Annotated in this window: 52 protein-coding genes and 2 tRNA genes (1 of these 54 running past the window's edge); 41 read left to right on the top strand and 13 right to left on the bottom strand. The window is 67.3% G+C overall.

What is annotated here, in order from left to right; all coding sequences use genetic code 11:
* The 8 genes from VF329_09930 to VF329_09895 all read left to right on the top strand — a co-directional run.
* Positions 1-2,425: the 3' portion of a TonB-dependent receptor gene (locus VF329_09930; GenBank protein HEX7081321.1), read on the top strand. The gene continues 29 nt to the left of window position 1, outside the view; 2,425 of the gene's 2,454 nt are visible here — the last part of the coding sequence; its start codon lies beyond the left edge, outside the window; it ends in the stop codon at positions 2,423-2,425.
* A gap of 410 nt (positions 2,426-2,835) precedes the next feature.
* On the top strand, positions 2,836-4,278 hold the full coding sequence (locus VF329_09925; protein HEX7081320.1) for a hypothetical protein: 1,443 nt from the start codon (positions 2,836-2,838) through the stop codon (positions 4,276-4,278).
* A 34-nt stretch (positions 4,279-4,312) separates the two neighbouring features.
* Positions 4,313-5,212, top strand: coding sequence for a methylenetetrahydrofolate reductase (locus VF329_09920; protein HEX7081319.1), 900 nt, complete (start codon positions 4,313-4,315; stop codon positions 5,210-5,212).
* 64 nt (positions 5,213-5,276) lie between these two features.
* Positions 5,277-6,425 (top strand): methionine adenosyltransferase, encoded by a 1,149-nt coding sequence (gene metK, locus VF329_09915; protein ID HEX7081318.1) that lies wholly within the window; start codon positions 5,277-5,279, stop codon positions 6,423-6,425.
* A gap of 139 nt (positions 6,426-6,564) precedes the next feature.
* Complete coding sequence (locus VF329_09910) at positions 6,565-7,497, top strand: carbohydrate kinase family protein (protein HEX7081317.1); 933 nt, start codon at positions 6,565-6,567, stop codon at positions 7,495-7,497.
* A 19-nt stretch (positions 7,498-7,516) separates the two neighbouring features.
* Positions 7,517-8,944: an adenosylhomocysteinase gene (gene ahcY, locus VF329_09905; GenBank protein HEX7081316.1), complete on the top strand. Its 1,428-nt coding sequence runs from the start codon at positions 7,517-7,519 to the stop codon at positions 8,942-8,944.
* Positions 8,945-9,075: 131 nt separating this feature from the next.
* Entirely contained in the window at positions 9,076-10,752 is a 1,677-nt protein-coding gene (locus VF329_09900) for a formate--tetrahydrofolate ligase (GenBank protein HEX7081315.1), read from the top strand.
* Between the two features lies 1 nt (position 10,753).
* Complete coding sequence (locus VF329_09895; GenBank protein HEX7081314.1) at positions 10,754-11,383, top strand: phosphatase PAP2 family protein; 630 nt, start codon at positions 10,754-10,756, stop codon at positions 11,381-11,383.
* Between the two features lie 165 nt (positions 11,384-11,548).
* On the opposite strand, the gene VF329_09890 is transcribed toward VF329_09895, so the two are convergent.
* From VF329_09890 to VF329_09880, 3 genes are all read right to left on the bottom strand, one after another.
* Positions 11,549-12,670: a hypothetical protein gene (locus VF329_09890; protein ID HEX7081313.1), complete on the bottom strand. Its 1,122-nt coding sequence runs from the start codon at positions 12,668-12,670 to the stop codon at positions 11,549-11,551.
* 60 nt (positions 12,671-12,730) lie between these two features.
* Positions 12,731-13,735, bottom strand: a complete 1,005-nt coding sequence (locus VF329_09885) for a c-type cytochrome (GenBank protein HEX7081312.1) — start codon at positions 13,733-13,735, stop codon at positions 12,731-12,733.
* Between the two features lie 118 nt (positions 13,736-13,853).
* A complete protein-coding gene (locus VF329_09880) occupies positions 13,854-15,335 on the bottom strand; it encodes an aldehyde dehydrogenase family protein (GenBank protein ID HEX7081311.1) in 1,482 nt (493 codons plus the stop codon).
* Between the two features lie 185 nt (positions 15,336-15,520).
* Between VF329_09880 and VF329_09875 the strand changes: the two genes are divergently transcribed.
* Positions 15,521-17,059: a phospholipase D family protein gene (locus VF329_09875; GenBank protein ID HEX7081310.1), complete on the top strand. Its 1,539-nt coding sequence runs from the start codon at positions 15,521-15,523 to the stop codon at positions 17,057-17,059.
* A gap of 25 nt (positions 17,060-17,084) precedes the next feature.
* Here the strand turns inward: VF329_09875 and fdxA are convergent, their stop codons facing one another.
* Together fdxA and VF329_09865 are read right to left on the bottom strand one after the other, a co-directional pair.
* The gene (gene fdxA / locus VF329_09870; GenBank protein HEX7081309.1) at positions 17,085-17,408 is read right to left on the bottom strand and encodes a ferredoxin FdxA; all 324 of its coding nucleotides are present in this window, start codon (positions 17,406-17,408) and stop codon (positions 17,085-17,087) included.
* Positions 17,409-17,535: 127 nt separating this feature from the next.
* The gene (locus tag VF329_09865; protein ID HEX7081308.1) at positions 17,536-17,856 is read right to left on the bottom strand and encodes a 2Fe-2S iron-sulfur cluster-binding protein; all 321 of its coding nucleotides are present in this window, start codon (positions 17,854-17,856) and stop codon (positions 17,536-17,538) included.
* 334 nt (positions 17,857-18,190) lie between these two features.
* On the opposite strand from VF329_09865, the gene VF329_09860 reads away from it, so the two are divergent.
* A complete protein-coding gene (locus VF329_09860; protein ID HEX7081307.1) occupies positions 18,191-20,089 on the top strand; it encodes a 2-oxoacid:acceptor oxidoreductase subunit alpha in 1,899 nt (632 codons plus the stop codon).
* A gap of 70 nt (positions 20,090-20,159) precedes the next feature.
* Positions 20,160-21,167, top strand: a complete 1,008-nt coding sequence (locus tag VF329_09855; GenBank protein HEX7081306.1) for a 2-oxoacid:ferredoxin oxidoreductase subunit beta — start codon at positions 20,160-20,162, stop codon at positions 21,165-21,167.
* A gap of 1 nt (position 21,168) precedes the next feature.
* Here the strand turns inward: VF329_09855 and VF329_09850 are convergent, their stop codons facing one another.
* From VF329_09850 to VF329_09840, 3 genes are read right to left on the bottom strand one after another with little or no spacing between them, the layout of a single operon-like run.
* Positions 21,169-22,494 (bottom strand): dipeptidase, encoded by a 1,326-nt coding sequence (locus tag VF329_09850; GenBank protein ID HEX7081305.1) that lies wholly within the window; start codon positions 22,492-22,494, stop codon positions 21,169-21,171.
* Entirely contained in the window at positions 22,491-24,278 is a 1,788-nt protein-coding gene (locus VF329_09845) for an OFA family MFS transporter (protein ID HEX7081304.1), read from the bottom strand. The genes VF329_09850 and VF329_09845 overlap by 4 nt, the downstream gene beginning before the upstream one ends.
* 33 nt (positions 24,279-24,311) lie before the next feature.
* Positions 24,312-24,452 (bottom strand): hypothetical protein, encoded by a 141-nt coding sequence (locus VF329_09840; protein ID HEX7081303.1) that lies wholly within the window; start codon positions 24,450-24,452, stop codon positions 24,312-24,314.
* A 354-nt stretch (positions 24,453-24,806) separates the two neighbouring features.
* Here VF329_09840 and VF329_09835 point away from each other — a divergent pair, with 354 nt between their 5' ends.
* Positions 24,807-25,175, top strand: coding sequence for a hypothetical protein (locus VF329_09835; protein HEX7081302.1), 369 nt, complete (start codon positions 24,807-24,809; stop codon positions 25,173-25,175).
* A gap of 219 nt (positions 25,176-25,394) precedes the next feature.
* Positions 25,395-25,470, top strand: a tRNA-Arg gene (locus tag VF329_09830).
* Between the two features lie 43 nt (positions 25,471-25,513).
* Here the strand turns inward: VF329_09830 and VF329_09825 are convergent.
* Positions 25,514-26,842, bottom strand: coding sequence for a DUF4397 domain-containing protein (locus VF329_09825; protein HEX7081301.1), 1,329 nt, complete (start codon positions 26,840-26,842; stop codon positions 25,514-25,516).
* Between the two features lie 161 nt (positions 26,843-27,003).
* Between VF329_09825 and VF329_09820 the strand changes: the two genes are divergently transcribed.
* The 22 genes from VF329_09820 to VF329_09715 all read left to right on the top strand — a co-directional run bounded on the left by VF329_09820 (position 27,004) and on the right by VF329_09715 (position 47,403).
* Positions 27,004-27,153 carry a hypothetical protein gene (locus VF329_09820; protein HEX7081300.1) on the top strand — a complete coding sequence of 50 codons (150 nt, stop codon included), beginning with the start codon at positions 27,004-27,006 and terminating at the stop codon, positions 27,151-27,153.
* Positions 27,150-28,136: a DUF3187 family protein gene (locus VF329_09815; GenBank protein HEX7081299.1), complete on the top strand. Its 987-nt coding sequence runs from the start codon at positions 27,150-27,152 to the stop codon at positions 28,134-28,136. The genes VF329_09820 and VF329_09815 overlap by 4 nt, the downstream gene beginning before the upstream one ends.
* Positions 28,137-28,249: 113 nt before the next feature.
* Positions 28,250-28,759, top strand: a complete 510-nt coding sequence (locus VF329_09810; GenBank protein ID HEX7081298.1) for a cytochrome c family protein — start codon at positions 28,250-28,252, stop codon at positions 28,757-28,759.
* Between the two features lie 143 nt (positions 28,760-28,902).
* A complete protein-coding gene (locus tag VF329_09805) occupies positions 28,903-29,391 on the top strand; it encodes a DUF5658 family protein (GenBank protein HEX7081297.1) in 489 nt (162 codons plus the stop codon).
* A gap of 105 nt (positions 29,392-29,496) precedes the next feature.
* Entirely contained in the window at positions 29,497-32,367 is a 2,871-nt protein-coding gene (locus VF329_09800; protein ID HEX7081296.1) for a 2-oxoglutarate dehydrogenase E1 component, read from the top strand.
* Between the two features lie 9 nt (positions 32,368-32,376).
* Positions 32,377-33,720, top strand: coding sequence for a 2-oxoglutarate dehydrogenase complex dihydrolipoyllysine-residue succinyltransferase (odhB, locus tag VF329_09795; protein ID HEX7081295.1), 1,344 nt, complete (start codon positions 32,377-32,379; stop codon positions 33,718-33,720).
* 8 nt (positions 33,721-33,728) lie between these two features.
* Positions 33,729-35,156 carry a dihydrolipoyl dehydrogenase gene (gene lpdA / locus VF329_09790; GenBank protein HEX7081294.1) on the top strand — a complete coding sequence of 476 codons (1,428 nt, stop codon included), beginning with the start codon at positions 33,729-33,731 and terminating at the stop codon, positions 35,154-35,156.
* A gap of 347 nt (positions 35,157-35,503) precedes the next feature.
* Positions 35,504-36,250: a YebC/PmpR family DNA-binding transcriptional regulator gene (locus tag VF329_09785; protein HEX7081293.1), complete on the top strand. Its 747-nt coding sequence runs from the start codon at positions 35,504-35,506 to the stop codon at positions 36,248-36,250.
* 57 nt (positions 36,251-36,307) lie between these two features.
* Positions 36,308-36,805 carry a crossover junction endodeoxyribonuclease RuvC gene (gene ruvC / locus VF329_09780; GenBank protein HEX7081292.1) on the top strand — a complete coding sequence of 166 codons (498 nt, stop codon included), beginning with the start codon at positions 36,308-36,310 and terminating at the stop codon, positions 36,803-36,805.
* A complete protein-coding gene (gene ruvA / locus VF329_09775; GenBank protein ID HEX7081291.1) occupies positions 36,802-37,395 on the top strand; it encodes a Holliday junction branch migration protein RuvA in 594 nt (197 codons plus the stop codon). The genes ruvC and ruvA overlap by 4 nt, the downstream gene beginning before the upstream one ends.
* Complete coding sequence (ruvB, locus tag VF329_09770) at positions 37,392-38,432, top strand: Holliday junction branch migration DNA helicase RuvB (GenBank protein HEX7081290.1); 1,041 nt, start codon at positions 37,392-37,394, stop codon at positions 38,430-38,432. Before ruvA ends, ruvB begins: the two co-directional genes overlap by 4 nt.
* 33 nt (positions 38,433-38,465) lie before the next feature.
* Positions 38,466-38,873: a YbgC/FadM family acyl-CoA thioesterase gene (locus VF329_09765; GenBank protein HEX7081289.1), complete on the top strand. Its 408-nt coding sequence runs from the start codon at positions 38,466-38,468 to the stop codon at positions 38,871-38,873.
* On the top strand, positions 38,870-39,571 hold the full coding sequence (tolQ, locus tag VF329_09760; protein HEX7081288.1) for a protein TolQ: 702 nt from the start codon (positions 38,870-38,872) through the stop codon (positions 39,569-39,571). Before VF329_09765 ends, tolQ begins: the two co-directional genes overlap by 4 nt.
* Entirely contained in the window at positions 39,568-40,011 is a 444-nt protein-coding gene (gene tolR / locus VF329_09755; protein HEX7081287.1) for a protein TolR, read from the top strand. The genes tolQ and tolR overlap by 4 nt, the downstream gene beginning before the upstream one ends.
* 15 nt (positions 40,012-40,026) lie before the next feature.
* Positions 40,027-40,980: a cell envelope integrity protein TolA gene (gene tolA / locus VF329_09750; protein HEX7081286.1), complete on the top strand. Its 954-nt coding sequence runs from the start codon at positions 40,027-40,029 to the stop codon at positions 40,978-40,980.
* A 54-nt stretch (positions 40,981-41,034) separates the two neighbouring features.
* A complete protein-coding gene (gene tolB, locus VF329_09745; GenBank protein ID HEX7081285.1) occupies positions 41,035-42,402 on the top strand; it encodes a Tol-Pal system beta propeller repeat protein TolB in 1,368 nt (455 codons plus the stop codon).
* Between the two features lie 69 nt (positions 42,403-42,471).
* Positions 42,472-42,999, top strand: coding sequence for a peptidoglycan-associated lipoprotein Pal (gene pal, locus VF329_09740; GenBank protein ID HEX7081284.1), 528 nt, complete (start codon positions 42,472-42,474; stop codon positions 42,997-42,999).
* Between the two features lie 37 nt (positions 43,000-43,036).
* Complete coding sequence (gene ybgF, locus VF329_09735) at positions 43,037-43,915, top strand: tol-pal system protein YbgF (protein ID HEX7081283.1); 879 nt, start codon at positions 43,037-43,039, stop codon at positions 43,913-43,915.
* 4 nt (positions 43,916-43,919) lie between these two features.
* The gene (gene queE, locus VF329_09730; protein HEX7081282.1) at positions 43,920-44,600 is read left to right on the top strand and encodes a 7-carboxy-7-deazaguanine synthase QueE; all 681 of its coding nucleotides are present in this window, start codon (positions 43,920-43,922) and stop codon (positions 44,598-44,600) included.
* Between the two features lie 7 nt (positions 44,601-44,607).
* Positions 44,608-45,282, top strand: coding sequence for a 7-cyano-7-deazaguanine synthase QueC (gene queC / locus VF329_09725; GenBank protein HEX7081281.1), 675 nt, complete (start codon positions 44,608-44,610; stop codon positions 45,280-45,282).
* A gap of 120 nt (positions 45,283-45,402) precedes the next feature.
* A tRNA-Lys gene (locus tag VF329_09720) sits at positions 45,403-45,478 on the top strand.
* Between the two features lie 521 nt (positions 45,479-45,999).
* Positions 46,000-47,403, top strand: a complete 1,404-nt coding sequence (locus VF329_09715) for an aminomethyl transferase family protein (protein HEX7081280.1) — start codon at positions 46,000-46,002, stop codon at positions 47,401-47,403.
* Positions 47,404-47,521: 118 nt separating this feature from the next.
* Here the strand turns inward: VF329_09715 and VF329_09710 are convergent, their stop codons facing one another.
* From VF329_09710 to VF329_09700, 3 genes are all read right to left on the bottom strand, one after another.
* Positions 47,522-48,295 (bottom strand): alpha/beta fold hydrolase, encoded by a 774-nt coding sequence (locus VF329_09710; GenBank protein ID HEX7081279.1) that lies wholly within the window; start codon positions 48,293-48,295, stop codon positions 47,522-47,524.
* Positions 48,296-48,326: 31 nt separating this feature from the next.
* Positions 48,327-49,325: a Virginiamycin B lyase gene (locus VF329_09705; GenBank protein ID HEX7081278.1), complete on the bottom strand. Its 999-nt coding sequence runs from the start codon at positions 49,323-49,325 to the stop codon at positions 48,327-48,329.
* A gap of 170 nt (positions 49,326-49,495) precedes the next feature.
* Positions 49,496-51,124 carry a PQQ-binding-like beta-propeller repeat protein gene (locus VF329_09700; protein ID HEX7081277.1) on the bottom strand — a complete coding sequence of 543 codons (1,629 nt, stop codon included), beginning with the start codon at positions 51,122-51,124 and terminating at the stop codon, positions 49,496-49,498.
* Positions 51,125-51,243: 119 nt separating this feature from the next.
* On the opposite strand from VF329_09700, the gene VF329_09695 reads away from it, so the two are divergent.
* The 4 genes from VF329_09695 to uppS all read left to right on the top strand — a co-directional run bounded on the left by VF329_09695 (position 51,244) and on the right by uppS (position 53,670).
* Complete coding sequence (locus VF329_09695) at positions 51,244-51,765, top strand: hypothetical protein (protein HEX7081276.1); 522 nt, start codon at positions 51,244-51,246, stop codon at positions 51,763-51,765.
* Between the two features lie 157 nt (positions 51,766-51,922).
* A complete protein-coding gene (locus VF329_09690; GenBank protein HEX7081275.1) occupies positions 51,923-52,543 on the top strand; it encodes a hypothetical protein in 621 nt (206 codons plus the stop codon).
* Positions 52,536-52,922 carry a transcriptional regulator gene (locus VF329_09685; GenBank protein ID HEX7081274.1) on the top strand — a complete coding sequence of 129 codons (387 nt, stop codon included), beginning with the start codon at positions 52,536-52,538 and terminating at the stop codon, positions 52,920-52,922. Before VF329_09690 ends, VF329_09685 begins: the two co-directional genes overlap by 8 nt.
* Before the next feature lie 61 nt (positions 52,923-52,983).
* A complete protein-coding gene (gene uppS / locus VF329_09680; protein HEX7081273.1) occupies positions 52,984-53,670 on the top strand; it encodes a polyprenyl diphosphate synthase in 687 nt (228 codons plus the stop codon).
* Positions 53,671-53,731: 61 nt separating this feature from the next.
* On the opposite strand, the gene VF329_09675 is transcribed toward uppS, so the two are convergent.
* Positions 53,732-54,400, bottom strand: a complete 669-nt coding sequence (locus VF329_09675; GenBank protein ID HEX7081272.1) for a carboxymuconolactone decarboxylase family protein — start codon at positions 54,398-54,400, stop codon at positions 53,732-53,734.
* A 197-nt stretch (positions 54,401-54,597) separates the two neighbouring features.
* Between VF329_09675 and VF329_09670 the strand changes: the two genes are divergently transcribed.
* Positions 54,598-54,870, top strand: coding sequence for a hypothetical protein (locus VF329_09670; GenBank protein HEX7081271.1), 273 nt, complete (start codon positions 54,598-54,600; stop codon positions 54,868-54,870).
* 21 nt (positions 54,871-54,891) lie between these two features.
* On the top strand, positions 54,892-56,715 hold the full coding sequence (gene glmS / locus VF329_09665; protein ID HEX7081270.1) for a glutamine--fructose-6-phosphate transaminase (isomerizing): 1,824 nt from the start codon (positions 54,892-54,894) through the stop codon (positions 56,713-56,715).
* Positions 56,716-57,188: the final 473 nt, after the last annotated feature.

Here is a 57,188-nt window from a genome sequence, read left to right as displayed (position 1 = left end):
GGCGGCCGCAGTGGCGAGCTTGCTCGCGCCGTCCATCGCCTTCTCGCAGCTCGAGGAGATCGTCGTCACGGCTCAGCGCCGCGAGACGAACCTTCAGGAAACGCCGATCTCGATTCAGGCGTTCACGGCCGAGGATCTCGAGCTCGGCGGCATCGAGCAAGGTTCCGACATCGGCATCATGACGCCGAATCTCGTCGCCAACCCGGGCGGCGGCGGCGGCAGCGGCGCCACGCAGTTCTACGTGCGCGGGCTCCCGGGCGTCGGCGTCTACATCGACGGCGTCTGGCAGGGCCCATTCGGCTTCCAACAGACCGACTTCGTCGAGCTCGAGCGCATCGAGGTGCTGCGGGGCCCGCAGGGCACGCTGTTCGGCCGTAACACCAACGGCGGGGCAATCAATATCACGACACGGCTCCCGGCCGACGAGTTCGGCGCGCGGATGGACCTCTCGATCGGCGAGTTCGATCGCCGCGACTTGACGTTAGCCGTCGACGTTCCAATCTCGGATACGTTGAGGACGAAATGGATGGCCGCGAGCCTCAACAACGATGGCTTCTTGCAGAGCACGACGACGTCGCGGGCCCTCGGCGGACGCGACGACACGCTGTTTCGCGGCGATGTGCTTTGGCAGCCGACGGACACGCTCTCGTTGCGGCTCACGCTCAACGACGAGGAGAAACGCAGCACGCTTGCGCGCATCGTGCGGTTCACCGACACGACCCATCCCCGCTACGTCGCGTACAACGTGCTTGCGAACAATCCGGACTACATCGCGATGGCGGGTCCCGACTTCGAGGTGCGGGACATGGGCTTCGGGCTGTCGTCGCCGGGCTTCACTCCCGAAACGCACCAGACCAACCTGCCTGGAGGTCAGCTCGGCAAATGGGAAACTCGATCCGACACGATGCAGGACGGCAGCATCGCCGATGTCCGCTACGCGACGGTGACGGTCGACTGGGACATCACCGACAACCTGCATCTCGAGTCGATCACGTCCGGGTGGGAGATGGACCGACGATCCGTCACCGATTTCGACGGCTCGGAGTTCACGATCACGACTGACGACTACCGGAACCACGATAAGAATTTCACGCAGGAATTTCACCTGACCGGCTCGAACGTCAACGATCGAGTCAACTGGCTGGCGGGCCTCTACTATCTGGATCAGGAGGAGACGCAGCGCTTTTATCGATGGATGATGTGGGAGTTCGGCATTCCAAACGAGGGCCCCACGGGCCCCGTTCCGAACCCCGAGACGGTCGGCTACATCGAGGAGTGGGCCGCGGCCGCGAATTACGCGCCGCTGTTTCGCTTTGCGGCGCCGCCGCAGCTGCCTCCGCTGAATCTGGTCGGGGCCTCTTCCGACGCGCTGACGCGAAACGAGGACGAGGACCGGGCATTCTTCGGCGAGGTGACCGTGAGCGTCACCGATCGGCTCGATCTGACTTACGGCATCCGCTATACCGCGGACGACGGGAGAGCGATCGAGCTGACGCCGACGAGCGGGTTCCGCAGCACCGGTCCTCATATTCCCATTCAAGGCGATCCGTTCGCGGGCGTCGTCGCGAGCGTCGAGGAGGACGCCGATCTCGGTACGATCAGAACGAATCGCTATGCCGTGACCTATCAGGTCACGGACGATTTGATGTTGTACGGCAGCTGGGGCGAGGGGTTCACGTCGGGCGAGGTGATCATCGACGAAAATTTCCCCGAGCCTATCGTGCTCGATCCGGAGATCGTGGCGACCACCGAGATCGGCATGCGTTCGGACTGGCTGGACGGAGGGCTGCGTTTCAACGCGACCTACTTCACGTCTGATTGGGACGGCCTGAGAGTGCCGGTGCTTCCGCCGCCGGATCCCGAGACGGGCGTCCAGCCGCCGTTCCCCGTGAATACGAGCGAGGGCAAGGCCGAGGCGAGCGGATTCGAGTTCGAGTTCATCTGGGCGCCGAGCGATCGGTGGCTCGTGGATGCCGGACTCGGGCTGATCGACACGGAGTATCTCGAGCTGGGGGACATCCCCGAGGATGGCACGGGGCTGCAGCCGGGGTTGCCGTTTGCATATGCGCCGGATGTCAGCGCATCCATCGGGCTGCAGTACGACATGCCGCTGCAGAGCGGCGGCCACGTCCTGTTCGTGGCGAACTACGGGTGGATGGACGAGTACGTCCGCGACCCGGCCAACCAGCGGATTCCGCAGACGGAAGACGGTGAGATCTTGTTCGAGCCGGCCTACGGCATCCTGAACGCGCGGGTCTTGATCGAGCCGGAGGACCAGCGGTGGAACCTCTCGTTCTGGGGGCGGAACTTGACGGACGAGTGGTACGTCAACGGCGGCTTCGATGCACGAGAGGTTTGGGGCTACGACTTCGCGGTGATCGGGCGGTCCCGCGAGGTGGGCATGACCCTCGGTTTCACGTTCTGATCATTTGGTAGGACGGGGGGCCCCGCGATCGCTTCGACGGTCGCGGCGCCTCCCGCGTCTCACAGCCATTCTCCAGCCGCTTCGATCGCTCATTCTCGGGGCGTTTCGATCGTCCGGGATGGAGGCGGTCGACGTCCCCCTCCGCAGCGTGATCCGCGGCCTCCGCCTTGGTGAGGCCGCTCCCCTCGGGCCGCCGAGCCCGCGGTCGTGAGGCCTCTTCCCTCGGCCGCTGAGCCTTGCGGTCGTTAACGGCTCGTGACAATGCCGGGAGGCCGCCGCCGCTATTGGGATATAGCCCACTTTCGAGAGCCGCCGTAACGTTGGGCAGTAAAACTTGCTTTTCCTCCTGCGCGGGCGTATGGTCTCGGCCCAACCCCCGAAGAACGTCTTCTCCGTCGGGAGCGGCACGAATGCAAGGCGCGGACTCTTTGCTTCTCGAGATCGAATCCTTCTGCCGCCGTTCGGGCATGGCCGAGTCCACGTTCGGCAAGCTGGCGGTGAACGACGGCAAGCTGTGCACGCGGCTGCGCAGCGGCAAGGACGTGACGCTGGAGACCGCGAACAAGATCAGAAGCTTCATCAACGGTAACCGGCCGCACGCTGCCAACGGCGATGTCGGCTCGGTGACGGTCGCGGAGAAGGACACGATGATGAGCGCGAAGACCTCCACGCGTAAGAAGACCTCGACGCGCACGGCGGGCCGGCGCGCTGAGGCGCCCCAGGAGCTGGTCGCCACGGACAGGCCGTTTCGGTTCTACGACAATCGGCAGAAGTACCTCGCGTTCGTCAACACCTGCAACGAGAAGTGGAAGGTGGCCGAGCGCGCGGCCCGGGAGCTTGCGCACCTGAAGCCCCGGCCGCCCGCCGTGCGGGTGTTCGACGCCGGAATGGGCGACGGCACGGTGCTCACGCACTTGATGCGCGCCATGCATCGGCGGTTCCCGATCATGCCGTTCTTCATCGTCGGCAAGGAAATCAGCCTCGAGGACGTGCGGCTGTCGCTCGAGAAGCTCCCTGACCGCTTCATCGAGCATCCGGCCACGGTCATTGTCATCACGAATCTCTACTACGCGGAGGCGCCTTGGCTGCGGCCGCGCGACGTGAAGAACGCCGCGGCCTTGAACTGGCGTGAGGTCGCACTCGAAGGGGATTCGGCCTACGAGTACGGCGAGCAGCTCCGGAGCCTCGATCCGGTGCTCGTCGAGGGTTGGCAGGTCAAATCGAGCGAGCGGACCGGCAATCCAATGTACGTGCGGCCGTCGGTGCTCGTCATCTATCGCAAGGATCACTCCTTCCTGCTCGACGGCGTTATTCCAAAGCCGGGGCAGGTGGCCGGCGACTACGATCTCGCCCTTGCGTCGCAGCCGTGGCGGGCGCGGATGAGCGCCGAGTTCAAGGTCAAGAAGGTTCTCGCGCCGCTCGTGCGCAGCCTCGGGCCGAGCGGCCGGCTGCTTGCCGTGCAGTCTTGCGGCGATGATCCGGCCCTCGAGCTCGTGCGAAAGGTCTGGCCCGAGGAGGATCCGTTCCAGGTCGACCGCCACGAGCTGATCAAGGTGCTGAGGGAAGAGCTCGGCCGAGACGCTCGCAACTATAATTTCGTCGCCGGCTCGGACGCGAAGGCGGTATTCCGCTACGAAATGCACACCCTGCCGAGCGAGGTGCAGCAAAGCATCGGAACGTCTACGCTATTCGCGGCCTGGAATGCGTCCATCTACGTGAACCAGATCGAAGACGAGCGCCTCGAGCCGGTCGTGTCCTCCGGCGACTACTTGAAGCATACGGCGGAAGTTTTGAAGAAGCACAAGGGACTGTGGTTCAACGACGAGAGCTTCGTCGTTTCGAGAAAGCAATAAGCGCCGCGGAGCGGTGATGGGAGTGGAAGCGGGTATGTTGTCGAGCGACGACTTGAAGCAGCAGATCGTGGCGTTCGTCACGAATTACTCGATCGAAGCGACGCCGCACGACGAGGAAAACCTCGCGGAGCTCGCGAAGACGCTTCAGCCCGGCACTGCGGTCTACATGGCGCATCTGCCCGGGTATGCGATCGGCGACATTGCCCGCATCTGCGTCAAGCTCCAGCAGCACGGCCTGACTGCCGTGCCGCACGTCGTCTCGCGCAAGCTCGAAAGCCGCGATCAGCTCGCCCGGGCGCTCGAGGAGATGGCGCGCGGGGGTGTCCGCGAGGCGCTCGTGATCGCGGGGGACGAGGCGATCCCGAACGCTGCGTTCGGCAGCAGCCTGGAGGTGCTCGAAACCGGGCTCTTCGACGAGTACGAGTTCCGCGCGGTGGGGGTCGCGGGACACCCGGAAGGCAGCAAGGCCATCGGTCCGGCGACCACCGAAATTCTCCTGCAGAAGGCCGAGCTCGCAAAGCGAGCCCGCTTCGACGCCCGTGTCGTCACGCAGTTCGGCTTCGATCCCGAGGCAGTCACCGACTGGGAAGCGGCCACGTCAGAAGCCGGGATCGAGCTGCCGATTCACGTCGGGATGGCGGGGCCGGCGTCGCTCCGTCAGCTCGTACGCTTCGCGATGCGGTGCGGAATCGGCTCGTCCGCCCGGATGATGGTCACGCGCACCGGGGCTACGGCCAATCTGCTGCGCACGCATGCGCCCGACGAGCTGATCACTCACTTCGCCCGCCACCGGGCGACGACGTCTCCATGTCGTCTCGAGAAGGCGCATTTCTTCTGCTTCGGGGGCGTGTTGAAGACGGCGAAATGGGCGAACGACGTCATCGCCGGGCGTTTCGAGCTGAACGGCCGGGGCACCGGCTTCGAGGTCGCATGAGCCGGACGGATCGAACCTGACGACAGTCGTGCGGAAACATTAGAAAACACAGTAGGTGCAAAAGATGAGCAAGTCATACCTGTTCACGTCCGAATCCGTCTCGGAGGGACACCCGGATAAGATGGCCGATCAGATTTCGGACGCGATCCTCGACGCCATCATCTCTCAGGACGCGAAGAGCCGGGTTGCTTGCGAGACGCTGACGAAGACGGGGCTGGTCATGGTGGCCGGCGAGATCACGACGAATGCCGTCATCGAAGCCGAGGAGATCATCCGCAAGGTCGTGCTCGATATCGGCTACGATCACTCCGACAAGGGGTTCGACGGCAACACGTGCGCCGTGCTGAACGCGCTCGGCAAGCAGTCGCGGGACATCGCACAGGGCGTCGACCGGTCCGATCCGGAGGAGCAGGGCGCCGGGGACCAGGGCCTGATGTTCGGTTATGCCACGAACGAGACCGATACGTTCATGCCGGCGCCGATCATCTACGCACACAAGCTGCTCGAGCGGCATGCGGAGCTGCGCAAGTCCGGAGGCGCCAACTGGGCGCGACCCGACGCGAAGAGCCAGCTCACGTTCCGCTACGAGGACAACAAGCCTGTCGGCATCGAGGCGGTGGTGCTCTCCACGCAGCATAGCCCGGACATCTCCCAGAAGGACCTGCACGAAGCGGTCATGGAGGAGATCATCAAGCCCGTCCTGCCGACGAAATGGATCACGAAGGACACGGTGTACCACATCAACCCGACCGGCCGGTTCGTGATCGGCGGGCCGATGGGGGACTGCGGGCTTACGGGGCGGAAGATCATCGTCGATACCTACGGCGGCATGGCGCGGCACGGCGGCGGCGCGTTCTCCGGCAAGGATCCGTCGAAGGTCGACCGCTCGGCCGCGTACGCGTGCCGCTACGTCGCGAAGAACATCGTCGCGGCCGGCCTCGCCGAGCGCTGCGAGGTGCAGGTGTCGTACGCCATCGGCGTCGCGCGGCCGACGTCGGTCACGGTCGAGACGTTCGGCACGAACAAAGTGCCGGAAGAGAAGATCGTCGCGGCCGTGCGGGAGAACTTCGATCTTCGGCCCTATGGCATCATCAAGATGCTCGATCTGCTGAGGCCGATCTACCGGAAGACCGCCGCATACGGCCACTTCGGTCGGCCGGATTTCAGCTGGGAGAAGACCGACAAGGTCGAGGCCTTGAAGGAATTCGCCTGAGCGGCGCGCGCGTCCAGGCGCGGGCGCTAGCGCCGGCGACGATGGTGTCCGGTGCGCTCGGGCTCGACTCGAGCGCGCGGCCGGCGACTGCCGGCAGCGGATTGCTCGAGCGACTTGACTCAAACGACGAGACGAAAGCATGACGGCATTGATCTGCGGCTCGGCGGCCTACGACAACATCATGGTCTTCGAGGATTCGTTCAAGAATCATATCCTGCCGGACAAGATCCACATCTTGAACGTCGCCTTCCTGGTGCCGAAGCTGCGCCGCGAGTTCGGCGGGTGCGCGGCGAACATCGCGTACAACCTGAAGCTGCTCGGCGAGGATCCGCTGCCGATGGCCACAGTGGGGAGCGATTTCGGCGCGTACCGCGAGTGGCTGGACAAGTGCGGAATTCGACAGGACCACATCCGCGTGCTCGACGACGTGCTGACGGCGCAGGCCTTCATCACCACCGATCTCGACGCCAACCAGATCACCGCGTTCCACCCCGGCGCGATGAATTTTTCCGAGCGCAACAAGGTGAGCGACGCGAAGGGTGTCACGATCGGCATGGTGTCTCCCGACGGTCGCACCGGCATGATCGAGCATGCCGCCCAATTCGCCGAAGCCGGCATCCCGTTCGTCTTCGATCCGGGTCAGGGCATGCCGATGTTCAACGGCGAGGAGCTGAAGCGCTTCGTCGAGCAGGCCACTTGGGTCACGGTCAACGACTATGAGTGGCAGCTGCTGAAGGACCGCACCGGCTGGGACGTGACGGACATGACGGCGAGAACCGACGCGCTGATCGTCACACGCGGCGGCGAAGGATCGACGATCTACACGAAGGATCGGCAGTACGACATTCCCGCGGCGAAGCCGAACGCCCTAGAGGACCCGACCGGATGCGGCGATGCCTATCGGGCGGGGTTGTTGTATGGGCTGATGAACGGGCTCGACTGGGAGACGACCGGTCGCATCGCGAGCCTGATGGGCGCGATCAAGATCGAGAAGCCCGGCACGCAGAACCACAGCTTCACTCGAGACGCGTTCGAGCAGCGCTTCAAGGCCGCATTCGGCCGATCCATTTGAACCTGAGGAGTCACTCGCAATGAGCAAAGAGGCATTGGCCGCAGAGAACGCCGAGAAGGATTACTTCGTCAAGGACATTTCGCTCGCGTCCTACGGCCGGATGGAGATCGAGCTGGCCGAGCACGAGATGCCGGGCCTGATGAAGATCCGTGAGGAATTCGGCCCGCAGCAGCCTCTGAAGGGCGCGCGCATCACGGGCTCGCTGCACATGACGATTCAGACCGCGGTCCTGATCGAGACGCTCCAGGCGCTCGGGGCTCGCGTGCGCTGGGCGAGCTGTAACGTTTTCTCCACGCAGGACCACGCCGCGGCAGCGATTGCCGCGCGCGGCACGTCGGTGTTCGCCTACAAGGGCGAGTCGCTCGAGGAGTACTGGGCGTTCATCGATCGCACGCTCGACTGGGGCGACGGCGAGGTTCCCAACATGATCCTCGACGACGGCGGCGACGCAACGCTGTTCGTGCACCTCGGCTACAAGGCCGCCAAAGATCCGTCGATTCTCGACAAGGAGCCGGAGAGCACCGAGGAGAAGGTGCTTTTCGCACAGTTGAAGAAGGCGATCAAGGCGAACCCCGGGCGGTTCGAGAAGATGGCGAAGGAGATCCGCGGCGTTTCCGAGGAAACGACGACGGGCGTGCACCGGCTCTACCAGATGCACAAGCGCGGGGAGCTGCTCTTCCCGGCGATCAACGTCAACGATTCCGTCACGAAGTCGAAGTTCGACAACCTTTACGGCTGCCGGCATTCGCTCGTCGACGGCATCATGCGCGCTACCGACGTGATGCTGTCCGGCAAGATCGCGGTCGTGGCCGGATACGGCGACGTCGGCAAGGGGTCGGCGCAGTCGCTCCGCGCGCAGTCCGCCCGCGTCATCGTCACCGAGGTGGACCCGATCTGCGCGCTGCAGGCGGCGATGGAGGGATATACGGTTCGAACGATGGACGAAGCCTGCAAGTACGGCGACGTCTTCGTCACCGCCACCGGCTGCGTCGACGTGATCACCGAGGAGCACATGAAGCAGATGAAGCACAACGCAATCGTCTGCAACATCGGGCACTTCGACAACGAGATTCAGGTCGACAAGCTGCGCAAGTACAAGTGGGAGAACATCAAGCCGCAGGTGGACCGCATCACGTTCCCCGACGGTAAGAGCATCATCCTGCTCGCCGAGGGCCGACTCGTGAACCTCGGCTGCGCCACGGGGCATCCGAGCTTCGTGATGTCGAGCAGCTTCACGAATCAGACTCTCGCGCAGATCGAGCTCTTCAAGAACACGGAGAAGTACCCGCTCGGCGTCTACGTGCTGCCGAAGCACCTCGACGAGAAGGTCGCGGCGCTCCACCTGGAGAAGCTCGGCGTGGAGCTCACGAAGCTCACGCCGCGCCAGGCCGATTACCTCGGCGTGCCGCAGGAGGGCCCGTTCAAGTCCGACCACTACCGGTACTGACGTGCGCGCGGGAAAAGAGGTGACAGACACCTTTTTTCCCGCTGTTTTCGCAGAGTAAATGTATCCGTAGGCGGAAAAAAGGTGTCTGACACCTTTTTTTCCGCCCGCCCTTTTCCGATTGCAGGCGAGCTATGAACGACGACATCACGATAGCCCGTAGCGCGAAGCTCGAGCGGATCACCGATCTCGCGGAGCGCCGGCTGGGCATCGACCCCACTGACCTCGAGCCGTACGGGCACTACAAGGCGAAGCTTTCAGCCGGCCTCATCGACAGGCTGAAGGATCGTCCGGACGGCAAGTTGATCCTCGTAACCGCGATCACGCCGACGCCGGCCGGAGAAGGCAAGACGACGACGACGGTAGGCCTCGGCGACGCGTTGAACCGGATCGGCAAGAAGGCGATGGTGTGCGTGCGCGAGCCCTCCCTCGGGCCGTGCTTCGGCAGCAAGGGCGGCGGCGCAGGCGGAGGCTATGCGCAAGTGGCCCCGATGGAGGACATCAATCTCCACTTCACCGGCGACTTCCACGCCGTGAGCCTCGCGCACAATTTGCTCGCTGCGCTCGTCGACAACCACATCCATTTCGGCAACCCGCTCGGCTTCGATCTCCGCCGTGTGACCTGGCGCCGAGTCGTGGATGTCAACGACCGCTCTCTGCGCAACATCGTCATCGGCCTCGGCGGCACCGCGCACGGCGTGCCCCGGGAGACGGGCTACGACATCGTCGCGGCGTCGGAGATCATGGCCATCCTGTGCCTTTCGACCTCGTTGCAGGACATGCGCGAGCGCTTCAGCCGGATCATCGTCGGCTACACGCGCGACGGCAAGGCCATCACGGCCGGCGACCTCAAAGCTCAGGGCGCCATGACGGTGCTGATGAAGGAGGCGATCAAGCCGAATCTCGTGCAGACGCTCGAGAACACGCCGACGCTCGTCCACGGCGGACCCTTCGCGAACATCGCGCACGGCTGCAACTCCGCGCTGGCGACCCGCACGGCGTTGAAGCTCGCCGATTACGTCGTCACGGAGGCCGGCTTCGGCGCCGATCTCGGCGCCGAGAAGTTCATCGACATCAAGTGCCGCAAGACCGGCTTGAGGCCACGCGCGCTGGTGCTGGTCGCCACCGTCCGCGCCCTGAAGTACCAGGGCGGCACGGAGCTGGTGGACCTGAACACGGAGAACCTCGAGTCGCTCGAGCGCGGAATGGTCAACCTCGACCGCCATGTCTCGAACATCCGCAATCACTACGGCATGCCCGTCGTCGTCGCGATCAACCGCTTTGGCAGCGACACGGACAAGGAGCTTCGTTTCGTCATCGACCACATGGCGGAGCAGGGCGTGAAGGCGGTCGTTGCCGAGCACTTCTCGAAGGGCGGTGCGGGGGCGACGGATCTCGCGGAGGTCGTCGTGGAGACGCTCGAGGGGCCGGCGCCGGAGCTGCGCTTCGTGTACGAGGACAAGGACACGCTGTGGCGCAAGATCGGCAAGGTCGCGGAAAAGATCTACGGCGCAGCCGAGGTCATCGCCGACACCGCGGTCCGCAAGAAGATCGAGAAGTATCAGGAGGACGGCTACGGCCACTTCCCGATCTGCATCGCGAAGACGCAGTATTCGTTCTCGACCGATCCGAAGTACCGGGGCGCGGCGAGCGGCCACGTCTTCAAGGTCAGGGACGTGTACCTTTCGGCAGGCGCCGAGTTCCTCGTCGTGCTCGGCGGTGACATGATGACGATGCCCGGACTGCCGAAGAAGCCCGCGGCCGACCATATCGACGTCGACGAGAACGGCGAGATCGTCGGGCTGTCGTGACATGACCGGAGGCGTGCGCGGCGCCGCGGGGCAGGCGGGCGGTTCGAGCCGCAGCCGCGTCCCGCCGGGCGGCCGCTGCTCGGCTCGGCGCGGAAAGCGGCGGTGCGCCGCCTGCGCGGCGCTCGTGCTCGCCTCGTGGTGCTCGGCCGCCGGCGCCGGCGACACCGCGGAGGAGGCGGGTGACGTGCTGCGCGTCGCGATCCCCGCCGCCGCGCTGGCCGTCACGATTCGACGGGACGATCGCGACGGGCGCCGACAGCTCTACCGCGCGTTTGCGGCGAACGTCGCCGCGACATGGCTGCTGAAGGAGACCGTCGAGGACGAGCGGCCCGACGGCTCCGACGACGACGCGTTTCCGTCCGGCCACACGTCGGTGGCGTTCCAGGGTGCCGCGTTCCTCCATCGCCGATACGGCATCCGCACGGCGTGGCCCGCCTATGCGCTCGCCGCATTCACGGGCTGGAGCCGCATCGATGCCGACGAGCACGACGAAGCCGACGTGCTCGCGGGCGCCGCGCTCGGCATCGGCGCGTCGTTCCTGCTGGTCGACAAGCTGGAACGGAAGCGCATCGCAGTGATTCCGGCGGCCGGAGACGGCGCCTGGGGAGTGCGTATCACCGGGTCGTTCTGACGAAGCGGCCCCGGCGGACAACGGCGGCCGAAACCGTGAGCGGCGCGGGAAGCCCAGAACGCCGCGACCGACAGGCCGTGTCCGGCAGCGCAATCGCGCAAAAGAAAAGGCCGGCGAGTGCCGGCCTTTTCGCGTCTGCGCGTTCAAGCGCGCGTCCGTATCGGGCTACGCGCCGATCTCCTTGCGCACGATCGCGGCCGCTTCGGCCAGGTTCTTCAGCTTCATCTTCGCCACCATGCGCGCCAGCGGCTTCATGCCGCAATCGGTGCTCAACGTGAGCTGCTCGGGCGACACATACTTCAGCACCTCGCGCACCCGATCGGCGATCATCTGCGGCGGCTCGATCATGCTCGTGCGGATGTCGAGCACGCCGATCTGCACACCCTTGTCTTTCGGGCAATTCTTGAGGAATTCGACTCCGGCCATGTGCCGGTTCGCGTAATCCAGCACGAACTCGTCGATACCCGCCGTATTCCAGTAGTGCGGCAACACGGTCTGATAGCCCTCGGGGAAGGTGCCGCTCAGAATGTCGTTGCCCCATGCGTTGCCGAAGCAGAAGTGCCAGCCGATCTTCGCGTCGACGCCGTCGCACATCATCTCGATGCTCTCGCGGACCCACTTGTAGTCGTCTGGATTGTTCGTGAACAGCGGCATCCACGCGCCCAGGTCTTCGATCTGCAAGTACTTCGCCCCGAGCTTCACGAGCTCCTTCATCTCCTTGTTGAAGATGGGAACGAGAGCGAAGGTAAGGTCCTTCGCGCTCTTGTAGTAGGTCTTGTCGCTGAAATAGACGTGCCACGCGAGATTCGCGGGGCCGGCGCCGATCGAGACTTTGATCGGAGCGTGCGCGTGCTGGCGGGCGATCTGATACAGATCGCCCCAGCGCAACGTGTCGGGCTTCTGGTCGACGGGGCCGCTGACCATGACGCCGCCCCAATCGTCCATGATCGCCTTGCCCTGGCTGGGATCGGCGCCGACGTAGCTCGGGTGCGGGTTGCGGGCCGGCTCGAAGCCCGGAATTCGCTCGTAGAGGTACCAGCAGAACGAGCCGATGACGCCGACGTAATCGTCGTACCACATGTTGCCGTCGGTGACGATGTCGAGGCCGGCTTCCTCCTGGTCCCTGATCACCGCTGCCACGGCGTCCGTGTAAGCCTCCTCGTGCGCGACTTCCTTGAAGGCGACTCGAACGTCCCGGCCGAGCAGCTGGTGCTTGAACCAATGCGGCCGCGGGTACGATCCGACCATTGTCGTCGGGAGCACGGTATCGACTATTTTCGTTGGCATTACGGGATTCTCCTCGATGCTGCTTGCCGGTGCGTTTGTGTCAGGATTTATCGTCTCGGCCTATTCCGCGGCCGGCTCTTCGGCGGCTGCCGCCGGGACGACGTCGGGCAGCGGGGGCAGCGAGCGCAGGTACGCGACGATTGCGTCCAAGTCGCGCTCCTCCATTTTCGCGTACAGATCGAACGGCATGAACGGCAAGAGCTCTCGGCCGTCGCGGCTCACGCCTTGGGTGATTGCGCGCTTGATCTCCTCGTCCGTCCAGCCTCCGAGGCCGTCCTCGTGCGGCGTGATGTTCGCCGAGATCGCGGTCCAGTCGTAATGGAAGGGCATCCGGTAGACGTTGCCGCCGCGTCCGAGCTGCGAGTAGTCGATGACGCCGTTGACATAAGTGGTGTGGCAGTCCATGCAGTGGCCGACGGGGCCGGCGAGATACTCGCCGTACTTCACCGGATCGTCGCGCGGCACGTCGGGCACGTTGCCGGCCGGCGGCTGCGGCATCAACGGAATGTCGAACGTGCTCTGCGGCACCTCGTTGCGAATCGGCTCCACGGTCTTGATGTACGCGGCGATCGCGTACGCATCCGTGTCCGACATCTTGTTGTAGAAATGGAATGGCATCGGCGGGCCGAGCACGCGACCGTCCGGGCGAACGCCCTCGCGGAGCGCCTTGACGATATCCTCCTCGGACCACGAGCCGATGCCGGTCTCCATGTCCGGCGTGATGTTCGCCGCGTACGCCGTGAACACCGGCTCTTCGATCACGAATTCGCCCGCGTAAGCCATCGTCTCGTCGAGTTTCCCGTCCTCGAGATGCGGCGTGTGGCAATTGCCGCAGCCGGCGATGGTTTCGACGAGGTACTTGCCGCGCGCGAGCTGGGCGGCACGGTCCGGGTTCTCGGCCGCGGCTTGGTCCGGGCTTTGAGCCGCTTGGCCCTGCGGCTCGGCAGCAGCCGGCGGTGCGCTGCCTTGCTCTTGCGGTGCGGCTTGGTCTTGATCTTCTTGCGCGCACGCGCTCGCCGCGAGGATCGCGGCGGCAATCAGCAAGCGAAATCCCCGTGAGCTCATAGTCTTGTTCTCCTCCCGCCGGGACGGCCCGTAAACTCTAGCACAGCTCGGCGCCCGGACGGGAAAGCCCGGGGCGGCGGCGGACGTCCGGAAGCGCGTGCGGGCCCGTGCCGAGCGGTCAGTGCCCGGGGTTCAACATGAACGGCGGCGGATAATGACGGCCGCCGCGCTCGAGCGTGATCCACCGCGTCTCCGTGAACTGCTCGATGCCGGCTCTGCCGCCGTGGCGTCCGAGGCCGCTCGCGCCGACGCCGCCGAACGGAACGTGCGGCTCGTCGTGCACCGAGCTGTCGTTCACGTGCGCCATGCCGGTGCGCAGCCGGCGCGCGATCGCAAGGCCGCGTTCCTCGTCCCGGGTGATGATGCCGGCCGAGAGGCCGTACTCCGTGTCGTTCGCGATCCGCACGGCGTCGTCCGAGTCGTTCGCGACGATGATCGGCGCGACGGGGCCGAAAGTCTCCTCGCGGTACACGCGCATGTCGGCCGTCACGTTGCCGAGCACCGTCGGCTCGAAGAACAGCCCGTTGTTCCCGCCGCCGCAGAGAAGCGCCGCACCCTTCGCGACCGCATCATCCACCTGCGTCCGTATCTTCTCGACCTGCCTTTGATTGATTACCGGGCCGATGCAGTTGCCGAGCTCGCGCGGATCGCCGACCTTCAGCCGCTTCGCCACCGTCACGAGCTTCTCGGTGAACTCGTCGGCCACGCGCCGGTCGACGATGACCTTCTCGACTGACATGCAGATCTGCCCCTGGTGCATGAAAGCGCCGAAGCTCGCCGCATTCACGGCGCGCTCGATGTCCGCGTCGTCGAGGACGATCAGCGCGTCCTTCCCGCCGAGCTCCACGCAGCACTTCTTCAGCAGGCGGCCGGCTTTCGCCGCGACCTCGCTGCCGACGGCCGTCGACCCGGTGAAGCTCACGCCCCGGACGGCCGGGTTCGAGATCAGCTCGTCGCCGACCTCGGCGACGTGCTCCCGGGAGCAGGTGACGACGTTGAACACGCCTTTCGGCACGCCGGCTTCCTCCATGATCTCCGCGATCATCACGCCGCCGGCCACCGGCGTCTCCTCCGACGGCTTCAGCACGACCGCGTTGCCGACCGCGAGAGCGACAGCGAAGCCGCGCGAGGACAGGATCAGCGGGAAGTTCCACGGCGAGATCACCGTGACCACGCCGAGAGGCTCGCGTACGACGAGGCTCAGCTTGTTGAGATCGGACGGGAGAATCTCGCCAGTGACCTGGTAGGCCGCGGCAGCCGCCGCGCGGTACACCCCGGCGCTGTATCCGGTCTCGAACATCGCCTTGCCGATCCAGGAGCCGCCTTCGTCGACCAGCACCTCCTGGAGCTCCTTCTGCCGCGCCTCTAGAATGTCGCCGGCTCGCGCCAGGATGCGCGCGCGCTCCGAATGGGTGAGCGCGGCCCACGCGGGCTGGGCCGCTTCGGCCGCCGCGATCGCTGCGGCCGCGTCGGCTCGGGAGGCATCGGCAACGTGCGCCCAAACGTCGCCCGTGGCCGGGTTGTAGACCGGAAACCGGGCATCGCCTCGAGCCGCGGTCCACTCGCCGTTGATGAAGAGATCCCGTTTGCTGCTGGCCATGACTGCTCTCCTGGATGGTGACGGCGAGGGCGCGCGCCGGAAACCCTTCGTCGGCCGGCGTTCCGCCTCCCGTGCGCGACTGGGGCGTGCGCGTTCCGGGTGCCGACGGCAACGTAGTATATTCAAGCGTTCCACGGCTTGTCAGGCCAGCTGCCTGCCCGCCGTCGCAAGCAGCAAGAGATAACGTGTCAGCTCCGCAGCCCGAACGAGGCGGACCACGGCGGTGGCTCGCGCTGGCCGCCTGCATGCTTTGCGCGTGCGCTCCGCTTTCCCCGCGCACGTCCGCCCCTGCGCATCACGCGCGGCCGGCCGACGCCGGCGCGCTTGCCGAGCACGGGGAGCGCGTCGAGGCGCGGCTCGCGGAGCAGGAGTCCGCGTACTGGCTGCTCGACGACAATGCCGAAGCCCTGCGCGTGCGGATCGCGCTCGTCGATCTCGCCGAGCGCACGCTCGACATTCAGTATTTCATCTGGCAGGACGACATGACCGGCCGGCTGCTGATGCAGCACGTGCTCGCCGCGGCCGACCGCGGTGTCCGCGTGCGCTTCTTCGTCGACGATCTCGGGATGGTCGGCCGCAACGACGAGCTCGCGGGCCTCGCGGCTCATCCGTCGGTCGACGTGCGGCTCTTCAATCCGTGGAAGGTCCGCTTTCCGCCGATCCGCCCGTTCGAGTTCGTGTTTCGCATCGGCGTCTTGAATCACCGCATGCACAACAAGCTGCTGATCGCGGACGGACGCTTCGGCATCGTCGGCGGACGCAACATCGGGGACCGATACTTCGGGGTCTACGAGGAGTTCGTGCAAAACGACATCGACCTGATGGTGGCGGGCCCGCTGCTCGAGGACATGGCGAGGAGCTTCGACACGTTCTGGAACAGCGAGCACGCGCACCCGGTGCGCGCCGACGGCCCCGAGGCGGACGCGCGCCTCGCGGCTTTGCGCCGCCGCTGCGCCGCGAGCGTCGCGGCCAACGAGACGATGTTGAGCGCCTTCGGCGCCCCGGTGGAGGGCTGGCAGGACTATTTCGGCGCAGTCATGCAGAGCGCGATGCACGGCCCCGGGGAGCTTTATGTCGACTCGCCGGACGTTCGAGCCGACGCGTCGAGCGGGCTCTACGAGCAGTTCAAGTCGCTCCTGTCGCGCGCGCGGAGAGAGCTGATCCTGAGCTCGCCGTATCTCGTCCCGGACGAGGAGTTCGTCGCGCTGCTCGAGCGTCTCGTCCAGCGCGGCGTCCGCGTGCGGGTTCTCACGAACTCGCTCGCATCGAACAGCCACGTGGTCGCGCATTCCGCGTACAAGGATCGGCGGCGCGAGCTGCTCGAGACGGGCGTCGAGCTCTACGAGATGCGGGCCGACGCCGAGGTGCTCGGCCGCTACCGCACGCCGCCGGCGGACCCGAATTGGCTCGCCTTGCACACGAAGGCCGCCGTCGTCGACGGCCGCTGGAGCTTCGTAGGCTCGCCGAACATCGATCCGCGCTCGATGGTCCTGAACACCGAGATCGGGGTGGTTGCCGACGATCCGGAGCTCGCAGGCGAGCTGACCAGGCTCTTGAACCGCGACATGCGGCCGGAGAACTCGTGGCGCGTGACTCTCGAGCCCGGCGGGTGGCTGAAATGGTGGAACGGCGACGATGCGCTCGGCCGCCAGCCCGCGAAAGGCTTTCAGCAGCGCGCGGTGGAGTTCTTCCTGAACCTGATCCCGATCAAGAATCAGGCGTGACGCGGCCGGCCGCCGCGAGCGCCGCTCAGCGCTCGAGGTGCTCGAGCTTGTCCTTCACGTCCTTCCAGGCGTCGGCGTCCTCGGGAGGATCCTTCGCCTTCGTGATGACCGGCCATTGCTTCGAAAGCTCGGCGTTCAGCTCGAGGAACTGCTCCTGGCCGGGCGGCACGTCGTCCTCCGAGCAGATCGCGTCGACCGGACACTCGGGCTCGCACAGCGTGCAGTCGATGCATTCCTCGGGGTCGATCACGAGCATGTTTGGCCCTTCGTGGAAGCAGTCGACCGGGCACACCTCGACGCAGTCGGTGTACTTACACTTGATGCAGGCCTCGGTGACTACGAAGGTCATCCTTGATTCCCTTGTCCGGAGCGGCGTCGAAGTGCGCGCATTGTGCTACAAAACCCGGCCTCGTCCAAGGTCGTAGATGCCGTAGAAGCGGGCTTCGCGACGCAGCCTGCGGCGGCTGCGCCGGCGCTCAGATCTGCGCTTCCGGCACGCGCACGAGGAGCCCGTCGAGCTCGTCCGTGAGCTGAATCTGGCAGCTCAGGCGGCTGTTCGGCCGGCGGTCGATCACGCAGTCGAGCATGCCGTCCTCCTGGGCGTCCGGCGGAGAGAGCTTCTCGAGCCACTCCGGGTCCACGTAGACGTGGCACGTGGCGCACGAGCACGCGCCGCCGCACTCGGCCACGATCCCCTCGACGTTGTTGTCGATCGCGGCTTCCATGACGGTCGTGCCCGGCGCCGCGTCGACCTCCCGGGGCGTGCCGTCGGGCTCGATGTAGGTGACTTTCGTCATCGTGGGCACCGGTCGTCCGTCGCCGACCACACTCCTCGAAATATGCATATGCGCTGCGTTTCGGCCGGTCTTTCGGCCGTCCACGGTATAATGGACAACGTTCTCGAGCTCCGGGTCCCTTTTTCGAGCCAAACCCCTGCCGCGCCCTGTCGGCAGGCCACGCGCCGGGGTAGACTCCGTCCGCGCGGCTGGCCCGCGAGCGTTCCCGCCGAGCGGCCGCGGCGGATCATCCATGAATGCGAACGGCCCGTCCGCACGATGATCGCCGCGCAGTTTATTGCAAAATGGCGGGCTTGTTGACCGCGCCGGCGACGGAGCGCCGGCGCCGGCACGAATGATGATCGAAGGCGACACCAGCATCGAATCCGGCTCCATCGTCGTCCGCTTCGCCGGAGATTCCGGCGACGGCGTGCAGCTGATGGGAACGCAGTTCGTCGGCGCGACGGCGCTGGCAGGCAAGGATTTCGGCACGTTCCCGGACTACCCGGCCGAAATTCGCGCTCCCGCCGGCACGACGTACGGGGTGTCGGCGTATCAGATTCATCTCGGCGCGGGCCCGATCACGACGGCCGGCGACGCGCCGCAAGTGCTGGTCGCGTTCAACCCTGCGGCGCTGAAGGTCAATTTGCCCGCCGTAGAGCCCGGTGCGCTGATCGTCTTGAACACGGCGGGCTTCACGAGCCGCGGCCTCGCGAAGGCGGGCTACGACGAGGACCCCCGCAAGAGCGGCGCGCTCGACGGCTACCAGGTCGTGGAGCTCGACATCGCGAAGCTGACGGCCGAGGCGGTCGGCTCGTTCGGGCTCTCGAAGAGCGACGCGGGCCGCTGCAAGAATTTCTGGGCGCTCGGCCTCGTGCAGTGGATGTTCGGCCACGAGGTCGACTCGATCGAGGCGTGGATCCGCGCGCGATTCGCCGACAGCCCTCCGATCCGCGACGCGAACGTCGCGGCGCTTCGGGCCGGCCATGCGTACGGCGAGACCGCCGAGCTCGCGGCCGCGATCCCGCGGCTTCGCACCGGCAAGGCCGTGTTTCCGCCCGGCGAGTACCGGGGAATCCGCGGGAGCGACGCGCTCGCGCTCGGCATCGCGGCCGCCGGCGAGCTCGCCGATCGGCCGGTGATCTTCTGCTCTTACCCGATCACGCCGGCGTCGCCGCTGCTGCACCGGCTCGCCCAGATGGGCGAGCACGGCGTCGCGGTGTTTCAGGCGGAGGACGAGATTGCCGCCGTGTGCGCGGCGATCGGCGCCGCCTACGGCGGCGCGATCGGCATCACGTCGAGCTCGGGGCCCGGCATCGCGCTGAAGACCGAGGCGATCGGCCTCGCGGTCGCCGCCGAGCTGCCGCTCGTGATCGTCGACTCCCAGCGCGGCGGGCCGTCGACCGGGCTGCCGACGAAGACCGAGCAGTCGGACCTTTATCAGGCGGTCTACGGCCGCAACGCCGACACTCCGGTGCCGGTCGTCGCGCCGCGCTCGCCGAGCGACTGCTTCGACGTCGCGATCGAGGCCGTGCGCATCGCGCTTCGCCACATGACGCCCGTCTTCCTGCTCACGGACGGCTATCTCGCGAATGCGGCCGAGCCGTGGCGGATTCCGGATCTCGACGCTTATCCGCCGATCGAGACGCGCACGGTCGACCCCGGGCGTCTCGCCGCCGGCGGAGCGCCGCCGATCTTCGATCGCGACCCGGCCACGCTGGGGCGTCCGTGGATCGCGCCGGGCACTCCCGGGCTGATGCATCGCATCGGCGGGCTCGAGAAGGACATTCGCACCGGAGCGATCTCCTACGACGCCGAGAACCACCAGGCGATGGCACGGCTGCGCGCCGAGAAGGTGGCGTCCGTTGCGCGCTTCATTCCCGAGCAGCAGGTGGACGTCGGCGCGAGCGAAGGCGCGCTCGCGGTCGTCGGCTGGGGCTCCACCTTCGGGGTGCTGTATCAGGCCGTCGAGCAGGTCCGGCGCACGGGGGCGAAGGTCAGCCTGATCCATCTGCGCCATCTGAATCCGTTCCCCGCCAACCTCGGGGCGCTGCTCGCGCGGTTCGACCGAATTCTCGTGCCGGAGATGAACATGGGGCAGCTCGCGACGCTGCTGCGCGACCGGCTCGGCGTGCACCCGGCGCAGCTGAACAAGGTCAGCGGGCAGCCGTTCCTCGTCTCCGAGGTCGTCGCGGCCGTGCGCCGGGAACTCTCGACGATTCCGGGGGCCCAACGGACTCCGAAAGCCGTGTGAGCGCGGGGGAAGGGACGCCGGAGCGGCTCCGCACGCGGAGTCGGCTCGCCGGCCGGAAAGGTAGCCGCGAATGAGCGCCATGCAGACCAGCAAATCGAGCCCGAAGGACTTCGCCAGCGAGCAGGAGGTTCGCTGGTGTCCCGGCTGCGGCGACTACGCGATCCTGAAGGCGATGACGAAGGCGCTGGCCGACGTCGGAGCCCGTGCGGAGAAAACCGTGTTCGTCTCCGGCATCGGCTGCTCGTCGCGCTTCCCGTACTACATGGAGACCTACGGGTTCCACACGATCCACGGCCGCGCGCCGGCGATCGCCACCGGCCTGAAGCTCGCGCAGCCGGACCTCGACGTGTGGGTCGTCACCGGCGACGGCGATGGGCTCTCGATCGGCGGCAATCATCTGCTGCACGCGCTTCGCCGCAACGTCGGCTTGAAGATTCTGCTCTTCAACAACGAGGTGTACGGTCTCACGAAAGGGCAGTACTCACCCACGTCGCGCCCGGGTACCCGCACCCCCTCCACGCCGAGCGGCTCGATCGATCCGCCGGTCGTGCCCGGTCTCTTCGCTCTCGGTGCCGGCGCGCGGTTCATCGCGCGCGCGATCGACGTCGACAAACCCGGCCTGGGGGCCGTGCTCGAGGCCGCGCATGCGTTCTCCGGCGCCGCGTTCGTCGAGATCTTTCAGAATTGCATCGTCTACAACGACGACGTGTTCGCGGACTTCACGTCCAAGGAGCGCGCGCCCGAGGCGCAGCTCCGCGTGCGCCACGGCGAGCCGCTCCTGTTCGGCGAGGGCAACGGCAAGGGCCTGCGTTTGAACCCGCAGACGCTGGCTCTCGAGGTCGTCGACGCGCGGGAGCGGCCGGGCGACGTGCTCGTGCACGACGAGACGAACCGGACGCTCGCGCAGCTCTTGCTGTCGATGAGCCCGCCGGAGCTGCCGATGGCGCTCGGTGTCGTCTACCGCAATCCCGCCCGGAGCTTCGAGCAGGCCTTCTACGCGCACCATCCCACGCGGCTCGCCCGCACGGCGAAGGTCGCGGACGCGCTGCGCCGCACGAGCACGTGGCGGGTGGCGTGAGTCAGCCGCCGGCGGCCACGCGCTCCACTTCCCGCCAGACGCGCAGGAAATTACCGCTCCAGATCTTTTGGATCTCCTCGTCGGTGTAGCCCCGCCGCTGGAGCTCCGCGGTGACGTTCGGCGTCTCCGACGCGTCCGTCCATCCGATGATGCCGCCGCCGCCGCCGAAGTCGGAGGCGATGCCGACGTGATCGATGCCGATCAGATCGACGGCGTAGTCGATGTGATCCACGAAATCCTCGACGTCGGCAGGCGGCCACTGCTGCTGAATGTCGCGGATGCCGCGCAGAAATTCGTTGCGCTCGGCTTCCGGCAGCGCGTCGAGATCCGCCGGCGTGCTCACCCCGTAGCGTTCTCGAAGCTCGGACTCCGCGGCGGCGGCCTCGGGCTGCACCTTGACGTACGCGTCGAATGCGACGATCTGCACGACGCCGCCGTTGTCGCGAAGCGCGAGCAACGTCTCGTCGTCCAGGTTGCGAGGGTGATCGCCCATCGCTCGAATGCCGGAATGCGATGCGATCACCGGCGCCCGCGACAGCCTGATCGCATCGAGAGCGGTCGCTTTCGACGCGTGCGAGATGTCGACCATCATGCCGAGCTCGTTCATGCGCGCGATCACCTGCTCGCCGAACTCGCTCACGCCGTCGTGCTCGGACTCGGCGTCGCCGAGCTCCGCGCGCGGCATCGCGGAATCCGCGATGTCGTTGTGGCCGTTGTGAACGAGCGTCATGTAACGGGCGCCGAGCTCGTAGTAGCGGTCGAGGAGGGCGAGATCACGCCCGATCACGTAGCCGTTCTCGATCCCGATGGCGGCGGCGAGCCGGCCTTCCGCGATCAGCGCTTCGACGTCGTCGGGCGTGTAGGCGAGGCCGATCCGGTCCGGATAGAGCTCGATCGCCATTCTGCGAATCGCGTCGAACTTCGTGAGAGCGTCGCGCTGCGCGGCGGCGTAGTTCTCGGGCGTACGCGCGGTCTGGCCGACGTACACGATGAAGAACGCCGCGTCGAGCCCGCCGCGCAACATCTTCTCGAGGTTCACCTGGAGGTCGCCGTAGAGCGGATCGACCGCGGGCGTCGCGAAGTCGAGCGGGATGTCGACGTGAGTGTCGAGCGTCAGCAGGCGCTCGTGAAAGGGGGAAGCGGCCGGGGTCGCTGAAGGCGCCGGGGCTGCTGGAGGCGCCGGAGCCGCCGTCGCGGCGGCAGCGGGTTCCTCGTCCCGCGCAGTGCACCCGCAGAGGGCGGCGGCGAGCAGCAGCGCGGCGGCGACGGCGGCCGCGCCGCGGGTCTGCAGGCCGGCGCGTGCCGGCGCTCGGCTCGGCGCGCTCATGCGCGGCTCCGCGGCACCGCGGAGCCCGCCGCGGACGCGCGAAACGCCGTCGAAACGGCCGGTGCCGAGGCGGCCGGGGCCATATTCTCGGATTCGTTGGCCTGCATGTAGTGCTTGCGGTCTACCGGCGACATCAACGCGTTCGCGACGAGCGCGATCGCGAGCAGCGCCGCCATCAGATACATCGTGGTGTTGTAGAGGCCGCTCGTCGGATCCACGGTGCCGGGAGGCGCGATCTCCATCAGATTCGCAATCGTGACCGTGCGCTGCGCAACAAGCTGGTCGAGCTGCTCGATTCCGGCCCCGAAGGCTTGCGCGAAGGCCTGCGGATCCACGCGGGCCGCGAGGTCGCGGATCGCCGAGCTCATCGCCTGCTCGCGCAGCGACGTGATCGCGACCGGACCGAAAATGCCGGCCGCGCTCCATGCCGTCAGGATGCGACCGTGAATCCCGCCGACGTAGCGCGTGCCGAACACATCGGCGATGTAAGCGGGGATCGTGGAGAAGCCGCCTCCGTACATCGAAAAGATGACCATCGTGGCGGCGTAGAAGTAGACGAGCCACACCACCGACGGGCTCACGCTGACCTGCCCTGCGGTGTACGGTATCGAGAGATACAGCACGATGCCGAGCACGAGGAAGATCCAGTAGGTGTTCTTCCTGCCGATGTAGTCCGATGCGCTCGCCCACGAGAACCGGCCGAGCATGTTGAACACGCTGATCATCACCACGTAGGTCGCCGCGAACGCGCCGTCGACGATGCCGGGAAGCGCGGTGCCGAAGATTTCCGTCATCATCGTTCTCGCGACGCTGAGCACACCGATGCCCGCCGTGACGTTCAGGCAGAGAACGATCCACATCTGATAGAACTGCCTCGTCTTCAGCGCCTGGTTGATGTGCACGTCGCCGCGGGTGATCATCTTGCGCTCGCGATACGCCTCGTCGGGCGGTGCCCACCCGGCCGGCTTCCAACCGGGCGGCGGGACGCGATACGAGAATGCCGCCGCGGTCATCACGATGAAGTAGATCAGCCCGAGCGTGAGGAACGTCTGCGCGACGCCGACGCTGCCGGTGCCCACGAGGTAGACGCCTTCCGGCCCCGGCACGATCATCCCGGCCACGTCGTTCGGACCGACGACGACGGCCTCCCGCATCGCGCCGTCGATCTCGGCGAAACGCCGGCCTTCGCGCGTGACGAGGTCGACCTCGGCAACGGTGCCGACGTACTGCGGCGGCTCGTAGTAGAACTCGATCAGGTTCTGCTTCAGCGGCGCGCCGATCATCGCTCCTCCGCCGAACCCCATGATCGCCATCCCGGCCGCCATGCCGCGCCGGTCGGGGAACCAGCGGATCAGCGTGCTGACCGGAGACACATAGCCGAGCCCGAGCCCGCACCCGCCGATCACGCCGTAGCCGAGATAGACGAGCCAGAGCTGGTGGATGAGGATGCCCGCTCCGCCGATCAGGAAGCCGCCGCCCCAGCAGCAGGCGGCGACGACTCCTACGGTGCGCGGACCGACGTCCTCGAGCCATTTGCCGGCGAACGCGGCGGACAGGCCGAGAAAGACGATCGCGACGGTGAAGATTTGCACGACGCTGCCGAGCGACCAATCGTCGGCGGCCGGCCTGACGACGCCGAACACCCGGATCAGCGCCGGGTTGAAGATGCTCCACGCGTAGACGGAGCCGATGCAGAGGTGAATCGAGACGGACGCGACGGGTACCCACCACCGGTTGAACCCGGCGCCCGCGACGATGCGCTCCTTTGATAATAGATTCGTCATGCTACCTCCCCGTGCCGCCCGCGCCGCCGCCCGTCACCACTTGCGGCTGAACCAGAAGAAGCCCGAGCCGAGCGCCACACCGATGAGTCCGGCAATCGGATTGTCGTTCGTGATCTGATAAAGGCTGTAGAGCAGAATGACAATCGTCATGCCGTAGCGCATGAAAGGGGACATTGCTTCACCTGTCTCCGATTCTGGGGCACGGGTTCCCGTGCGGCCGCCACCTCAGCCGTTCCCTCGACACGCGCCATCGCCCTCCGGACCGACCCTCGCCCGGGAGGGCGAGGGATGTTTATAGCACGGAATTATTTCTCGTCGGAGCGCGGGATCAGCGGCCCGGGGGCCGAAGCCGGGCGTTGCGGGCCGGATCGGCGGCGACGTGCGGCCCGGCGATGAGCGGCGACGTGCGGCCGGCGATGAGCGGCGACGCCGGTGCGGCGAGAGGGGCGGCTGCGCCGCCGCGCGGCGGTTTTACGGGTCGCGAAACCTGCTACGCTCGTCGGCCCGACTGGACGAGACGCGCGCACGATGCACACCGCGAGAACCGCAGCCACCGCAGTCCTGCTTTTCGCCGCAATATCCCGTGGGCTTGCTCAGCAGCCGGAGCCGGAGGATCGGACACCGACGATCGAAGAAAGAGTCGCCGCGCTCGAGCGCGCGGTCGCGCGCCTCGACACGCGTCTCGAGGCGCGCACCACGGGCCGCGCAGTCCCGCCTGCCGCGGCAGCGGCGCCGCTCGAGCAGCGAGTCGACGAGCTCGAGCGGGCGCTCGCTGTGCTGCGAAGCGATCTCGTGCAAGTCGAGCGGACCGCCGATACGGCGCTGCGAACGGCCCTGGAAGCGCAGCGCTCGGCGTCCACGGCCGAGAGGATCGCCCGCGATGCGGCGCGCCGCTGAATGCGTGCTTCGTCATTGTGCTCCGCTCGGTGCCGCTCACGTCCCCGCGCGCGGCGCCGTTCGCGGACTCGATCGATCGGCGTGCCGACGGGCTTCCTCCCGGTTCCGAGAGCAATACGTGACGGGCGCGGAAGGGCCGCGCCGGAGAAGTCGGCGAAGATACACTGTAGAATCGAAGAACGTCGTCGTGCGACGGTTGCTCGATCGTCGATTGCGCGCGCCCCGGTAGCTCAGGGGATAGAGCGTCCGCCTCCTAAGCGGAAGGTCGCAGGTTCGAATCCTGCCCGGGGCACCATTCTCACGCGTTATGCCGGAGACTGAGGTAACAGCCGGCTTCCTCAGTCGAAACCTTCGAGCAGCCGGACGTCCACCGTGCCGGACGTCTCGCCGTTCACCGCGAGGATCGTGTAGAGCCCTTCCGTGAGCGACACCTCCGTCGGGCCCGCGACAATGGTCTCCGTATCCGAATCGCGGATCAGCAGCTCGTAATCCTCCGGCACGGGAAACGGGCCGCGCGCGCTGATGCCCGGGGCGTCGATCTCGAACAGCGAGCCGAGATCCGTGATGTCGGTCCCCGGCGGGACGAGAAAGAACTCGAGAGGCGTGAACTGGCTCGCGCCGTTCATGAAGCGCACGAGCCCCTCGCCGGCAATGAAGCGGTCCTCGTCGGACCTGACGTCGATCGACAGATCGCCGGGCTCGCCCGCGAGCAGGACCGTGCTCACACGGCCCGGCACTGCGTTGAACGTCTCCTCGAGCTCGAGCGCGCCGGTATCGCCGACCGGCGTGATCGTCAGTTTTGTTTCACCGGGCGGAACGATCGTGACCGCGGATACTGCCCCGAACGGCAACGCCGGCACCGCCGGCGCCGTGAAGTCGTCGTCCAAGTATGCGTCGCGCGCGGCCTGGTCGGCGGCCGCATTGATCAGCACGAAGCCCGACTGCACATTGGCGTCGAGGAGCACGCGCTCGTCGGTGCCGACGGAGACGACGCTGAGCGGTGCGATCTCCGACGTGCCGTCCGCGACGACGAACGCGACGGACTGGCCGGCCTCGAGCGTCACCGGATCCGAGGTCAGCAGCACGTTCGCCGGATTTCCCGCCTCCGTGAGAATCACCTGGTAGTCGTCGGCGGCCCGTGTGACGGGCTCGAGGGTCTCACCGAACGCGAGCGTGCCGATGGGTGTGGCAACGGAGAAATCGCTGCCTTCGGGTTCGACGTAGACGTCGAGGTTTCCGAAGGAAGGAGCGCCGTGCACGGCGACGATCTCCGCGTCCGTGCTGCTCGAGAAGGGCGCTTTCTCGACGATGATCGGCTCCACCTGACCGTCGGCTTCCGTCAGCACGAAGAGGTAAGCCGTGTCTTCCACGAGCACATGCGAGAAGCTGCGAATCCGTTTCGGCGTCGAGGACGCCGGGTCTTGGACCTCGATGTTGAAGTCGTACTGGTCCGCGTCGAAGGTGAGCGTGCCGGAAACCTCCCGGTAGTCCACCGTCGCCTCGCTGCGCTCCTCGCGCAGAAAGTCGATCTCGGAGGTCGTGGGCGCGACATGAACCACGTGCACGTTCACTCGCGGCGGACGCACGCGGCCGCCGTCGTCGCAGCCGGCGAGCGCGCCGGCGAGCGGCAGCAGGAGGACGGCAATGGGTCGGAATGCTTTGCTCATGACGTCGGGCATGCGGAGGAGGCGGGTAATGTTACAGGCTCACCCGCGCCGAAGGCGAGGAGGCGCGGTGCGGCCCGGTCTGGTGCGAGCCGGCGAGCCGCCGGTACAATCGGGGCTCGATTTGCGGCGGCAACGTCGAGGGAATGCGCTCGAGCGGAACCATGGCGGGCTTCACCGCCAAACCCCAGAACCATGACTCGGGATTGTTCGCGGCGCCGTTCGGCCGGCTCATCGCGCTCGCCGTGAGCCCGGCCGCGGCCCCCGCAGGGCGGCGGCCCGACGAGCCGATCGCGATCGAGCGCCGGGCGTGACGATCGTGCTGCGCACGGCCCGCGGCTGCGCTGCGGCGTTGGCCCTTCTCGTGTCCGCGTCCCGATTCGCGGCGGCCGAGTATGCCGAGCCGTTTCGCACGCGCAACCTGAGCCCGCTCGTCTCGATGTTCGGGGTTCCGTCGTGGGAGATGCCGCTGCTCGGCACGCGGGTCGAGGTCACGTCGGAGCTCGCGAATCACTACCGGCTCTCGCGCGCGGGCGGCGAGACGCTGATCCTCGACGGCGAGACGTGGCGCACGAGCGTTGCGGTGCGCCACGGGTTCTCCGGCGGATGGTCCGTCGGCGCTGAGATCCCGTACTACCGCCAATCCGGCGGCATGCTCGACAACGTCATCGATGCGTGGCACTCGGTTTTCAATCTGCCGGACGGCGGCCGCAACCGCCGTGAGGAAGACCAGCTCGCGTTCGTTCTGGCGGACCGCGCCGGCACGTTCTTCACGCTCGACGGGCGCGGCCGCGGGCTCGGCGACCTGCAGCTCGAGCTCGGCCGCCGCCTCGGAGCGGGCGAAGGCTACCTGCTCCAGGGGACGTTGAAGGTGCCGACCGGGGACGAGGACGTGCTCGCCGGAAGCGGCGAGTTCGATCTCGCTGTCACGTTGACGCGAACGCGACGAGTCGTCGTCCGGAATCGACCGGCTGCTTTCTTCTGGGGCGTAGGCGGCATGCTGATCGGCGAGCCGGAACGCATCCGCTTCGACGCGCGCCGCGCCGGCCTTCTCGCGATGCTCGGCGGAAGCTTCAAGCCGTGGATGCGCACGGGATTCAAGGCGCAGCTCGACGTCCACTCCGCGCTCTACGACTCGCCGCTCGATGAGATCGGCAAACCCGGCGTCCAGGCGACGATCGGCGGGTGGCGGGAAATCAATCCGCGCGCCGTTGTCGAAGTGGCCGTGAACGAGGATGTCGCGGTCAGCACGTCGCCGGACGTCGTCCTGCACGTCTCATTCGAATGGCTGTTCTGAGCCGGCTTCGGCGCGGAGGGCGGTGTGCCGCGGCCGCAGGGCTCGCGGCTGCGCTTCTTGCCGCATGCGGCGGCGGGGAGCGCGGGCCGCGCACGGCGACCTCGGCGGCTGACTTGACGGCCGCCGAGGGAGCGGAGCGCACGGGCGCTGACTATCCGGCTGGCGCGAGCGCTGACGACGCGGCCGCCGCGGGAGCTGGCTACGCGGCCGCCGTCGGCGCCGAGCACGCCGGCCCGGCCGGCGCCCGCGGGCCCACTCCCGCCGCGCCGAAGGCTTTCGCCGACCCGCGCTTCGCGAACGCCGATCTCGGCCGCGGCGAGGTCCTGAGCTACGCGTGCCGGGCGTGCCACTCGCTCGCGGCCGGGGAGGAGAGCCCGATCGGCCCCCCTCTGCACGGCGTCTTCGGGCGCCCGGCGGGCGCTGTCCCGGGGTTCGAGTACTCCCGAGCGCTGCGCGAGTCGGGCATAGTGTGGACGCCGGAGGCGCTCGACGCGTGGCTCTCCGCGCCCGCGGACTTTCTCCCCGGCAACGCGATGGCCTTCGCGGGGTTCCACTCGGCCGAGGACCGGCGCGACTTGATTGCGTATCTCCTCGAGGAGACGAGCAGACCCGCGCAGCGCTGACCGCGGGCGGCCGCGGCGGCCCGCGGTGCGTCGGAATGCTTTACGACCGCGCGTCGAATCCGAGCACGGGCCCGCGCCGGGCAAGGCGGACGGCCGCCGGTCCGCTTCTTGCATGTGACGTGCGTCTCAAAGTGGGAAGCGCCATGTCGAACGGACGACCGCGGCCGATCGTCGCGGACGCATCGCCTCGGTTCGCGGAGCGTCGCAGCGGGCACGACCGCCGGCGGGCGAGCGTGCGCACCTTCATTCAGGGCGGATTGAACCCGCGCCGGCGCAGCAGCGGGCGCCGGTGGGACGACGGCGGGCTCGTGGACTGGCACGAGCCGCATCTGCTCTTTCTCGCGGTCGCGATTCTCCTCTTGAGCGTCACGGACGCCTTCCTGACGATCACGCTGATCGGGCACGGGGCACAAGAGGTGAATCCCGTGATGAGCCTCGTGCTCGAGAAGCAGCCGCAGCTTTTCGCTGCGGCGAAGATCGGTCTGACGTGCGCCGGCATACTCGTCCTCGTCGCCTGTGCGCGGGCCCGGGTCTTCCGGGTCCTCCGCGTCTCCACCGTCATTCATTGGTGTTTGCTGAGCTACGCCGCGTTGATCGGCTACGAGTGCTGGCTGCTCCGCGCGATCGCCTGAGCGCTCGCGTTTGAAGTTGATCTTCGTTTGGCTACACTACGCCGGCCTTTCGGCTCGAGCGGCATGATGCCCGCCGGTGCGCCTCTCCGGTTTCGAGTCCCGGTAATGAGCAGTACGTTATTCAAGCAGCAGCTCCGATCGACCCCCCTCCAAGGCGCGAACGCCAGCTTCATCGAAGCGCTCTACGAGTCCTACCTCGAGTCGCCGGCGAGCGTGCCGGAGGTATGGCGGCGTCTGTTCGACGACATCGGCTCGGCTCCGGACGACGTCGCGCACGGGCCGATCGTCGCCGCGATCGGCAAGAGGCTGAAGACGCATCCGGCCGCGGGCGCGGTGGCGGCGAGGGTGTCGGCGCCCGCCGACGCGCCGGCGAGCGAGAAGCAGGCCGCCGTGTCGCGCCTGATCCAGGTCTACAGCCTGCGCGGCCACCAAATCGCCGATCTCGACCCTCTGGGGCTGTGGAAGCGGCATACGCCGCAGGTCCTGAAGCTCGACTTTCTCGGGATAGAGCCGGCCGATTTCGATCGCGAGTTCTATACCGGCGGCCTGGCGGGCACCGGGCATGCGCGCATGAAGCTGCGCGACATCCTCGCGCTGCTGCAGAAGATCTACTGCGGCAAGCTCGCGGCGGAGTTTGCGCACATCTCCCGGGCTCGCGAGCGCTTGTGGCTGCGCGAGCGGTTCGAGGACTGCATGGCGCACTGGCAGATCACGAAGGACGAGCAGCTTGCGATCCTCCGTAGCCTGACCCGCGCCGAAGGCATCGAGCGCTATCTCAATACCAAGTACGTCGGTCAAAAGCGCTTCTCGCTCGAGGGCGGCGAGACGCTCATTGCGATTCTCGACGATCTGATCCAGCGCGCCGGCGAGCGGGGCGTCCAAGAGATCGTGATCGGCATGGCGCACCGCGGGCGGCTCAACGTTCTGGTGAACGTGCTCGGCAAGTCGCCGCAGGAGCTTTTCTCGGAGTTCGAGGACTCTTACGATCTCGCGGCGCTCAAGGGCTCGGGCGACGTGAAATACCATCTCGGCTTCTCGTCGGATCTGCGCACGCCGGGAGGGAACGTGCACGTCGTGCTCGCGTTCAACCCGTCGCACCTCGAGATCGTGGACCCGGTCGTCGAAGGCTCCGTCCGTGCCCGCCAGGATCGGCGCGGGGACCGTGACGGCGACGAGGTGGTTCCGGTGCTGATCCACGGGGACGCGGCCGTGGCGGGGCAGGGCGTCGTCGCCGAGACGTTGCAGCTGTCGCAGACCCGGGCCTTCTACACCGGCGGCACGATCCACATCATCATCAACAACCAGATCGGCTTCACGACGAGCGATCCGTCGGACACGCGCTCCACGCCGTACTGCTCCGACATCGCGAAGATGATCGAGGCGCCGGTCTTCCACGTGAACGGCGACGACCCCGAGGCCGCGGTCGCGGCGATCCGGCTCGCGCTCGCCTATCGTCAGAGGTTTCACAAGGACGTCTTCATCGATCTCGTCTGCTACCGCCGTTTGGGGCACAACGAGGCGGACGAGCCCGCAGCGACGCAGCCGATCATGTACCAAACGATCCGGCGGCACCCGAGCGTCCTGTCGATATACGGCCGCAAGCTCAACGAGCTCGGCGTCGTCTCGAAGGAAGACCTCGACGAAATCGCGGACGCATACCGCACGTGCCTCGACGAGGGGCGCAACCCGAACGACGACGCCCTCGGCATGCTCGGCAACCAGCACACGGTCGATTGGAGCCGCTACCAGCAGGCCGGGCTCGGCGAGTCCGTCGACACCGGCTTGCCGATGCCCGAGATCGAGCGCCTGTCGGCGCTGATGAACCGCGTTCCGCCGGACTTCCAGCTTCATCCGCGCGTGCAGCGCATCATCGAAGACCGGCGGCGAATGGCCGCGGGCGAGATCGACGCGGACTGGGGCTTCGCGGAGAACCTCGCGTACGCGTCGCTCCTCGCCGAGCGCTTCCACGTGCGCCTCATCGGTCAGGACACGCGGCGAGGGACGTTTTTCCACCGGCACGCCGCGCTGTTCAACCAGGCGAACGGCGAGGTGTACATTCCGCTCGCTCACGTCGTCGAAGACGAGAGCGCGTTTCTCGTCGCCGACTCCATCCTGTCCGAGGAGGCGGTGCTCGGCTTCGAGTACGGCTACAGCACCACGTCGCCCGATTGCCTCGTCATCTGGGAGGCGCAGTTCGGCGACTTCGCGAACGGCGCGCAAGTGCTGATCGATCAGTTCATCTCGTCGGGCGAAGCCAAGTGGGGCCGGCTTTCGGGGCTCACGCTGTTCCTGCCGCACGGCTACGAGGGACAGGGGCCGGAGCATTCCTCCGCGCGTCTCGAGCGCTTCCTCCAGCTTTGCGCCGAGCACAACATGCAGGTGTGCGTCCCTTCAACGCCGGCGCAGATGTTTCACCTGCTCAGGCGCCAAATGCTGCGCCCGCTGCGCAAGCCGCTGGTCGTCATGACGCCGAAAAGCCTGCTGAGACACCGATTGTCGGTGTCCTCGCTCGAGGACTTTGCCGGCGGGCGGTTCCACCCGCTCATCGGCGAGGTCGAGGCGCTCGACGAGAAAAAGGTGCGTCGCATCGTGTTCTGCAGCGGCAAGGTCTATTACGAGCTTGCGGAGACCCGCCGCGCGGAGAAGCTCGATCGCGTCGCCATCGTGCGCATCGAGGAGCTTTACCCGTTCCCGATCGAGGACTACGCGCGCACGATCGCGCGCTACCCGAACGCGAAAGAGATCATCTGGTGCCAGGAGGAGCCCCAGAATCAGGGCGCGTGGTACCAGATCCGCCACCGGCTTCAGGAACCGCTGACGGACGCGCATCAGCTGTTCTATGCGGGTCGGCCCGGTGCCGCGGCGCCGGCGTCCGGCATCCACTCGCTGCACGTGCGGCAGCAACGGGCGTTGGTATCCGCCGCCCTTGCGGCCGACACGCGCGAGCGACAATCATCCCTGGCCAAGCGCGCTTAGAAGGCAAAGGTGAGCATCGAGGTCAAAGTTCCGCAGCTTCCGGAGTCCGTCGCCGACGCGACGCTCGTCGCCTGGCACAAGAAAGCGGGAGAGAGCGTTCGCCGGGATGAGAATCTCGTCGACCTCGAGACCGATAAAGTAGTGCTGGAAGTTCCTGCGCCAAGTGACGGAATAATCAAAGAAATTAAAGTTCAAGACGGCTCGACCGTGACGGCCGGCCAGGTGCTCGCCGTGCTCGAAACCGGCGACGCGGCGAAGGCGGCGGCGCGTGCCGAGCCCGAGGCGCAGGAGGGCGCGGTCGCCGCCGAGGCGGCGGCCCGCGAAGCCGTCCGCGAGAGGACGCCGGCGGAGAAGCGGCCGGAGCCTGCACCCGTCGAGCCCGCGCGGCTCGACGTCCGGCGGGGCGCGGCCGACGAGCGGCGCGCTGCGCCCGAGCCTCCTCTCGAAGCCCGTGAGGCCGCGCCGCGGATGGGGCCGGCCGTGCGTAAGCTCGTCGAGGAGCACGACATCGACCCGGCGGCCATCCGGGGCTCCGGGCGCGAAGGGCGCGTGACGAAGGCCGACGTGCTCGACTACCTCGCGAGCACGCAGTCCACGGCGGCCACGGCGTTCGACGAGGAGGCGCGGCCGTCGGTGCCGCCGCCGGCCACGGCCCGCGCGGAGCAGCGCGTCGCGATGACGCGGCTGCGGAGGCGAATCGCGGAGCGGCTCGTGGAAGCGCAGCGGACGGCGGCGATGCTCACGACCTTCAACGAGGTCGACATGACGGCCGTGATGGAGTTGCGCCGGCGCTATCAGGAGGAGTTCCAGAAGAAGAACGAAATCAAGCTCGGCTTCATGTCGTTCTTCGTGCGCGCGTCGATCGAGGCGTTGCGCCAGTTTCCGCTGCTGAACGCGTCGATCGACGGCACCGACATCATCTACCACGAGTACTTCGACATCGGCGTCGCGGTGTCCAGCGAGCGGGGCCTGCTCGTTCCGGTGCTGCGCAACGCCGAGAACATGAGCTTCGCCGAGATCGAGAAGACGATCGCGGATTTTGCCCGCCGCGCAGGCACCGGCGACATCGGGCTCGACGAGCTGACGGGCGGCACGTTCACGATCACTAATGGCGGCGTGTTCGGCTCGCTGATGTCGACGCCGATCATCAATCCCCCGCAGAGCGGCATCCTCGGGATGCACAAGATCCAGGAGCGGCCGATGGCCGTCGACGGCAAGGTCGAGATCCGGCCGATGATGTACCTCGCTTTGACTTACGATCATCGCATTGTCGACGGGCGCGAGGCCGTTCAGTTCCTCGTGCACGTCAAACGATCGCTGGAAGACCCGGCGAGGCTGATCCTGCAAATCTGAGCGTCCAAATGAACGACAACAATTTCGACGTCGTCGTGATCGGCGGCGGTCCGGCGGGTTATCCGGCCGCGATTCGGGCCGCTCAGCTCGGCCTGTCGACCGCCTGCGTGGACGAATGGACCGCGCCCGACGGCAGCCGCCCGTTCGGCGGCACGTGCCTGAACGTCGGATGCATTCCGTCGAAGGCGCTGCTCGAGTCCTCGGAGCTCTATCACCGCGCGCACACGGAGCTCAACACGCACGGCATCCGGATCGGATCGCTCGAGCTCGATCTCGCGGCGATGCTGGATCGCAAGCGGTCGATCGTGAAGCAGCTCACGTCCGGGATCGAGGCGCTGTTCAAAGCGGCGGGCGTCACGGCGGTCAAAGGTCACGGCCGGCTCACGAGCGGCAACCGGGTGGAGGTCGACGGCGGCGACGGCAAGCGGGTGCTCGAGGCGAAGCACGTGGTGATCGCGACGGGCTCGGCGCCCATGGAGCTGCCGGTCGCGAAGTTCGACGGCGAGCTCATCGTGGACTCCGCCGGCGCGCTCGAGTTCTCGCAAGTGCCGAAGCGGCTCGGCGTGATCGGCGCCGGGGTGATCGGCCTCGAGCTCGGCAGCGTCTGGCGTCGGCTCGGCTCGGAGGTCGTGCTGCTCGAGGCGCTCGACACCTTCTTATATGCGGTCGATCAGCAGGTCGCGACCGAGGCGCTGCGTCAGTTCAAGCGGCAGGGCCTCGACGTTCGGCTCGGTGCGAAGGTCACGGGCGCGGACGCGCGCGGCGGCCGCGTCAAGGTGCGATACGAGCAGGAGGGCGCGGCGCGGGAGCTCGAGGTCGATCGCCTGATCGTTTGTGTCGGCCGGCGGCCCTACACGGACGGGCTGCTCGGGCCGGGAACCGGCGTCGAGCTCGACGAGCGCGGCTTCATCAAGGTCGACGGGAGCTGCCGAACGACGGCGCGGGACGTTTGGGCGGTCGGCGACGTCGTGCGCGGTCCGATGCTCGCGCACAAGGGGACCGAGGAAGGCGTGATGGTGGCCGAGCTGATCGCGGGTCATACCGCCGAGGTCAACTACCGCACGATCCCGTCGGTGATTTACACCGCCCCCGAGATCGCGTGGGTGGGTTCGACCGAGGAGCAGGTCAAGGCGGAGGGCCGCAAGTACAAGGTCGGGACGTTCCCGTTCTCCATCAACGGCCGCGCGAAGGCGCTGCAGCAGACGGCCGGCTTCGTCAAGCTCATCGCCGACGGCGAGTACGACGACATCCTCGGTGTGCACATCATCGGGCCGATGGCCGGGGAGCTCGTCGCCGAAGCCGTCGTCGCGATGGAATTTTCCGCTTCGGCCGAAGACTTGCAGCGGACAATTCACGCTCATCCGACCTTGAGCGAAGCCCTCCACGAAGCGGCGCTCGGCGCCGACAAGCGCGCGATTCACGCGATCAACCGCTGAACAAAGGTGTCAGACACCTTTTCCGCGCGGGAAAAGGTGTCTGACACCTTTTTCTGAGCGAGGCCATTTTTCGCCTCTTTTCGCGCCGATTTCGCCTCTTTTCGACGCACCCGATTCCTGTCGCGATCGCCGGCCGAATGCCGTTATGATAGGCGCCGGCGGGCGGATGGGTCCGCCGTGTGGGTTACGGAGTTTTCGAGTACGGGGCAGGGGGTGTCCGAAGAATCCGAGCGCGAGCCGGGCTCGCATCGACTCGGACGGATGCTCGTGGGGGGGACGTCGCGGCGCCGCGCCGCATGCGCCCGCCCCGATGCCGTCGTTCAGCAAGATGCCGGGAGTGCAGTGACATGGCGGGTCACAGCAAATGGGCCAACATCCGCTTCAGGAAAGGCGCCCAGGATGCCAAGCGCGGCAAGATCTTCACGAAGCTGATCCGCGAGATCACGATCGCTGCGCGCGCGGGCGGGGGCGACCCCGCTTCGAATCCCCGCTTGCGCCTCGCCATCGACAAAGCGAAGGCGCAGAGCATGCCGAAGGAGAACATGGAACGCGCGATCAAGCGCGGCACCGGCGAGCTCGAGGGCACGCAGTACGAGGAGGCGCGCTACGAGGGCTACGGTCCCGGAGGCGTGGCGGTGATGGTCGACTGCCTCACGGACAATCGCAACCGCACCGTCGCCGATGTGCGGCACGCGTTCTCGAAGCACGGCGGCAACCTCGGCGCCGACGGCTCGGTGGCCTACCTCTTCACGCAGCTCGGGCAGCTGACCTATCCCCGGGGCAGCGACGAGAATCGCCTCATGGACGCGGCGATCGAGGCGGGCGCGTCCGACGTCGTCACGAACGAGGACGGCAGCGTCGACGTGCTGACCGCCCCCGAGGACTTCGAGGCCGTGCGCGATGCGATGGTGAGCGCCGGCCTCGAGCCGGAGACCGCGGAGGTCACGATGCGCGCTTCGACGAAGGTCAGGATCGAGGCCGGGCAGGCCGAATCGCTGCTGAAGCTCCTCGACGCGCTCGACGAGCTCGACGACGTGCAGAACGTCTACACGAATGCGGACATTCCCGAGGAGCTGCTGGAGGAGACGGCCTAGCGCCGCCCGAGCGGCGCTTCCGCCGTCCTGCCGGCCTGCGCGTCTGTGAACGGTTGCGTGCGCATTCTCGGGATCGATCCTGGATCGCAGGTCACGGGCTTCGGGATCGTCGACGCGAGAGGCGCCGTGGCGCGGGCCGTCGAATGGGGCAGCATTCGCACGGCCGGGGAGCACTGCGAACGGCTGCGTCTGATCTTCGAGGGGCTCGGCCGCGTCGTCGCCGAGTTTCAGCCGACCGAGATCGCGATCGAGAGCATATTCGTGCACCGCAATGCCGACAGCGCGTTGAAGCTCGGGCAAGCTCGCGCAGCAGCGCTTTGCGCCACTTTCCGCGCCCGCATTCCCGTCTTCGAATACTCGCCGCGCCACATCAAGAAGGCGGTCGTGGGCCGCGGCGGAGCGGAGAAGATTCAGGTTCAGCGCATGGTGAAGATGATGCTCGGGCTCCGCGACGACGTGCAGGCCGACGCCGCCGACGCGCTCGCGGCGGCGATCTGTCACGCGCATTCACGCGGCGCCCGCGCGACGTTGCTCGAGGCGACGGGGGGTCCGTGATCGGCTTCCTCAAAGGGACGCTCGTGAGCAAGCGGCCGCCGTCGCTGACGGTCGAGGTCGCGGGCGTCGGCTACGAGGTCGATGCGCCGATGTCCACGTTCTACAAGCTGCCGGAGCTCGGCCAGCCTCTGACGCTCGTCACGCATTTGCTCGTGCGGGAGGACGCACACGTGCTCTACGGGTTCGTCACCGAAGCCGAGCGCTCGCTTTTTCGCAGCCTGCTGAAAGTCAGCGGCGTGGGAGCCCGCATCGCGCTCGCCGTGCTGTCCGGCATGAGCGTCGAAGGTTTTTATCAGTGCATCCGCGAGAAGGATCTCGCGAGCCTCACGAAGATTCCGGGCGTAGGCCGCAAGACGGCCGAGCGCCTGCTGGTCGAAATGGCCGATCGTGTGCCGCAGCAGCCGGGCCGCGTCGTCCCGCTGCGTGCAACCACGGCAGAGAGCGAGGCGCACGACGCGCTGCTCGCGCTCGGCTACAAGGCCGGCGAGGTCGAGAAGATGCTGAAGGGGCTCAATACGCAGGGGATGGCGACGGAAGAGCTGATCCGCGAGGCGCTGAGGCGCGTGCACTCAGCCGGAGGTCGGCCATGAGCGACGAGGCGCGCGTCGTCGAGCGGGCTGCGTCCCGCGAGGATGAGGCGTTCGATCGCGCGGTGCGCCCGCGAACGCTTGCCGACTACGTCGGCCAGCCGCGCGTCAAGGAGCAGATGAGCATCTTCATCGCCGCCGCACGGCAGCGGAACGAAGCGCTCGATCACACGCTGCTGTTCGGGCCGCCGGGGCTCGGCAAGACCACGCTCGCGCACATCGTCGCGAACGAGCTCGGCGTGAACCTCCATCAGACGTCGGGTCCCGTGCTCGAGCGCGCCGGGGATCTCGCCGGTCACCTGACGAGTCTCGAGCCGCGCGACGTGCTGTTCATCGACGAGATTCACCGGCTGAGCCCGGTGGTCGAAGAGGTGCTGTATCCGGCGCTCGAGGACTACCAGCTCGACATCGTCATCGGCGAGGGGCCGGGAGCGCGCTCCATCAAGATCGACCTGCCGCCGTTCACGCTGATCGGAGCCACGACGCGCGCGGGGCTCTTGACGTCGCCGCTGCGCGACCGCTTCGGCATCACGCAGCATCTCGAGTTCTACGGCATCGAGGATTTGATGCGGATCGCGCGTCGCACGGCCGGGATCTTGGACCTGCCGATGAACGAGGACGGCGCGCGCGAGATCGCCGCACGGTCGCGCGGCACCGCGCGGATCACGAACAGGCTCGTGCGCCGCGTGCGGGACTACGCGCAGGTGAAGGCGGACGGGCGCGTGGACGGCGACGTGGCTCGGGCGGCGATGGATCTGCTCCAGGTGGATCCGAACGGCTTCGATTCGATGGATCGGAAGCTGCTTTTGACGGTCATCGAGAAATTCGACGGTGGACCCGTCGGGGTCGACAGCCTCGCCGCAGCGGTCGGCGAGGAGCGCGGCACGCTCGAGGACGTCGTCGAGCCGTACCTGATACAGGAGGGCTTTCTGAAGAGGACGGCACGGGGCCGTGTGGCGACGCGGGCCGCCTACCGGCACTTCGATTTGCCTTTTCCGGCCGAGCGCGAGTTGCCGGAGACGGCGAGCCTTTTCGATTGAGCTCGCGGGCCGGGAAAACGCCGAAGACGCGGAATGAAGGAGCTCGTTTTGCCGGTGAGGGTCTACCTCGAGGACACGGACGCGCAGGGCGTCGTGTACAACGCGAGCTACTTTCGCTTCATGGAGCGAGCCCGCACCGAATGGCTCCGGGCCCGCGGCGTCGATCACGATGAGCTGCGCGACCGGCACGCCGTGCTGCTCGTGCTGGCGCGCGTAGAGGCGCGGTTCACGGCACCTGCACGGCTCGGAGACCTGCTGCACGTGCGGGCGGCCGTGTCGAAGGCGCGCGGCGCACGCGTCGTGTTCGCGCACGAGATCCGCCGCAGTACGGCGGACGGCGAGTTGGTGTGCAGCGCGACGGCCGAAGTCGCGTGCATGGATGCCGAGCGCGGCGGACCGAGCAGGCTGCCGCCGGCTTTACTGAACGAGTGGAACCGATGAACAACGATCTTTCGATAGTGACTCTGGTGCTCGAAGCGAGCCCCGTCGTACAAGCCGTCTTGCTGTTGCTCCTGATCGCGTCGATCGCGTCGTGGGCCGTGATCATCGAGAAGCGGCGCACGCTGAAGCAGGCGGTCGGCGGCGCGAACGAGTTCGAGGAGAGCTTTTGGTCGGGAGGCGACCTCGCGACCCTGTACCGGGAGATCTCGCATAGCGACGAGACGACGCAGGGGATGGCGGGCATCTTCGAGGCCGGCTTTCGCGAGTTCGGCCGGCTGCGTCAGGAAGGCGGACTGCCGGCCGAGCAGATCGTCGAAGGCGCGCGCCGCTCGATGCACGTGTCGCAGCTGCGCGAGATGGATCGGCTCGAAAGCAATCTTTCATTCCTCGCCACGGTCAGCAACACGAGCCCCTATGTCGGCCTCTTCGGCACCGTGTGGGGCATCATGAACGCGTTCTACTCGCTCAGTAACCTCCAGAGCGCGACGATCGCCGTGGTGGCGCCGCACATCTCCGAGGCGCTGATCGCTACGGCGATGGGACTCTTCGCGGCGATCCCGGCGGGCATCGCATACAACCGCTACGCGGATCAGGTTGGGCGTCTCGAAGTGCGCTACGGCACGTTCATGGAGGAGCTTTCGGCAATCTTCCAGCGCAGCGCCGCCCGTAAGGACGCGCATCAGGGAGCGGCGGCATGATTCGCCCGGCGGGCAAGCGGCGGCTGATGAGCGAGATCAACGTCGTTCCGTACATCGACGTGATGCTCGTGCTGCTGATCATCTTCATGATCACGGCGCCGCTGCTGACACAAGGCATCAACGTGGATCTGCCCGAGGCCGGAGCGCAGCCGCTCGATCCGAACGAGCTCGGCGACAACGAGCCGCTCGTGCTCAGCGTCGACCGCGAAGGGCGCTTCTATCTCAACATCGGCGAAGACGTCGAGACGCCGATCGACGACGCGACGGTGCTCGAGCGCACGTCAGCCGTGCTTCGCCGCAACCCCGAGACCCCGGTGCTCGTGAAGGCCGATCAGGGTGTCGAGTACGGCCGGGTCGTGACCGGCATGGCGCTGCTTCAGCAGGCCGGGGCGAAGAAGATCGGTCTTCCGACGGATCCGCCCGACCCGGAGTCGCAGTAGCCCGCGCTCAGCCCGATGGGATCGCCGATACGCCAGCACTCCGGATCCGTTCTGCTGTCGGTGGCGCTGCATGCCGCGGTGTTCGCCGCGTTCGCGTTCGGCATCGATTTTCGGCCGCAGCCGCGCGAGCTGCAGGGTACGGTGATCCAGGCGGCGATCGTCGACCCGGCCGCGCTGGCCCGAACGGAGGAGGCGCGGGCCGAGGCGGAGCGGCGGGCGCGCGAGGAGGCAGAACGGCGGGCGCGCGAGGAAGAGCAGCGGCGCTTGCAGGCCGAGCGGGAGGCAGCGGAGCGCGCCGAGCAGGAGCGGCTCGCCGAGGAGGCGCGCCAAAGAGCGGAGGCCGAGGAGCGCGAGCGTCAAGAGCAGGCGCGTCTTCAGCGCGAGCGCGAGGAGCAGGCGCGCCGCGAGGAAGCGGAGCGCCAGGCGCGGGCCGAGGCCGAGCGTCAGGCCCGCGAGGAGGCCGAGCGTCAGGCGCGGGCCGAGGCCGAGCGGCGGGCGCGCGAGGAGGCCGAGCGAAAGCGCCGCGAGGAGGAGGAGAGGCGCCGGCAAGAGGAGCTCGAGCGGCAGCGTCTCGCCGAGGAGGAGCGCAAGCGCCGAGAGGCGGAGGAGGCCGCGCGGCGTCAGGCCGAGCTCGAAGCGCAGCTCGCGAGCGAGCTCGCGGCGGAGGAGGAGCGGCTGCAGGCGATGCAGTCCGGGGAGCTCGACGAGTATACGCGCCTGATCCAGAACCGGATCGAGCAGAACTGGTTTCGCCCGGCCACCGCACGGCCCGGCATCGACTGCGAGGTGCACGTCACGCAGATTCCGAGCGGCGAGGTCATCAGCGCGCGGGTCGTTCGCTGCAACGGTGACGACGCCGTCGTGCGCTCGATCGAGGCCGCCGTGCTGCGCGCGTCGCCGCTGCCGTTGCCGTCGAACCCGGCGCTGTTCGAGCGTAACCTCGTCATCCGCTTCGTTCCGGACGAGTAGCCGGCGGGCCGGAGAGGAGGACGCGCGCGAACGCGCGGCGGCGATCCCGAAGGAATGAACGAACATGGACAGAGGAGCTCGATGATCAGCAACGTCGTCACGAAGCGGGGCATTCGGGCCGCCGCGATACAAGCCGCCGCAGCCCTTTGGCTCGTCACGCTCGCTCCGGCCGCACAGGCTCAGCTCAGCATCGAAATCCGCCGCGGCGTCGAGCGCCCGGTGCCGATTGCGGTCGTGCCGTTCGGCTGGGAAGGGTCCGGGCCGGCACCGTACGACCTCGCCGGCGTCGTTGCCGCGGATCTCGGCAACAGCGGCCGTTTCGAGCCGGTGCCGGTCGCCGACCTGGTGTCGCGGCCCACGCAGCCGGTTCAGGTCAATTTCCAGGACTGGCGCATCAGCGAAGTGGACGTGCTCGTGATCGGGCAGCTCCGCTCCACCGGAGCCGACCAGTACACGGCGGAGTTCCAGCTCTTCGACGTGCTGCGCGGGCGGCAGCTGCTCGGGTTCCGGCTCACATCGAGCCGCGCGGACTTGCGCGCCACGGGCCACCGGATCGCCGACATGATCTTCGAGGAGCTCACCGGCATCCCGGGCGTGTTCGGCACGCAGATCGCATACGTCAGCGAGCTGCGGGACGGGACCGGCCAGCCGCGTTATCAGCTGATCGTCGCCGACGCGGATGGTGCGAACCCGAGGGTCATCGCCGACTCCCCGCGGCCGCTGATGTCGCCGGCCTGGTCGCCCGACGGTCGGCGCATCGCCTACGTCTCGTTCGAAGGCGATCAGTCCGCGATCTACGTGCAGACGCTGCGCACCGGCAACCGCGAGCGGGTTTCGGCGCGGGCGGGGGTCAACGGCGCGCCGACCTTCTCGCCGGACGGCCGGCGCCTCGCGCTGACGCTCTCGCTGAACGACGGGAACCTCGACGTCTACACGCTCGACCTCACCACTCAAGTCATCCGGCGTCTCACCGACAGCCCGGCGATCGACACCGAGCCCGCATGGGCGCCCGACGGCGAAACGATCTACTTCATGTCCGACCGCTCCGGGGGCCCGCAAGTCTATCGCGTGTCCGCGGAAGGGGGCCGAGCCCAGCGCGTCACCTTCGAAGGCGCCTACAACGCGCGGCCGCGGGTCTCGCCCGACGGCGAGCAAATCGCGGTCGTGCATCAGACCCAGCAAGGCGATTTCCGGATCGCGGTCGTCGACCCCGACAGCGGTCTGACGCAGGTTCTCAGCAACGGCCGACTCGACGAGTCCCCGAGCTTCGCGCCGAACGGCGCCGTGCTCATCTATGCGACGAAGGAGAGCGGCAAGGGCGTGCTCGCGTCCGTGAGCACCGACGCCCGCATCCAGCAGGAGATCGCATCGGGTGAAGGCGACGTGCGCGAGCCGGCATGGTCGCCGTTTCCGCGGCCTTGATCTTGATCTTAGGGAGAGTTTAAGAACAATAGCTAGCTATTTGTATTGCTTAATTTTGAGGAAACTAAAATGTTTCGAACCAGCGTCATCCTCACGTGCGTCCTCGGCGCCCTCGCGCTCGCGGCGTGCGGCAATCGTGCGAACACATTGCCCGACGTGGAATCGGATACGGCCGGCGAGGGGGCTGCCGGAGCGTCCACGAGCGGCATCGGTACGGGAGGCGACATCGGCGTGACCGCCGCCGAGCAAGAGCGTCAGCAACTGCTTGACCAGCTGATCGTTTATTTCGAGTTCGACCAGAGCGACGTGCCGGCGCAGTTCAACGACATGCTCGCCGCCCACGGCCAATACCTTGCCTCGCATCCCGATGCTCGGCTTCGACTCGAGGGGCACGCGGATGAGCGCGGGTCGCGCGAGTACAATATCGGGCTCGGCGAGCGGCGCGCCCAAGCCGTTCGGCGTATTCTTATGCTGCAAGGGGCTTCGGCGGAGCAGCTGAGCACGGTGAGCTACGGCGAGGAGCGTCCCGTAGCGCTCGGCAGCGACGAAGAAGCGTACCGCCTGAACCGTCGGGTCGAGCTCGTTTACCGGCAGTAAACGCAGCGTTCGCCGACGCAATCTCGAGGAGACCGCCGTGAGAAGCGTATGGTCCGTCCTTCCGATCGGCGTCGTTGCGATCGGCTCGCTCGCCGGTTGCAGCACGCTGACGCCCACCGACGATCCGGTCTATCTCCGTCTCACCGATCTCGAGGCGCGGCTGATGCGCATCGAGAGGGTCGTCAACAACCAGAGCCTGATCGAGCTCGCCGGTCAGGTCGAGCAGCTGCGCGCGGAGACTCAAGAGCTGCGGGGGCAAGTGGAGACGCTCAGGTTCGAGATGGAGAGCGGCGCCGACCGCGACCGGCAGCTTTATCTCGACGTCGATCAACGGCTGCAAGCCCTCGAGCAGGCGCAGGCGCGCAACGCCTCGCCGCGGCCGCGCGGCGGCGCGTTCGGCGCGGGCCCCGATCTCGGAAACGACGCCGGCGCTCCGAGCTTCGGCGACGGCACGCGGGCGCCCGCGGGCGGGCGCTCGACCGCCGGCGCCTCCACGGGTACCGAAGCGGCGGCGCAGCCCCTGGTGGCCGGCAGCGACCAGGACAACTATCGCGCGGCCTTCGACCTCATCGAGGCACGCCGCTATGCGGAGGCGTCCGACGCGTTCGCGCAGTTCCTGGCCGCGTTCCCGGACAGCCCGCTCGCGGACAACGCGCAGTACTGGCTCGCCGAGACGAAGTACGTGCAGCAGCAGTTCGCGGAGGCGCTGCCGGAGTTCCAGAAGGTCATCGATCTGTATCCGCAGTCGGCGAAGATTCCGGACGCGCTGCTCAAGATCGGCTTCTGCAACTTCGAGCTTCAGCAGTGGGACGCGGCGCGCACGGCGCTCGAGCAGGTGACGCGCGAGTATCCGGACACGACGGCCGCGCGCCTCGCCGCGGACCGGCTCCAGCGCCTCGAGCAGGAGGCGGGTTGAGCTCGTGGCCGCGTCACCGGTCGATGCCGTGCCGAGCGACGCGGCCGCGCTGCGCCTGAAGATCACCGAGATCTTCTATTCGGTCCAGGGAGAAGCGTCGCACAGCGGCTGGCCGACGGTTTTCGTCCGCCTCACCGGCTGTCCGCTCCGCTGCCGCTATTGCGACACGGCCTACGCGTTCACCGGAGGCGAGTGGCTCACGATCGGCGAGATCGCCGAACGCGTCGCGAGCCACGGCAGCCGCTACGTATGCGTCACCGGCGGCGAGCCCCTCGCTCAGCCGCGTTGCGCACGCCTGCTCGAGGCGCTGTGCGACGCCGGGTTCGAGGTCTCGCTCGAGACGAGCGGAGCGCTCGACATCTCGGGGGTCGACCCTCGCGTCAGCCGCGTCGTCGACGTGAAGACGCCCGGGTCGGGCGAATGCGCGCGCAACCGCTGGGAGAATCTCCCGCTGCTCACGTCTCGCGACGCCGTGAAGCTCGTGATCACCGGGCGCGAAGACTACGAATGGGCCAGGACATTCGTCGAGTCGCATCGCGACTTGCCGTGCACCGTGTTCTTCTCGCCGAGCTACGCGGAGCTCACCGCGCGAGATCTCGCCGAGTGGATTCTCGCCGACCGTCTGCCGGTGCGGCTGCAAGTGCAGCTGCACAAAGTGCTGTGGGGCGACGTGCCCGGGCGCTGAGCTCGCCATGCCGCGCGCGGTAGTGCTCCTGTCCGGCGGGCTCGATTCGGCGACCGCGCTCGCGATCGCGAGGCACGACGGCTACGAGTGCCATACGCTCGCCGTCGACTACGGGCAGCGGCATCGCGCCGAGCTCGCGGCGGCGGCGAGAGTTTCGCGTGCGCTCGGCGCCGCGGATCATCGCGAGCTGCCTATCCCGATCGGCCGCTTCGGCGGCTCGGCGCTGACGGACCCCGCGATCGACGTGCCGGAGCACGGCGGCGAAGGCATCCCGGTCACCTACGTCCCCGCGCGCAACACGGTGCTGTTGAGCCTCGCGCTCGGCCTCGCCGAGGTGCTCGGCGCCGACGCGATCTTCGTGGGAGTGAACGCCGTCGATTATTCCGGCTATCCGGACTGCCGGCCGGAGTTCATCGAGGCCTTCGCGGCGCTCGCGCGGGTCGCGACGAAGCAGGGTGTGGAGGGGCGGCCCGTCCGCATCGAGGCGCCGCTCCTCCGGATGAGCAAGGCGGACATCGTCCGGCGCGGCGCCGCGCTCGGCGTGGATTATTCGCTGACCGTTTCCTGCTACCGTGCCGACGAGGAGGGGCGGGCGTGCGGCCGATGCGATGCGTGCGCGCTCCGCAGCCAAGGCTTCGCGGCCGCCGGGATTGACGATCCGACTCGCTACTATCGAGAATGATCGCGAATCGAAGGCGGGATGGCGGTCTCGTTTGTGACGGCCGCGTCATCGAGTATCATCGCGAGCCCGCTCCGTTTTCATCCAGGCATTGCAGCCGGCGCCGGGCGGGCGAAGTCAAACGGGCCGTTAGCTCAGTTGGTAGAGCACCGGACTTTTAATCCGATGGTCGTAGGTTCGATTCCTACACGGCCCACCATCGCGCCTCGGCCCATCCCGTGAGCGCGATGAATGTAGACGTGGGCACAGCGCCGTGCGCTGAAGATCCCGAATGCCGAAAGGGCGGCTGCCGCTGCGAACGCCCGCGGGTCATGCGACTCGATAATCACAAACGTTAAGTAAAAAAAAGCCCCGCCGATATGACGGCGGGGCCGTAAAGGAGCCGCGGCTTAGAGAGGGGGATAGCCGCGACGGCGGCCCGGGGGGAGGATCGGGCCTGAACCTTTTATATAGGGTTGGAGATCGGCATTCCAACCGTCGCCGGACGGAGACGAGGGTGAGTGGGCGTATTCGTCGCTCGGGCTGTATCGCGCGACCGCTGCCTGACGCCATGGTGTTGCGGCTACCACTAAAACGAGCACCCGTCGCGCGCCCTCGCGTACGGGTTTCTCGATTTGAAAATTCGTCGCGACCCGATCAAAATCACGCATCCACTCCAACGGCCCGGTCCTTGGGGGCCGTCCCAAGGCTTTTGCCTTCAATAAGAGGTTACCAGGAGCTATGAGCCAACGAAGCTTGGAAGATCTGTTGAAGTCGGTAGGGAATCCGGTGGATATGCTCCGGAATTCACAGATCGGAGCCTACGTGTACCCGGTCGTTCCCGCCGAGTTCACGAACTGGCGCGACGAGCAGCGCGCCTGGCGCGAGACGTGCGTCCTCTTCGACCAGTCGCACCACATGGTGGACCTGTACATCGAGGGGCCGGACGCGCTGAAGATGCTTTCGCATCTGGCCATCAACACTTTCAAGAACTTCACGGTCAACAAAGCCAAGCAATTCGTGCCGTGCAGCTACGACGGCTACGTGATCGGGGACGGCATCCTGTTTCACCTCGAGCAAAACAAGCTCGTGTTCGTCGGCCGCGCGCCGTCGGCCAACTGGATCGAATTCCACGCGGCCACCGGCGGCTACGACGTCAAGGTCGAGAAGGACGACCGTTCGCCGTCGCGCCCGATGGGCAAGCCGGTCGTCAGAAAGTGCTACCGCTACCAGATTCAAGGCCCGAACGCGTGGCAAGTGATCGAGAAGCTGAACGGCGGGCCGGTTCCGACCATCAAGTTCTTCAACATGGGCACGATCAACATCGCCGGCCGCCAGGTGCGCGCGCTGCGCCACGGCATGGCGGGAGCGCCCGGCCTCGAGATCTGGGGGCCGTACGAGGAACGCGAGGAGATCCGTGCGGCGATCGTCGAGGCGGGTAAGGATTTCGGCCTGCATCAGGTGGGCTCGCGCGCCTACGCCACGAACACCCTCGAGTCCGGCTGGATTCCTTCGCCGCTTCCGGCCGTGTACACGGGCGAGAAGATGAAGGCGTACCGGGAATGGCTGCCGGCGGACAGCTACGAAGGCTCCGGCTCCCTGGGCGGAAGCTTCTACTCGAATAACATCGAGGACTACTACGTCACGCCTTACGAGATCGGCTACGGGCCGTTCGTGAAGTTCGACCACGACTTCATCGGCCGCGAAGCGCTCGAGAAGATTGCCGACAAGCCCCATCGCCACAAGGTCACGTTCGCATGGAACGGCGACGACGTCGGCAAGGCGTTCCGCTCGTTGTTCGAGCCGGGCGCGGAGCACTACAAGTACATCGATCTGCCATTGTCGAACTACGCGTCCGCGTCGTACGACAAGATCGTCAAGAACGGCAAGGTCGTCGGCTTCTCCATGTTTGCGGGCTATAGCTACAACGAGCGCTCCATGCTGTCGCTCGGCACCGTGGATCCCGACATCGAGATCGGCACGGAGGTCACGCTCGTCTGGGGCGAAGAAAACGGCGGCACGCGGAAGACGACCGTGGAGCGGCACAAGCAGATCGAGATCCGGGCGGTCGTGAGCCCCGTGCCGTACTCGAAGGTCGTGCGGGAGCAATACGAGGGCGGCTGGCGCAAGGCCGGCCAGGTCTAAGCGTCCAGACTCGCGGCGCGCACCGCGCGGCCGCACGACTCGGAAGGGGGAAGGCGCTACCGGCGCGTTCCCCCTTCTCTTTGATATCCCGCCTCTTCGTCCCGGAAACCGGCGCCGGCTACGCGGTGCGCTCCAGAAACGCGCCGACGGTTTCCGTGAACGCCGTGGCCTGCTCGACGTTACCGAGATGCGAGGACTCGAGCAGCGTGAGCTCCGAGCGGCGCAGCTTCGCGGCCATCGCCTCCGCAGCAGCCGGCGGCGCGCCCGGATCATGCTTGCCCGCGACGACGAGAGCCGGCGCCGTCACGGCCGCGAGCCGTTCGAGGTGGTCGAGCGACTGGATCGCGCGGCCGGCCGCGGCGAAGCCGCGCGGATCCGTGGCACGGATCATCCGCGCGATCCAAGCGGTCGTCAGCGGCGCCGCGGTCCGGAACTCGGGGGTGAACCACCGCTCGATCGTGCTCTCGACCTGTCCGTCCATGCCGAGTGCCTCGACGCTTGCGATCCGCTCGTCCCAGGTACGGCGCATGGCGTCGGTCGCGAACGCGAGCGTGTGAGCGAGCACGAGCGCGCGCACTCGCTCGGGGTGCTCGATCGCGAACGCTTGCGCCGTCATCCCGCCGAGCGACAGTCCGACGACGGCGGCGGCAGGAATCGAGCGCGCGTCGAGCAGCGCGCAGACGGCGGCCCCGAGCCCGCTGAAGGTGAGCGCTCCGTCGGGCGGCGGGCACGCGCCGTGGCCGGGCAGATCGACGTTGACGATTCGGAAATGCTCCGACCAGATCGGCAGCTGCGGCGCCCACATCGCCGAGGACGTCGCGAGCGAATGGAGCAGCACGACCGCGGGCGCGTTGGCCGGCCCGCTGTCCGAGGCGACGAGCGTCGGCACCATTTTCTCGTTCTCCATGCAGCGAGCGATGCGGTCAGCGGAAGCTCAAGTAACCGATCCGGTTGCCGACCGCATCGGTGAACCAAAGCCGATTGCTCAGCCGCTCCGGCGGCTGGCGGTCGCTTCCGGCGCTCAGCCCGACGGTGCGCGCGGCCGGGCCGGGCACATCGAATTCCGTGATGACACCGTCCGGCGTGACCCGGCCGAGCGCCATGCCCTTCGAGTACCACACGTTCCCGTCCGGGCCGACGGCCGCGTTGATCGGCGAGCCCGTCGGGCTCGGAATCGGGAGCTCGGTGATGTCGCCGTCCATCGTGATTCGGCCGACGCGGTTGCCGTCGGGCGTCCGGCCGTCCATGCGCCCGGCGAGCTCGAGGAACCACATGTCGCCGTCGGCTCCGGCCGTGATGTCGCCGGGGCCCGAGTTCTCGCGGGGCAGCGAAAACTCGGTGATCTCGCCGCTCGGCGTGATGCGCCCGATCTTGCTCGCGTGGTATTCGGAGAACCACACGTTGCCGTCGGGGCCGGCCGCGAGCGCCCGCGGTCCGCTGCCCGGGGTTGGAATATCGAACTCCGTGATCGCGCCCGCGGGCGTGATGCGTCCGATCTTGCCGGCGGCGAACATCCCGAACCAGATGTTGCCGTCTGCCCCGAGCGCGATCGCCCGCGGCTGACTTACCGGTGTCGGGATGTCGAACTCGGCGATCTCGCCGCTCGGCGTGATACGACCGATCCGGTTGCCCGCGTGCTCGGAGAACCACATGTTGCCGTCCGCGCCGAGCGCGATGATCCGCGGAGCGCTCTCCGCGTGCGCAAGCGGAAAGATCTCGAGCGCCGTGCCGTCCGGGTTCATCCGGCCGATCGCATTGCCGGTCCCGAGCGTGAACCACACGCGGCCGTCCGGCGCGAGCGCGATCGTCGTCGGACCGCTCGCGCCGTCGGGGAGCGGGAACATCGTGAACGTGCCGGCAGTCTCGAGCCGCTCGTCGGGGCGGAGCCAGCGTTGCTCGTCGGCGCTCGCGTCGGCGGTCATCGCGAGCCCTCCGAGTAGGCTCGGCACGACCGCGACGATGCGCTTTCGTTCGCGTTTCTTAAGTACTGTCTATTCAATAAGATATAAAATTTCATTACTGTAGATCATGAAGAAGGTGCGGCCCGCCGATTCTAGCCGTTTCCGTGCCTCGAGCCGGTCCAAGCGGTCTATCATCCGCCCGGCGACGGCGCCGACCGCGGCGTCAGCCTGTAGATCGTGTTGTCGACGTCGGAGGCGACGTAAATCGCCGCCGAGCCGACCCCGACTGCGCGATAGAGGCTCGGGCCGTCGGCGACGTGCAGGGGCAAATCGCGCGCGGCGACGGTCCCGGCGCCGCCGCTCGTATCGAAGCGCTTCAGCCGGCGGGCGCCGGCCTCGACGACGATGACGGCGCCGTCCGGCATCACCGCGACGCCTTCCGGCTGCTCCAAGCCGGTAGCGACGAGGACGGCGGCGCCGGTCTCGACGTTGATTCGAAGCAGCCGACCGAGCGCACTCTCCGTCACGAATACCGCGCCGCCGTCGCTCCACGCGAGCCCCCTCGGGCGCGCGAGGCCGGTGGCGATGATCCGCCGATCCGTCGGCTCCGGACCGAACACGCGCAGCAGCCGTCCGGTCCCGGTCTCGGCGACGATCACGTCGCCCTCCGGCATCTCGACCGCGTCGCCGGGGACCACGAAACCGGTCCACTCGTCGAGGACCTCGAACGTCCTGCGATCGACGCGCTGAATCTCGCCGAAGACCTCGCTGACGACGAGGAGCCGGTCTCCGCGGATCGACACGTGCGCGGGCTGGAACAGCTCCAAGGGCGTGTCCTCGACGGCGCCGCTTTCGCCGTCCACGATTCGAAGGCCGCCGATCGCGTCGCCGATGTAGAGCGTGTCGCGCCCGCCGCGCGAATCCACGGCGATGCCGGCCGGCGACGTCAGCGCCGTCGGCCCGACGACGTAACGCACGTCGCCGCTCTCCGCGTCGACCTCGACGATCGCGTTCTCCGCGGCGAGGGATACGAAGATGCGGCCGTCGGCGCGTACGGCGAGATTGTCTCCGCCGGAAGGAAGCTCCGCGACGACGCTCGTCGCGCCCGAGCCGAGATCGACGCGCTTCAGGCGGCGCTCGTCGACGACGTAGGCGCGTTCCTGCGCGGCGAGCTTCAGCGCCGACGGCGTGTCGAAAGCGTCGGAGATCGTGGTCATCGCGCCGCCGTCGGGATCGATGCGCACGACGCGGCCTTCGAAGTACAACGGCCCGTAGATCATGCCGTCGGCGCCGACCTCGAAGGCGTTCAGCCCGCCGATATCGTCGAGGATCAGACGCGGCGCCGCGTCTCCTTCGAGATCGAGCTCGTACAGCGCGTCGTCGTAGAACACGAGCGTGACGAAAAGCCGTTCGCCGTCCGGGGAGAACCCCACGGCGTTCACCCCTTTGCGATCCTCCCAGAGGCGGCGGACGGGACCGCCGGGCGGCATCGCATAGACGACGCCATCCTCGATCGCAGTCCACACGAGCGTGCCGTCGGGCGCAATCGCGATGTCGTCCGCCATGCCTTGTCGCGGGCCCACAACGGGCTCGATCGTTCCGTCGTCGACGGCGACGGTGAAGATCGACTGACCGATGACGCTCGTGGCGTAGAGCAAGCCGTTCTCGCCGAAGCGCAAACCGTGAACGCCGTGGAAGGGCGCGCCGGCTTGCACGAGCGGTCGGACCGTGAAAGCGGGCTGAGAAGCGACGTCGAAGCATGGCGCGGCGCCGAATAGCAGAAAGACGAAAGCCGACGATGCCATGCGCATCGTGCTCATTCCGCACCTCCGTCCGGAGCGTCTCCGCATTGCCGTCCCCCGTCCTCAATAGTACGCTGAGCACGGTCAAGTCTCATATCCGGAATGCAATGCCTCAGCGCATCAGCTCGACGAGAGGCATGAGCGCGAGCGGAACCGTCGCTCTCGGCCTCCTCACCACGGTGGCGGTGTTCGCGGTGCATCGTGCGCTCACCGGAGCCGACGACGGCGATGCCGCGCCGCGTCCACCGGCGTCGCCATCGAGCGACGCCGAGCATCCCGGCTCTTCCGACGACGCTGCACGTCCGCCGCCCGCTTCGACGGCGCAGCCCGTCCTCGAGGGCAGCGGCGAGGCGGTCTCGCTGCGGGACGCATCGGCATCCTTCAGGAACACGAGCCTGTTGATCGCCATTCGCGACGCGGGCTACGTCTGCACGGAAATCGTCGCGGCAAGCGACGCGTCCGACGACCACGCCGCGTGGCGAGTGACGTGCAGCGACGCGAACGCTTATCTCGTCGCTGCCGACCGACACGGCCGCCTGGCCGTCGAGCCGCTTTATTACTTCGACGGGCCGGGGCCGGTCTCCGCGCCTCGGGGCGCGGAGCCGCCGCTCGATCGACAAGTCATACCCATCCCGGCGCCGACGCCGCCCGAGCCATGACGAGCGGAGGCACGATCCGAACGGCGCGGGAGCGCCCGTTGACCGGCCTACAGGGATGCCGCAGGATGGCCGCGGTTCGCGCCGCTGCGGGCCGGTCCTCTTTATGTTGCAAAGTGCTTGACAACGAAGTGACCAGCGGCCGAGACTGAGAGCAGCGATGGCATCAGCGTTTCCGGGTGACGTTTCAGCGAGCGAGTCCGCGCCGGTATCGATCGACGCCGGCGCGCTCGCGCACCTCCGTTACATCAGGGATACGATGGAGGCGGCGCATACCTTCACGTCGGTCCCGGGGAAGGGGTGCATCGCCATGGGCCTCACTGCGCTCATGGCCGCCGTCCTTGATTCCATTCCGAATCTCACGCCGTACTGGCTGCCGATCTGGCTCGCGGCGGCGGTCGCCGCCGTCGGGCTCGCCAGCTATTTTTTCGTGCAGAAGGCGAGAGCGCAGGGGCTCAGCCTGTGGCGCGGCGTTGCGCGCCGCTTTTTCCTGACTCTGCTGCCCGCGCTCGTCGCCGGCGCCGTGCTGACCGGCGCGCTGATCGATTCCGACGCGCGCGACCTCGTGGCCGGCTCGTGGCTGCTGCTGTACGGCGCGGGCCTCGCAGCGAGCGGTGTTTTCTCGATCCGTCCCGTCATGCTGGCCGGATTCGGGTTCATGGCGCTCGGGACCCTTGCGTTCTTGCTGCCTCCCGAGTGGACCACCGCGCTGCTGGCGCTCGGGTTCGGCGGTTTTCATGTTGTTTTGGGCGTCATCATTCTACGGAGGCACGGTGGCTAAGCGCGCGATAAAGGCGGAAAGCAATCAGGAGGCCACGAAGCTCAGCCGGCTGCGGACGGTCAGCAGCTACGTTGCCGACGGGGAATCGAAGGATTTCGACAGGCTGATTTACGAGCGCGTGCGTCTCGGCATCATGAGCGCATTGAGCGTGAACGAGAGCATGACCTTCAACGAGCTGAAGGAGCTGTTGAAGACCACGGACGGTAACTTGAGCGCGCACGGCCGAAAGCTCGAGGAGGCCGGGTACATTTCGTGCAAGAAGACGTTCTCGTCGCGAATGCCGAAAACCGAGTACAGCCTCACAGCAAAGGGCCGGCGAGTGTTCGAACGTTATCTTTCCCACATGGAAGCACTGATAGGGGCGGCGCGGGGCCAATAAGGCGGATTGTTTCGCGCGCGAGCTTTGCAATGCAAAGTGAAATTGCAAACGGGAGTGAACGATGCACGTCGCGATAATCATGGATGGAAACGGCCGATGGGCAGTGCAGAGAGGCCTGCCGAGACCCGCAGGCCATCGCGCGGGCGCCGAGACCGTGCGGCGCATCGTCGAGGCCGCCGTCCCGTCCGAAATCTCGGTGCTCACCCTCTACGCGTTCTCGGCGGACAACTGGCAGAGGCCGCGGCGGGAGGTGGCGGCGCTGATGCGGCTGATGAAGCGCTATCTCGTGAGCGAGCGCGTGCGGTGCCTCGAGAACGGGATTCGGGTCAACGTCATCGGCCGCCGGGACCGCCTGGCGCCGGAGCTCGTTCGCTCGATCGAGGACATGGAGCGCGTCACGTCTGCCGGCGAACGGCTGCTGCTGCGCCTCGCCATCGACTACTCGGCGCGCCGCACGCTCCTCGAAGCCGCCCGCCGCGCCGATCCCGAGGCGGACCTGGCCGACTTCGAGCGGTGCCTCGCGGCCGGCATGCACTCCGTGCCCGGCGTGCCGCCGGTCGATCTCCTGATTCGGACCGGGGGCGAGCAGCGGCTCAGCGATTTCCTGCTGTGGGAATGCGCGTACGCCGAGCTCGTCTTCTCGGACACCTATTGGCCTGATTATTCCGCGGACGAATTTCGCGCCGCGCTCGACGAGTTCGGCCGCCGCGATCGCCGCTTCGGGCAGCTGTCGAAGCGCTCCGCCTGATCGAGGCGCCCCACGGCGTCTCGCCGGGCCGGGCGGACGCGCCGAGCTCGCGGGCCGGCGGTCATCGCTCCGGCAGCAGCGCCGGCCGGTCCTCCGGCAGATGCTGGTCGACCGCGGACAGCAAGAGGCCGGCCATCACGTAGTCGCCCATCACGGTCACGAGCTCGACGAAGCCCTGCTCGCCGAAGCGCTCCACCGCCTCGGCGAACAGCTCGGAGCTCAGGCGGTGCTCGCGCAGGAGCGAGCGGCCGACGCGGATGATCAGCGCGTCGTCCGCTGCGAGCCCCGCGGGATCGCGGTCGTGCTTGATCGTGTCGACGACTTGCTGCGGCACGCCGGCCCGAAGCGCGGCCGGCTCGTGCGCGGACCATTCGTACTGTTGCTCGATCTCCCAGGCGGCCACGAGAATCGCGACCTCGTACACGCGCGGCTCGAGCGCGCCTTCGTAGCGGAGATATTGGTTCAGCAGCTGAAAGGCTTCGGCGACCTTCGGGCTGTAGAGCGAGACCGCCGCCGGCCCTGTCCGGGGCGGAGGACCGTCGCCGACGACGAGGTCGTAGGCCGCCTTTCCTTCCGGCCCCATGTCGTCGCGTTCGAGCGCCGGCAGGCGCGACAGCGACACCGCGTCCACGTCGGGCGGCAGCGCGCGGTCCGGGCGGTCTTGCGCGAGCCCCTGCCCGCCGCCGATCAGCAAGACGGCGGCCAGCGCCGCGCATAGCTGCTTCTGCATCGCGATGGCTCCTCTCGCCGGCGGCTGCGCCGGTGCGTCCCGAGTATAGGCGCACGCCGTAGAGACCGAGCCTGGCTGCCCGCCTCGAGCCGCTCGGCCGACTCGCATCGCGGCTGGCTCGCTCAATGCCGCGCAGTTTTTGCCCGTTTTCGGGCAAATTCATTGAAAGGGAAGTGCCGAGAGAGTATGAAGAGGGCATGCCGGACGACGATCTCCAACCCCTGGTGGAGCGGCTGGCGGCAAGCACGCCGCTGTCGCGCGAGCAGGCGCGGCGGGTCGTGCTCGACGTCATCGCGTATCTGACCGAATCCCCCGAGGCTTACGTTGCGCGCCGCCATCGCGAGCTCAAGCGGAGCGAAGGGCTGCGGAACGACGCGATTTTCGAGCGTCTCGCCGACGAGCTTCGGTGCCGCGTCTTCGCGATGCCGCCGCTCACGACGCGGCAGATCCGGCGAATGATCTACGGCTGACCGCAACTCCGGGAGAACGCGATGTGCGGCATCGTCGGCTACGTCGGCCCGCAAAACGCAGCGCCGATCCTTCTCGAGGGCCTGCGCCGGCTCGAATACCGCGGTTACGATTCCGCGGGCCTCGCGCTATCCCGAGGAGGGGCGCTCTCGGTTTTCAAGAAGCAAGGGACGGTCGCCGATCTCGAAGCCGTTCTCCCGAAGCGGCTCGCCGGCCGAGCGGGCATCGGACACACGCGGTGGGCGACGCACGGTGCCCCGTTGGATCGCAATGCTCATCCGCACACCGACGCCTCGGGCAGGATCGCGGTCGTGCACAACGGCATCATCGAGAACGCGCGCGAGCTCAAAGCGACCCTCGAGGCGAACGGCGCGCGCTTCGCGTCCGAGACCGACACGGAGGTGCTCGCGCACCTGATCGCGGCCGCGGACGCCGGCACGCTCGAGGAGCGCGTGCGCCTCGCCCTCGCGAACGTCGCCGGCAGCTACGGCCTGCTCGTCCTCGACGAGGCCGGCGCGATGGTCGCAGCGCGTAACGGCAGCCCGGTCCTCATCGGGATCGGCGAGAAGGAGATGTTCGTCGCGTCCGACGCCGCGGCTCTGATCCGGCACACGCAGCGGGTCGTCTATCTCGAGGACGGCGAGATCGCGCGAGTCGACGCGAAAGGATACACCGTGACGTCCGTCGACGGTGCCGCCTCGCCCGGCCCGGCCGCGCGAGAAGCGATCACGATCACGTGGGGAGCGTCGACCTTCGAGAAGGGCGATCATGCTCACTACATGTTGAAGGAGATCATGGATCAGCCGGCGGCCGTGGAAGCGGCGATGCGCGGCCGTCTCGACACCCGCTTCGACACCGCGCACCTCGGCGGCATCGCGATGGAGGCGCGGGAGCTGCAGCGCTTCCGCAGAATCACCGTGCTCGGCTGCGGCTCGGCGTACATCTCCGGGTTTCTCGGCGCGCGGCTGATCGAGTCGCTCGCGAGGCTGCCGTGCGACGCCGTTCCGGCGGCGGAGTTCCGCTACCGGAATGCGATCATCGAGCACGACACGCTGTACGTGGCCGTGAGCCAGTCGGGCGAGACGTTCGACACGCTCGCGGCGGTGCAGGAGATCCGCCGTAAGGGCGGAGCGACCCTCGGCGTCGTGAACGTCGTCGGCAGCTCTATCGCGCGCGCGTGCGGTCGGGGTGTTTACATGCATGCAGGGCCGGAAATCTCCGTCGTGTCGACGAAGACTTTCGCGTGCACGCTCGCGGTCTTCGCTTTGCTCGCGCTCTACCTGGGCAGAATGAAGGATCTGTCGCCGGAGCGGGGCAGACGGCTCGTGCACGCGATGCGCGAGCTGCCGGAAACGATCGCCGCCACGCTCTCTCTCGCATCGCACATCGAGGAGCTCGCGCGCCGATACGCCCGCTTTGACGACGCCTACTACATCGGCCGGGACTTCGGCTGGGCGCTGGCGATGGAGGGGGCGTTGAAGCTGAAGGAGGTCGCCTACGTGCACGCGGAAGCGTATCCGGCCTCCGAGCTCAAGCACGGACCGCTCGCGCTCGTTTCTCCGGAAGTTCCGACGATCGCGATCGTCCCGGACGACCACCTGCTCGAGAAGAATCTTGCGTCGATCGAGGAGATCCGCGCGCGCAAGGGACCGGTGCTCGCCGTCGCGCAACGCGAGCGCCTCGACGTGGACGTCGACGACCTCGTCGTCGTGCCCGCGCTCGACCCCGTGCTCGACCCGATTCTGATGCTGATCCCGCTGCAGCTCTTCGCGTACTATCTCGCGTTGGAGACGGGGCGAAGCATCGACCGCCCGCGCAACTTGGCGAAGAGCGTCACCGTGGAGTGAGCCTCGCGCATCGCGACGCGGCGGCTTTCCGGTAAAAACAAAGTTGCTACCTGGGGAATATAGTCGTTACCTCAAGAACAAAGTCGTTTCCCGCAGAATAAAGTCGTTTCCCGCAAGTGCTCGAGTTCGAGCGGTAACTTGAAATCGGGCGTCCATCGCCGACATTGGTCATAGCGTTCCCCTCTCACACTGCCGAGAATGGACGCTCATAAGCTCAGGACATAATGGCGCTCACCCCCGCGACCATAACTTACATCCGGACGAGGGTTCAGCGATCATGACAGATCCTAAATACATGGCTCGCTTGATCTTCGCCGCGCGCTCCGCCAGTGTGCGTATTCCACGTGATGCCGGTCACTGATTCCACGGCATCCCGGTCAGCGATTCCATACGATCCCGGTCACTGATTCCACGGGAAGCCGGTCACCGATTCCACGCGATCCCGGTCACTTTGCCGCCGGGGCGGATCGACG

Source organism: Gammaproteobacteria bacterium (assembly GCA_036381015.1).
In the GTDB taxonomy this organism is placed as follows: Bacteria; Pseudomonadota; Gammaproteobacteria; order Steroidobacterales; family Rariloculaceae; genus ZC4RG20.
Note: the sequence above shows the minus strand (reverse complement) of the source record. Positions and strands in the feature narration are given on the sequence as shown.

Excerpts from the sequence above, each read along its gene's own strand:
- VF329_09920 (HEX7081319.1), top strand. The coding sequence starts at position 4,313 with ATGTTGTCGAGCGACGACTTGAAGCAGCAGATCGTGGCGTTCGTCACG.
- VF329_09910 (HEX7081317.1), top strand. The coding sequence starts at position 6,565 with ATGACGGCATTGATCTGCGGCTCGGCGGCCTACGACAACATCATGGTC.
- fdxA (HEX7081309.1), bottom strand. The coding sequence starts at position 17,408 with ATGACCTTCGTAGTCACCGAGGCCTGCATCAAGTGTAAGTACACCGAC.
- VF329_09885 (HEX7081312.1), bottom strand. The coding sequence starts at position 13,735 with ATGAGCTCACGGGGATTTCGCTTGCTGATTGCCGCCGCGATCCTCGCG.
- VF329_09865 (HEX7081308.1), bottom strand. The coding sequence starts at position 17,856 with ATGACGAAAGTCACCTACATCGAGCCCGACGGCACGCCCCGGGAGGTC.
- VF329_09900 (HEX7081315.1), top strand. The coding sequence starts at position 9,076 with ATGAACGACGACATCACGATAGCCCGTAGCGCGAAGCTCGAGCGGATC.
- VF329_09805 (HEX7081297.1), top strand. The coding sequence starts at position 28,903 with ATGTCGAACGGACGACCGCGGCCGATCGTCGCGGACGCATCGCCTCGG.
- VF329_09890 (HEX7081313.1), bottom strand. The coding sequence starts at position 12,670 with ATGCCAACGAAAATAGTCGATACCGTGCTCCCGACGACAATGGTCGGA.
- VF329_09825 (HEX7081301.1), bottom strand. The coding sequence starts at position 26,842 with ATGAGCAAAGCATTCCGACCCATTGCCGTCCTCCTGCTGCCGCTCGCC.
- VF329_09895 (HEX7081314.1), top strand. The coding sequence starts at position 10,754 with ATGACCGGAGGCGTGCGCGGCGCCGCGGGGCAGGCGGGCGGTTCGAGC.
- glmS (HEX7081270.1), top strand. The coding sequence starts at position 54,892 with ATGTGCGGCATCGTCGGCTACGTCGGCCCGCAAAACGCAGCGCCGATC.
- VF329_09765 (HEX7081289.1), top strand. The coding sequence starts at position 38,466 with ATGAAGGAGCTCGTTTTGCCGGTGAGGGTCTACCTCGAGGACACGGAC.
- VF329_09855 (HEX7081306.1), top strand. The coding sequence starts at position 20,160 with ATGAGCGCCATGCAGACCAGCAAATCGAGCCCGAAGGACTTCGCCAGC.
- tolR (HEX7081287.1), top strand. The coding sequence starts at position 39,568 with ATGATTCGCCCGGCGGGCAAGCGGCGGCTGATGAGCGAGATCAACGTC.
- VF329_09925 (HEX7081320.1), top strand. The coding sequence starts at position 2,836 with ATGCAAGGCGCGGACTCTTTGCTTCTCGAGATCGAATCCTTCTGCCGC.
- VF329_09845 (HEX7081304.1), bottom strand. The coding sequence starts at position 24,278 with ATGACGAATCTATTATCAAAGGAGCGCATCGTCGCGGGCGCCGGGTTC.
- VF329_09710 (HEX7081279.1), bottom strand. The coding sequence starts at position 48,295 with ATGGTGCCGACGCTCGTCGCCTCGGACAGCGGGCCGGCCAACGCGCCC.
- VF329_09715 (HEX7081280.1), top strand. The coding sequence starts at position 46,000 with ATGAGCCAACGAAGCTTGGAAGATCTGTTGAAGTCGGTAGGGAATCCG.
- VF329_09700 (HEX7081277.1), bottom strand. The coding sequence starts at position 51,124 with ATGAGCACGATGCGCATGGCATCGTCGGCTTTCGTCTTTCTGCTATTC.
- VF329_09675 (HEX7081272.1), bottom strand. The coding sequence starts at position 54,400 with ATGCAGAAGCAGCTATGCGCGGCGCTGGCCGCCGTCTTGCTGATCGGC.
- ahcY (HEX7081316.1), top strand. The coding sequence starts at position 7,517 with ATGAGCAAAGAGGCATTGGCCGCAGAGAACGCCGAGAAGGATTACTTC.
- pal (HEX7081284.1), top strand. The coding sequence starts at position 42,472 with ATGTTTCGAACCAGCGTCATCCTCACGTGCGTCCTCGGCGCCCTCGCG.
- VF329_09835 (HEX7081302.1), top strand. The coding sequence starts at position 24,807 with ATGCACACCGCGAGAACCGCAGCCACCGCAGTCCTGCTTTTCGCCGCA.
- VF329_09705 (HEX7081278.1), bottom strand. The coding sequence starts at position 49,325 with ATGACCGCCGACGCGAGCGCCGACGAGCAACGCTGGCTCCGCCCCGAC.
- ruvB (HEX7081290.1), top strand. The coding sequence starts at position 37,392 with ATGAGCGACGAGGCGCGCGTCGTCGAGCGGGCTGCGTCCCGCGAGGAT.
- VF329_09860 (HEX7081307.1), top strand. The coding sequence starts at position 18,191 with ATGATGATCGAAGGCGACACCAGCATCGAATCCGGCTCCATCGTCGTC.
- VF329_09690 (HEX7081275.1), top strand. The coding sequence starts at position 51,923 with ATGGCATCAGCGTTTCCGGGTGACGTTTCAGCGAGCGAGTCCGCGCCG.
- tolA (HEX7081286.1), top strand. The coding sequence starts at position 40,027 with ATGGGATCGCCGATACGCCAGCACTCCGGATCCGTTCTGCTGTCGGTG.
- metK (HEX7081318.1), top strand. The coding sequence starts at position 5,277 with ATGAGCAAGTCATACCTGTTCACGTCCGAATCCGTCTCGGAGGGACAC.
- tolB (HEX7081285.1), top strand. The coding sequence starts at position 41,035 with ATGAACGAACATGGACAGAGGAGCTCGATGATCAGCAACGTCGTCACG.
- uppS (HEX7081273.1), top strand. The coding sequence starts at position 52,984 with ATGCACGTCGCGATAATCATGGATGGAAACGGCCGATGGGCAGTGCAG.
- tolQ (HEX7081288.1), top strand. The coding sequence starts at position 38,870 with ATGAACAACGATCTTTCGATAGTGACTCTGGTGCTCGAAGCGAGCCCC.
- VF329_09880 (HEX7081311.1), bottom strand. The coding sequence starts at position 15,335 with ATGGCCAGCAGCAAACGGGATCTCTTCATCAACGGCGAGTGGACCGCG.
- VF329_09800 (HEX7081296.1), top strand. The coding sequence starts at position 29,497 with ATGAGCAGTACGTTATTCAAGCAGCAGCTCCGATCGACCCCCCTCCAA.
- VF329_09695 (HEX7081276.1), top strand. The coding sequence starts at position 51,244 with ATGAGCGCGAGCGGAACCGTCGCTCTCGGCCTCCTCACCACGGTGGCG.
- VF329_09850 (HEX7081305.1), bottom strand. The coding sequence starts at position 22,494 with ATGAGCGCGCCGAGCCGAGCGCCGGCACGCGCCGGCCTGCAGACCCGC.
- VF329_09820 (HEX7081300.1), top strand. The coding sequence starts at position 27,004 with ATGGCGGGCTTCACCGCCAAACCCCAGAACCATGACTCGGGATTGTTC.
- queC (HEX7081281.1), top strand. The coding sequence starts at position 44,608 with ATGCCGCGCGCGGTAGTGCTCCTGTCCGGCGGGCTCGATTCGGCGACC.
- VF329_09785 (HEX7081293.1), top strand. The coding sequence starts at position 35,504 with ATGGCGGGTCACAGCAAATGGGCCAACATCCGCTTCAGGAAAGGCGCC.
- VF329_09840 (HEX7081303.1), bottom strand. The coding sequence starts at position 24,452 with ATGTCCCCTTTCATGCGCTACGGCATGACGATTGTCATTCTGCTCTAC.
- lpdA (HEX7081294.1), top strand. The coding sequence starts at position 33,729 with ATGAACGACAACAATTTCGACGTCGTCGTGATCGGCGGCGGTCCGGCG.
- VF329_09670 (HEX7081271.1), top strand. The coding sequence starts at position 54,598 with ATGCCGGACGACGATCTCCAACCCCTGGTGGAGCGGCTGGCGGCAAGC.